46 protein-coding genes and 1 pseudogene are annotated in these 47474 nt (G+C 72.3%); 23 read left to right on the top strand and 24 right to left on the bottom strand.

What is annotated here, in order from left to right; all coding sequences use genetic code 11:
- Window positions 1-208: 208 nt before the first annotated feature.
- The gene (locus ACFYYR_RS21040) at window positions 209-850 is read right to left on the bottom strand and encodes a DNA-3-methyladenine glycosylase (protein ID WP_388855476.1); all 642 of its coding nucleotides are present in this window, start codon (window positions 848-850) and stop codon (window positions 209-211) included.
- Between the two features lie 150 nt (window positions 851-1000).
- Between ACFYYR_RS21040 and ACFYYR_RS21045 the strand changes: the two genes are divergently transcribed.
- The 3 genes from ACFYYR_RS21045 to ACFYYR_RS21055 all read left to right on the top strand — a co-directional run bounded on the left by ACFYYR_RS21045 (window position 1001) and on the right by ACFYYR_RS21055 (window position 3117).
- Window positions 1001-1783, top strand: coding sequence for a sporulation protein (locus ACFYYR_RS21045; protein ID WP_388855479.1), 783 nt, complete (start codon window positions 1001-1003; stop codon window positions 1781-1783).
- A gap of 79 nt (window positions 1784-1862) precedes the next feature.
- On the top strand, window positions 1863-2402 hold the full coding sequence (locus ACFYYR_RS21050; protein WP_388855482.1) for a YbhB/YbcL family Raf kinase inhibitor-like protein: 540 nt from the start codon (window positions 1863-1865) through the stop codon (window positions 2400-2402).
- A gap of 211 nt (window positions 2403-2613) precedes the next feature.
- Entirely contained in the window at window positions 2614-3117 is a 504-nt protein-coding gene (locus tag ACFYYR_RS21055) for an HNH endonuclease (RefSeq protein WP_388855485.1), read from the top strand.
- 39 nt (window positions 3118-3156) lie between these two features.
- Here ACFYYR_RS21055 and ACFYYR_RS21060 read toward each other — a convergent pair whose 3' ends face one another.
- The 4 genes from ACFYYR_RS21060 to ACFYYR_RS21075 form a co-directional block, all read right to left on the bottom strand.
- Window positions 3157-3924: a sulfite exporter TauE/SafE family protein gene (locus tag ACFYYR_RS21060; protein WP_388855488.1), complete on the bottom strand. Its 768-nt coding sequence runs from the start codon at window positions 3922-3924 to the stop codon at window positions 3157-3159.
- A gap of 60 nt (window positions 3925-3984) precedes the next feature.
- Window positions 3985-4938: an SPFH domain-containing protein gene (locus ACFYYR_RS21065; RefSeq protein ID WP_388855491.1), complete on the bottom strand. Its 954-nt coding sequence runs from the start codon at window positions 4936-4938 to the stop codon at window positions 3985-3987.
- Between the two features lie 92 nt (window positions 4939-5030).
- Window positions 5031-5441: an NfeD family protein gene (locus ACFYYR_RS21070; protein WP_388856281.1), complete on the bottom strand. Its 411-nt coding sequence runs from the start codon at window positions 5439-5441 to the stop codon at window positions 5031-5033.
- A 178-nt stretch (window positions 5442-5619) separates the two neighbouring features.
- Entirely contained in the window at window positions 5620-6411 is a 792-nt protein-coding gene (locus ACFYYR_RS21075) for an ABC transporter ATP-binding protein (protein WP_388855494.1), read from the bottom strand.
- 111 nt (window positions 6412-6522) lie between these two features.
- Here ACFYYR_RS21075 and ACFYYR_RS21080 point away from each other — a divergent pair, with 111 nt between their 5' ends.
- Complete coding sequence (locus tag ACFYYR_RS21080; protein ID WP_388855497.1) at window positions 6523-7335, top strand: hypothetical protein; 813 nt, start codon at window positions 6523-6525, stop codon at window positions 7333-7335.
- Between the two features lie 313 nt (window positions 7336-7648).
- On the opposite strand, the gene ACFYYR_RS21085 is transcribed toward ACFYYR_RS21080, so the two are convergent.
- From ACFYYR_RS21085 to ACFYYR_RS21095, 3 genes are all read right to left on the bottom strand, one after another.
- On the bottom strand, window positions 7649-7894 hold the full coding sequence (locus ACFYYR_RS21085; protein WP_388855500.1) for a chaplin: 246 nt from the start codon (window positions 7892-7894) through the stop codon (window positions 7649-7651).
- A gap of 145 nt (window positions 7895-8039) precedes the next feature.
- Window positions 8040-8690, bottom strand: a complete 651-nt coding sequence (locus ACFYYR_RS21090) for a response regulator (RefSeq protein ID WP_388855503.1) — start codon at window positions 8688-8690, stop codon at window positions 8040-8042.
- Window positions 8683-9834 carry a GAF domain-containing sensor histidine kinase gene (locus tag ACFYYR_RS21095; protein ID WP_388855507.1) on the bottom strand — a complete coding sequence of 384 codons (1152 nt, stop codon included), beginning with the start codon at window positions 9832-9834 and terminating at the stop codon, window positions 8683-8685. Before ACFYYR_RS21095 ends, ACFYYR_RS21090 begins: the two co-directional genes overlap by 8 nt.
- 388 nt (window positions 9835-10222) lie before the next feature.
- Here ACFYYR_RS21095 and ACFYYR_RS21100 point away from each other — a divergent pair, with 388 nt between their 5' ends.
- The 3 genes from ACFYYR_RS21100 (at window position 10223) to ACFYYR_RS21110 (ending at window position 13524) form a co-directional block, all read left to right on the top strand.
- Window positions 10223-10921 carry an SDR family NAD(P)-dependent oxidoreductase gene (locus ACFYYR_RS21100; RefSeq protein WP_388855510.1) on the top strand — a complete coding sequence of 233 codons (699 nt, stop codon included), beginning with the start codon at window positions 10223-10225 and terminating at the stop codon, window positions 10919-10921.
- A complete protein-coding gene (locus ACFYYR_RS21105) occupies window positions 10918-12204 on the top strand; it encodes an S-adenosylmethionine:tRNA ribosyltransferase-isomerase (protein WP_388855513.1) in 1287 nt (428 codons plus the stop codon). Before ACFYYR_RS21100 ends, ACFYYR_RS21105 begins: the two co-directional genes overlap by 4 nt.
- Window positions 12205-12759: 555 nt before the next feature.
- Window positions 12760-13524 (top strand): transglycosylase SLT domain-containing protein, encoded by a 765-nt coding sequence (locus ACFYYR_RS21110; RefSeq protein ID WP_388855516.1) that lies wholly within the window; start codon window positions 12760-12762, stop codon window positions 13522-13524.
- A 148-nt stretch (window positions 13525-13672) separates the two neighbouring features.
- Here the strand turns inward: ACFYYR_RS21110 and ACFYYR_RS21115 are convergent, their stop codons facing one another.
- On the bottom strand, window positions 13673-16279 hold the full coding sequence (locus tag ACFYYR_RS21115) for an FHA domain-containing protein (protein WP_388855519.1): 2607 nt from the start codon (window positions 16277-16279) through the stop codon (window positions 13673-13675).
- Between the two features lie 763 nt (window positions 16280-17042).
- Here ACFYYR_RS21115 and serB point away from each other — a divergent pair.
- Window positions 17043-18284, top strand: a complete 1242-nt coding sequence (serB, locus tag ACFYYR_RS21120) for a phosphoserine phosphatase SerB (RefSeq protein ID WP_388855522.1) — start codon at window positions 17043-17045, stop codon at window positions 18282-18284.
- A 186-nt stretch (window positions 18285-18470) separates the two neighbouring features.
- On the opposite strand, the gene ACFYYR_RS21125 is transcribed toward serB, so the two are convergent.
- The 4 genes from ACFYYR_RS21125 to ACFYYR_RS21140 form a co-directional block, all read right to left on the bottom strand.
- Window positions 18471-19022, bottom strand: coding sequence for a SixA phosphatase family protein (locus tag ACFYYR_RS21125; protein WP_388855525.1), 552 nt, complete (start codon window positions 19020-19022; stop codon window positions 18471-18473).
- A 188-nt stretch (window positions 19023-19210) separates the two neighbouring features.
- On the bottom strand, window positions 19211-19369 hold the full coding sequence (locus ACFYYR_RS21130; protein WP_388855528.1) for a hypothetical protein: 159 nt from the start codon (window positions 19367-19369) through the stop codon (window positions 19211-19213).
- A 514-nt stretch (window positions 19370-19883) separates the two neighbouring features.
- Window positions 19884-20000: an SGM_5486 family transporter-associated protein gene (locus ACFYYR_RS21135; protein WP_388855531.1), complete on the bottom strand. Its 117-nt coding sequence runs from the start codon at window positions 19998-20000 to the stop codon at window positions 19884-19886.
- A gap of 233 nt (window positions 20001-20233) precedes the next feature.
- Window positions 20234-21562: a CynX/NimT family MFS transporter gene (locus ACFYYR_RS21140; protein WP_388855534.1), complete on the bottom strand. Its 1329-nt coding sequence runs from the start codon at window positions 21560-21562 to the stop codon at window positions 20234-20236.
- Between the two features lie 151 nt (window positions 21563-21713).
- On the opposite strand from ACFYYR_RS21140, the gene ACFYYR_RS21145 reads away from it, so the two are divergent.
- A complete protein-coding gene (locus ACFYYR_RS21145) occupies window positions 21714-22403 on the top strand; it encodes a FadR/GntR family transcriptional regulator (RefSeq protein WP_388855537.1) in 690 nt (229 codons plus the stop codon).
- 164 nt (window positions 22404-22567) lie between these two features.
- Here the strand turns inward: ACFYYR_RS21145 and ACFYYR_RS21150 are convergent, their stop codons facing one another.
- The 3 genes from ACFYYR_RS21150 to fabG form a co-directional block, all read right to left on the bottom strand.
- Window positions 22568-22957: a hypothetical protein gene (locus ACFYYR_RS21150; RefSeq protein WP_388855540.1), complete on the bottom strand. Its 390-nt coding sequence runs from the start codon at window positions 22955-22957 to the stop codon at window positions 22568-22570.
- Window positions 22958-23138: 181 nt separating this feature from the next.
- Window positions 23139-23918: an enoyl-ACP reductase FabI gene (gene fabI, locus ACFYYR_RS21155; protein ID WP_388855543.1), complete on the bottom strand. Its 780-nt coding sequence runs from the start codon at window positions 23916-23918 to the stop codon at window positions 23139-23141.
- A gap of 4 nt (window positions 23919-23922) precedes the next feature.
- Window positions 23923-24627, bottom strand: a complete 705-nt coding sequence (fabG, locus tag ACFYYR_RS21160; protein ID WP_388855546.1) for a 3-oxoacyl-[acyl-carrier-protein] reductase — start codon at window positions 24625-24627, stop codon at window positions 23923-23925.
- Window positions 24628-24884: 257 nt separating this feature from the next.
- On the opposite strand from fabG, the pseudogene ACFYYR_RS21165 reads away from it, so the two are divergent.
- A pseudogene (locus ACFYYR_RS21165) lies at window positions 24885-25234 on the top strand (hypothetical protein).
- Window positions 25235-25283: 49 nt separating this feature from the next.
- Here the strand turns inward: ACFYYR_RS21165 and ACFYYR_RS21170 are convergent.
- The gene (locus tag ACFYYR_RS21170) at window positions 25284-25670 is read right to left on the bottom strand and encodes a PIN domain-containing protein (RefSeq protein ID WP_388855549.1); all 387 of its coding nucleotides are present in this window, start codon (window positions 25668-25670) and stop codon (window positions 25284-25286) included.
- A gap of 5 nt (window positions 25671-25675) precedes the next feature.
- Window positions 25676-25963: a type II toxin-antitoxin system Phd/YefM family antitoxin gene (locus ACFYYR_RS21175; RefSeq protein WP_388855552.1), complete on the bottom strand. Its 288-nt coding sequence runs from the start codon at window positions 25961-25963 to the stop codon at window positions 25676-25678.
- A gap of 245 nt (window positions 25964-26208) precedes the next feature.
- Between ACFYYR_RS21175 and ACFYYR_RS21180 the strand changes: the two genes are divergently transcribed.
- The 3 genes from ACFYYR_RS21180 to tyrS all read left to right on the top strand — a co-directional run bounded on the left by ACFYYR_RS21180 (window position 26209) and on the right by tyrS (window position 30758).
- On the top strand, window positions 26209-27732 hold the full coding sequence (locus tag ACFYYR_RS21180) for a TldD/PmbA family protein (protein ID WP_388855555.1): 1524 nt from the start codon (window positions 26209-26211) through the stop codon (window positions 27730-27732).
- Window positions 27729-29120, top strand: a complete 1392-nt coding sequence (locus ACFYYR_RS21185) for a metallopeptidase TldD-related protein (protein ID WP_388855558.1) — start codon at window positions 27729-27731, stop codon at window positions 29118-29120. Before ACFYYR_RS21180 ends, ACFYYR_RS21185 begins: the two co-directional genes overlap by 4 nt.
- Window positions 29121-29348: 228 nt before the next feature.
- Window positions 29349-30758 (top strand): tyrosine--tRNA ligase, encoded by a 1410-nt coding sequence (gene tyrS, locus ACFYYR_RS21190; protein WP_388855561.1) that lies wholly within the window; start codon window positions 29349-29351, stop codon window positions 30756-30758.
- 69 nt (window positions 30759-30827) lie between these two features.
- On the opposite strand, the gene ACFYYR_RS21195 is transcribed toward tyrS, so the two are convergent.
- A complete protein-coding gene (locus ACFYYR_RS21195; RefSeq protein ID WP_388855565.1) occupies window positions 30828-31103 on the bottom strand; it encodes a GlsB/YeaQ/YmgE family stress response membrane protein in 276 nt (91 codons plus the stop codon).
- A gap of 301 nt (window positions 31104-31404) precedes the next feature.
- On the opposite strand from ACFYYR_RS21195, the gene ACFYYR_RS21200 reads away from it, so the two are divergent.
- Window positions 31405-31782: a DUF3099 domain-containing protein gene (locus ACFYYR_RS21200; protein WP_388855568.1), complete on the top strand. Its 378-nt coding sequence runs from the start codon at window positions 31405-31407 to the stop codon at window positions 31780-31782.
- Window positions 31783-32006: 224 nt separating this feature from the next.
- Window positions 32007-32228 carry a hypothetical protein gene (locus ACFYYR_RS21205; protein WP_388855571.1) on the top strand — a complete coding sequence of 74 codons (222 nt, stop codon included), beginning with the start codon at window positions 32007-32009 and terminating at the stop codon, window positions 32226-32228.
- 233 nt (window positions 32229-32461) lie between these two features.
- Here ACFYYR_RS21205 and moaA read toward each other — a convergent pair whose 3' ends face one another.
- From moaA to ACFYYR_RS21220, 3 genes are all read right to left on the bottom strand, one after another.
- Window positions 32462-33451 (bottom strand): GTP 3',8-cyclase MoaA, encoded by a 990-nt coding sequence (moaA, locus tag ACFYYR_RS21210; RefSeq protein ID WP_388855574.1) that lies wholly within the window; start codon window positions 33449-33451, stop codon window positions 32462-32464.
- A gap of 207 nt (window positions 33452-33658) precedes the next feature.
- Window positions 33659-35281, bottom strand: coding sequence for a cation acetate symporter (locus ACFYYR_RS21215; RefSeq protein WP_388855577.1), 1623 nt, complete (start codon window positions 35279-35281; stop codon window positions 33659-33661).
- Complete coding sequence (locus tag ACFYYR_RS21220) at window positions 35278-35607, bottom strand: DUF485 domain-containing protein (RefSeq protein WP_388856284.1); 330 nt, start codon at window positions 35605-35607, stop codon at window positions 35278-35280. Before ACFYYR_RS21220 ends, ACFYYR_RS21215 begins: the two co-directional genes overlap by 4 nt.
- 192 nt (window positions 35608-35799) lie before the next feature.
- On the opposite strand from ACFYYR_RS21220, the gene ACFYYR_RS21225 reads away from it, so the two are divergent.
- The 3 genes from ACFYYR_RS21225 to ACFYYR_RS21235 all read left to right on the top strand — a co-directional run bounded on the left by ACFYYR_RS21225 (window position 35800) and on the right by ACFYYR_RS21235 (window position 39764).
- On the top strand, window positions 35800-35997 hold the full coding sequence (locus ACFYYR_RS21225) for a hypothetical protein (RefSeq protein ID WP_388855579.1): 198 nt from the start codon (window positions 35800-35802) through the stop codon (window positions 35995-35997).
- Window positions 35998-36528: 531 nt separating this feature from the next.
- Window positions 36529-38070: a S8 family serine peptidase gene (locus ACFYYR_RS21230; protein ID WP_388855582.1), complete on the top strand. Its 1542-nt coding sequence runs from the start codon at window positions 36529-36531 to the stop codon at window positions 38068-38070.
- Window positions 38071-38213: 143 nt separating this feature from the next.
- Window positions 38214-39764 (top strand): S8 family serine peptidase, encoded by a 1551-nt coding sequence (locus tag ACFYYR_RS21235; protein WP_388855585.1) that lies wholly within the window; start codon window positions 38214-38216, stop codon window positions 39762-39764.
- A 207-nt stretch (window positions 39765-39971) separates the two neighbouring features.
- Here the strand turns inward: ACFYYR_RS21235 and ACFYYR_RS21240 are convergent, their stop codons facing one another.
- Together ACFYYR_RS21240 and ACFYYR_RS21245 are read right to left on the bottom strand one after the other, a co-directional pair.
- Window positions 39972-41015, bottom strand: coding sequence for a zinc-dependent alcohol dehydrogenase family protein (locus tag ACFYYR_RS21240; protein WP_388855587.1), 1044 nt, complete (start codon window positions 41013-41015; stop codon window positions 39972-39974).
- A 43-nt stretch (window positions 41016-41058) separates the two neighbouring features.
- Entirely contained in the window at window positions 41059-41964 is a 906-nt protein-coding gene (locus ACFYYR_RS21245; protein ID WP_388855591.1) for a sterol desaturase family protein, read from the bottom strand.
- A gap of 430 nt (window positions 41965-42394) precedes the next feature.
- Between ACFYYR_RS21245 and ACFYYR_RS21250 the strand changes: the two genes are divergently transcribed.
- The 5 genes from ACFYYR_RS21250 (at window position 42395) to ACFYYR_RS21270 (ending at window position 47143) form a co-directional block, all read left to right on the top strand.
- Window positions 42395-43393: a DEDDh family exonuclease gene (locus ACFYYR_RS21250; protein WP_388855594.1), complete on the top strand. Its 999-nt coding sequence runs from the start codon at window positions 42395-42397 to the stop codon at window positions 43391-43393.
- Between the two features lie 63 nt (window positions 43394-43456).
- Entirely contained in the window at window positions 43457-43690 is a 234-nt protein-coding gene (locus tag ACFYYR_RS21255; RefSeq protein ID WP_351515071.1) for a hypothetical protein, read from the top strand.
- Window positions 43691-43742: 52 nt separating this feature from the next.
- A complete protein-coding gene (locus ACFYYR_RS21260) occupies window positions 43743-44525 on the top strand; it encodes an SURF1 family protein (protein ID WP_388855600.1) in 783 nt (260 codons plus the stop codon).
- 79 nt (window positions 44526-44604) lie between these two features.
- On the top strand, window positions 44605-46383 hold the full coding sequence (locus ACFYYR_RS21265; RefSeq protein ID WP_388855603.1) for a glycoside hydrolase family 15 protein: 1779 nt from the start codon (window positions 44605-44607) through the stop codon (window positions 46381-46383).
- A gap of 4 nt (window positions 46384-46387) precedes the next feature.
- Window positions 46388-47143 carry an SDR family oxidoreductase gene (locus ACFYYR_RS21270; protein ID WP_388855606.1) on the top strand — a complete coding sequence of 252 codons (756 nt, stop codon included), beginning with the start codon at window positions 46388-46390 and terminating at the stop codon, window positions 47141-47143.
- Window positions 47144-47474: the final 331 nt, after the last annotated feature.

Raw genomic sequence — 47474 nt, forward strand, 5'->3', positions numbered from 1 at the left:
GGCGTGTCCACTACTTTAGCGGATTTCCCTGGCGGCTCATAATCGAGCCATTCGGATCTGATTCCGGCATGCCGAAATCGTCCCCGCTGGGAGATGTCCGTAGTGATGGTTGTGCCGCTTGCGGGTGGTCCGGGGTGGCCGTACGGCCTTCCCGAAGCGCTGCCCGTTCAAGCGGCTCGGGCTACGTTAGGCGGTCGTCCATCCGGAGTCAAGCCCCGCCCGGGCGTCGACGGCGTGGCGTGTGGGCCCGGTAGGGGCTCACCGTCGGGTCGCCCTCGATCCAGAACCGCCAGGGGTGGGTGGCGCCTTCGCCGCCGACGCCCGTCCGGGGGCCGTTGCGCACCCGGTCCGCGGGCGCGGGGGCGCCGGTCAGTACCCCGAGAGGAGCGTCCGGTCCGGCGCAGATGTCGAAGCCGTTGAGGCTGCGGTCCACATCCAGGGCCGTCGCCAGACGGGCGGGCCCCTTTGCCAGTTCGTTCTCCTTGCGGGCGGCGGGGCGGCGCTTCTGGGCCAGTTCGGCGCCCGTGGTGATCTCACCTGCCCGGAGGAGCACCCCGCTCGCGGTGCCCACCGGACCGCAGACGAGGTTGAGACTGAACCACATCCCATAGATGAAGTAGACGTACGCATGGCCGGGCGGGCCGAACATCGAGGCGTTTCGCTCGGTGCGACCGCGGTAGGCGTGGGAGCCGGGGTCCGTCGAGCCGTTGTACGCCTCGACTTCCGTCAGCCGCAGTTCGATCGGGCCGTCGGGGGTCGTGCGGACGAGCGTCCGGCCGAGCAGGTCGGGGGCGACCTCCAGGACGGGCCGGTCGAAGAAGTCGTGGGTGAGCGGCGTACGGTGCGGCATGGACTCCGAGCGTAGTTGAACGCGTACGGCCCGGCCGCTGGTCATGCGACCTTCCGCTTGGAAGGCTGAGGTGCGCGGAACCAGCGACGGCCGTTCCGCGTATGTACGGAGAGATCACGCGAGAATCAGGCTCTGCCTGGGAGGAAGAACATGGGCTTCAAGAAGCTGCTGGCGAGTCTGGGTGCCGGCGGGGCGTCGGTGGAGACGGTGCTCACCGAGGAGAACGTCGTGCCGGGCGGGGTCGTCCAGGGTGAGGTCCGGATCCAGGGCGGTTCGGTGGCCCAGCAGATCGAGGGCCTGACGGTCGGTCTCCAGGCCCGGGTCGAGGTGGAGAGCGGCGACAACGAGTTCAAGCAGGACATCGAGTTCCACCGGCAGCAGCTGGGCGGGGCGTTCGAGGTGCAGCCGGGGGCCGTGCACGCGGTGCCGTTCGGGCTGGAGATCCCGTGGGAGACCCCGGTGACGATGTTCCTCGGCCGTCATCTGACGGGGATGAACGTCGGCGTCACCACCGAGCTGCAGATCGCGCGCGCCGTGGACTCGGGCGACCTCGACCCCGTCAACGTGCACCCGCTTCCGGCGCAGCAGGCGATCCTGGACGCGTTCGGTGCCCTCGGATTCCGCTTCAAGAGCGCGGACCTGGAGCGCGGTCACATCCGCGGGACGCGGCAGCGGCTGCCGTTCTACCAGGAGATCGAGTTCTTCGCGCCGCAGCAGTACCGGGGGCTGAACCAGGTCGAGCTGACCTTCGTCGCGGACGACCGCGAGATGGACGTCATCCTGGAGATGGACAAGAAGCCGGGCCTGTTCACCGAGGGCAGCGACTCGTACCGGGCGTTCACCGTCGGTCTGCACTCCTTCCAGGAGACCGACTGGGCCGCTTACCTCAACCAGTGGCTCGCCGAGGTCGGCGGCCGTCGCAACTGGTTCTAGCCGCACCCGGCGCCCGTAGTCCCCGCCGCAGTTGGCTCTAGGCTCGGAGGGCAAGATCCACCGAGCAGGAGGTTTTGACGTGACCGAGCTCAAGAGGCCGCCACTTCCGCATGACTTCCACCCGTCGGTGCCCTCGTTCACCGTGGTGAGCGAGGACGTCGCGCCGGGGGCCACGCTGAGCGACGCCCAGCTGCACGCGGGCGGGAACACCTCGCCGCACCTGAGGTGGGAGGGCTTCCCCGCGGAGACCAAGAGCTTCGCGGTGACGTGCTTCGACCCGGACGCCCCGACGGGCAGCGGGTTCTGGCACTGGGTGCTGTTCGACATCCCGGCGACGGTCACCGAACTCCCCACGGGGGCGGCGGGTGGCACGTTCGAGGGGCTGCCCCCGGGTGTCGTGCACGCGCGGAACGACTTCGGCACCAAGGAGTTCGGCGGTGCGGCGCCGCCGCCCGGGGACCCGGCTCACCGCTACGTCTTCACGGTGTACGCCGTGGACACGGAGAAGCTGGGGCCGGACGCGGACGCCGCTCCGGCCGCCGTGGGCTTCAACCTCCGGTTCCACACCCTGGGGCGGGCCCAGCTGATTGCTGAGTACGGCGCCCCGGCGGGGAGCTGACCACCGGATCCGCTTCCGCCTCGGCACGCCGGTACTGCCCCGGCCACCTCTCCGGTGGCCGGGGCAGTCGTCTTTTCACCGCGCCGTCGCTCGCCGTACAGGAAATTGCGTTGTCCCGACCGGGGCATCCGGCCAGAGTTGATCCAGCCCGCCGAGCGGGGGGCGGCGCCGCGGAGCGGCACATGGACGACTGCCGGGAGGGTGGGCCGGGATGCGCGAGACCCTGGTGCTGAATGCAAGCTTCGAGCCGCTGTCGACGGTGACGCTGCGACGGGCCGTGGTGCTGGTGATGCAGGACAAGGCCGTGGTGGAGCAGGCCCATCCCGGGCTGCGGATCCGGGCCGCGGCGGTGGATCTGCCGGTGCCGCAGGTGATCAGGCTCTGCCGGTACGTCCGGGTGCCGTTCCGAAGACGGGCTCCGTGGTCGCGGCGCGGGGTCCTGGTGCGGGACCGGCACCGGTGCGCGTACTGCGGGCGCCGGGCGACGACCGTGGACCACGTGGTGCCGCGTTCGCACGGGGGCGGCGACACCTGGCTGAACACGGTGGCGGCCTGCGCCGAGGACAACCACCGCAAGGCCGACCGGACGCCGGAGCAGGCGGGGATGCAGCTGCTCGGCAAGCCGTTCGAGCCGACGCCCTCGGACGCGCTCCTGCTGGCGCTGGGCGTCTCCGGCCGGGAGGTCCTGCCCGAGTGGCTGCCCCTGCCCGCCTGAGCGGGGCCGGCCTGGCCGCCGGGGTCGTCCGGTTGCTGTTCAGCCGAGCAGCAACTGGACGATCGCGGCGATGCCGACGGCGACGATGACCCCGCGCAGCACGGTCGGGGGGAGCCGTCGGCCGACCTTGGCGCCGATCTGACCGCCGACGGCCGAGCCGGCGGCGATGAGCAGCACGGCGTACCAGTCGAAGTCGGCGACGAAGAGGAAGAAGACGGCGGCGACGCCGTTGACGATCACGGCGAGGATGTTCTTGACGGCGTTGATGCGCTGCAGGTCCTCGTGGAGCAGCAGGCCCATCAGGGAGAGGTAGAGGACCCCCTGGGCGGCTCCGAAGTAGCCCCCGTACATGCTCGCCAGGAGCAGGCCGATGAGGAGGACGGGGCCGCCGTCGGGGTGGGCGTCCGTGCCGTTCTGTTCCCGGTGCCGCTGGACGGCGCGGGAGAGCCGGGGCTGGAGGACGACCAGGACGAGGGCGATGGCGATCAGTGCCGGCACGATCGCGTCGAACGCCGCCGAGGGCAGGGTGATCAGCAGGGCCGCGCCGGTGAGTCCGCCGATGAGGGCGGTGCCGCCGAGGCGCAGGACGCGTTGGCGCTGGCCGCTCAGTTCGCGCCGGTAGCCGATGGCGCCGCTGATGGCGCCGGGGACCAGGCCGAGGGTGTTGGAGACGTTCGCGGTGATCGGCGGCAGTCCGGTGGCCAGCAGCACCGGGAAGGTGATGAGCGTGCCGGAGCCGACCACGGTGTTGATCGTGCCGGCGCCGATGCCCGCCACGAAGACGGCGACTGCCTCCCAGATACCCACGCTGCTCCCTCACTCGTGATCGGTGCCCGCTGCACCGATCATGCCCGAGGGCCGGAGGCGTCAGTCGATCGGGGGCTGCTCGCGGCGCGGAGCAGGGGTCTTGGTGATCGGGGTGCTGCCCCCGCCACCGCCGCCGCCCATGGGGCCGAAGTTGCCGATGGCCCCGCTGAGCCCCTTGAGGGCGTCGCCGATCTCGCTGGGCACGATCCAGAGCTTGTTGGCGTCACCCTCGGCGATCTTCGGCAGCATCTGGAGGTACTGGTAGGAGAGCAGCTTCTGATCCGGGTCACCGGCGTGGATGGACTCGAAGACGGTCCGGATCGCCTGGGCCTCGCCCTCGGCGCGGAGGGCCGCGGCCCGGGCCTCACCCTCGGCGCGGAGGATGGCCGACTGCTTCTCACCCTCGGCGGTGAGGATCTGGGACTGCCGGATGCCCTCGGCGGTGAGGATCGCGGCGCGCTTGTCACGGTCGGCGCGCATCTGCTTCTCCATCGAGTCCTGGATGGAGGTGGGCGGCTCGATCGCCTTGAGCTCGACGCGGTTGACACGGATCCCCCACTTGCCGGTGGCCTCGTCGAGGACTCCGCGGAGCGCGGCGTTGATCTCCTCGCGGGAGGTCAGGGTCCGCTCGAGGTCCATGCCGCCGATGATGTTGCGCAGGGTGGTGACGGTCAGCTGCTCGATCGCCTGAATGTAGCTGGCGACCTCGTAGGTCGCGGCCCGGGCGTCGGTCACCTGGTAGTAGATGACGGTGTCGATGTTGACGACCAGGTTGTCCTGGGTGATCACCGGCTGCGGGGGGAACGGCACGACCTGCTCGCGGAGGTCGATCCGGTTGCGGATGGAGTCGATGAAGGGGACGACGATGTTCAGGCCGGCGTTGAGGGTGCGGGTGTAGCGGCCGAAGCGCTCCACGATCGCGGCACTGGCCTGCGGAATGACCTGCACCGTCTTCATGAGTGCGATGAAGACGAGCACCACCAGGATGATCAGGACGATGATGATCGGTTCCATGGATGCTCTCCGTACCCCTTCGGTTGCCTGATGATCAGTCTGTCAGAGATCGGTGGTCCGCGTCGGCCGTTCCGGTCCGCCCTGGCGGAGCGTCATATGACCACGGCTGTCGCGCCGTCGATCTCGACGACGTCCACCTGCCGGCCCACTTCGTACACCTGGTCGCCGTCGAGCGTGCGGGCCGACCAGACCTCGCCCGCCAGCTTGATGCGGCCGCCGCTGCCGTCGACCCGTTCGAGCACGACGGCCTGCCGCCCGCGCAACGCGTCCACACCGCTGGCGAGTTGAGGACGCTGCTGCCGATGGCGGGCCGCGATCGGGCGCACCACGGCGATGAGCGCGACGGAGACAAGTACGAAGACCAGCACCTGGGGCACGGTCCCGCCGCCCAGCGCGGCGACGACGGCGCCCGCGACGGCTCCGACCGCGAACATCCCGAACTCGGGCATCGCGGTCACCACAAGAGGAATTCCCAGTCCGACGGCGGCGATGAGCCACCACACCCATGCATCCACGGGTTCATGGTAGGCGTGGTGACCTCGTCGCGGACAGTGGTCACTCAGGACCCGTTGACCGAAGGCATGGCCGAAAGACGGCGGTTGGGGGCGCGCGACGAGGCCGGGCCCTCGGACGGGCGGTCCGCCGGGGCGGCCGGTGGGCCACCACGGCGGGGGCCGCGGGTCAGGACAGCGGCAGCCCCTGGGCGGTCCAGCGGTGGCCGTTGCGCTCGACGACGAGCGGCAGTCCGAAGCAGAGCGAGAGGTTGCGGGAGGTCAGCTCGGTCTCGACGGGGCCGGCCGCGAGCACCTTGCCCTGGCGGATCATCAGGACGTGGGTGAAGCCCGGCGGGATCTCCTCGACATGGTGGGTCACCATGATCATGGAGGGTGCGAGCGGGTCGCGGGCGAGCCGGCCCAGGCGGCGGACGAGGTCCTCGCGACCACCGAGGTCGAGACCGGCCGCCGGCTCGTCGAGGAGCAGGAGCTCGGGGTCGATCATCATGGCGCGTGCGATCAGGGTGCGCTTGCGCTCGCCCTCGGAGAGGGTGCCGAACTTCCGGTCGAGGTAGTCGTTCATGCCGAGGACGTCGAGGAAGGCGCGGGCGCGCTGCTCGTCGACGGCCTCGTAGTTCTCGTGCCAGTGCGCGGTCATGCCGTACGCGGCGGTGAGCACGGTCTGCAGCACCGTCTGGCTGCGGGGGAGCTTGTCGGCCATGGCGATGCCGGCCATGCCGATGCGCGGGCGGAGCTCGAAGACGTCGACGCCGCCGAGCTTCTCCCCCAGGATCTGCGCGGAGCCGGCCGTCGGGAAGAGGTAGCTCGAAGCCACGTTGAGAAGGGTGGTCTTGCCCGCACCGTTGGGGCCGAGGATCACCCAGCGCTCCCCTTCGGCGACCGACCAGGAGACCTGGTCCACCAGAGCCCGGCCCTCGCGGACCACGGATACGTCCACCAGCTCCAGTACATCGCTCATGAGCGCGTTTTCTCCCATGCAGTCTCGGATGTCGCGTGTGCGCCCGGTCGGCGCAGCCCCCAGGGAAAACCTACGCCACCGCCCGACGGGGCAAGTCCCTAGGCTGGTCCCATGCTCACGGAACCTCGCTCAGGACGGCTGGCCGCATGGGGAAATGCCCTTTTGGCCGGACTTATCTCCCCCGATGACGCGGTGCACCGCGTGGTCGCGGAGGACGCTCTGCACCGGATCGACGGGCTGCCGGGCGAGGACGGTCCGGTCGGGCTCAGCCTGGGGCTGGGGCGGCTGCGGGCGCTCGGGACGACCGGACTGCGGGTGGCGCTCCCGGTCGCGGGCCATCCGCTGGGGCTGAGCGGGCCGCCGGACTTCAATGCGCGGGCGCTGGCCGCGCAGGAGGCGGTGATCGCCACCGGCGGGCATCCGCTGGGGCTGGTGCCGGAGGTGTACGAGGCGGGGCCGGGGGGTGCGACGGCCGCCGCGGACGTGCACCGCGAGGTGGTGTGGCACTGCCTGCCCGTACGGGACGCGCCGCCGGCGGACGTGCCCTCGCTGGGCGAGGCCGAGCGGGAGCTCGCGGAGGCGCTGCGGGATGCGACGGAGCTGCTGTCCCGGCTGGACGTGGCCGGATCGGGGCCCGTGGCCCAGGCCGCGCTGGAGGCCTACCGGGCGCGCTCGGAGCGCGGGCGGGAGGTGCTGGCGCCGGGCTATCCGCCGCGGGCGGTCCGGGTGCTGGAGCTGGCGCAGCGGGTGGGGGCGCTGATCGCCATCGCCCAGGGGGCACAGGGTGCGCAGGAGCACGGGAGCGCGGTGAGCGCCTCGCAGATCGCGGCGCGGGCGGAGGCGCTGCGGCCGGTGGAGCGGACGGCCCGGCGGGCCCAGGTCGCCGCGTACAACGCGTATGTGGAGGAGCGGGAGCGGCGCTGAGCGGTGACGTGCCTCCCTCGGGGTCTCCGGAGGTCCCGGGAGAGGAGGCTCGTCTTCCGGCAGCTCTGGAGGGGGTTCCTGCGGCTTCGGACGGGGTGGATGCCGGGCCGTGGTCCGCGGACCGCGGGTCTCCTGATCGCGCGTCTTCGGAAGGCAGGGACCACGAATCCCCGAGCAGCGGTGGAGACATGCGTCACGTCATGGCTGCTGCCGGCAGGGTTCGCTCACGGTCCCGGACGGACCGCGGAGGCAGACGGCGGAAGGCCCCGCGGAGCGGATCCGCGGGGCCTTCGGGCGCGAGTGCGCGTACTGATCAGCGGTTGACGGCCTCGTTGTCGAACGCCGTGTTCATCGCGCCGATCACGCTGACCGTGTTGCCGGAGACATTGACCGGGACGTGCACCGGCGCCTGAACCAGGTTGCCCGAGAGCACACCGGGCGAGCGCAGGGCCTCGCCGTTCGCGTGCGCACCGTCGGCGGCGGAGGCCACACCGGCGCCGGCGGCGACGATGCCGCCCGCGACCATGGCGACGGCAGCTGCCTTCTTCAGGTTCTTCACTTTCTTGACCCTCCTCGCGGTTGCCGCGGCCAGTCGCCGCGGCACGCCATGGAGAACGGCCCGCTGCCCGCCGGGTTGCGCCGTCCGGACTGCTTACACCCGACAGTATGAATCTCAGTCCGTCATGGAACCCGGCGCCGTGCGGTCAGCCGGTCACTCCGTGGCGTACGGCCCACAGCGCGGCCTGGGTGCGGTCCGCCAGGTCCAGCTTCATCAGGATGTTCGACACATGCGTCTTGACGGTCTTCTCGGACAGCACCAGCGCCCGGGCGATCTCCCGGTTCGAACGGCCGTCGGCGATCAACGCCAGCACTTCGCGCTCCCGTTCGGTCAGCGCGTTGCCGCGGCCCTGTGCGCCGCCCGCCACCTCCTGGGAGAGCAGGGCGCCCGCCACCTCGGGCTGTAGCAGCACGTGACCGGCGTGGACCGAGCGGATGGCCCCGGCCAAAGCCTCGGGGTCCACGTCCTTGTAGACGTAGCCGGCGGCACCGGCCCGGAGCGCGGGGACGACGGTGCGCTGCTCGGTGAAGCTGGTGACGATCAGCACCCGGGCGGGGTTCTCCCGGGCGCGGAGCTGCCGCAGGGCCTCGATGCCGTCGGTGCCGGGCATCTTGACGTCCATCAGCACCACGTCGGGGCGGAGCTCCTCGGCGCACTCGACGCCCTCCGCGCCGTCGGCCGCCTCCCCCACGACCTCGATGTCGTCCTGCACCTCCAGGAAGGTGCGCAGACCACGGCGGACGACCTGGTGGTCGTCGACGAGCAGCACACGAATGCTGCGGCGGGGTTCAGCCACCGGGCACCTCCATCTCGATCACGGTGCCCCGTCCGGGCTCCGACTCCACCGTCAGTCCGCCGCCGACGCCGCTCGCCCGGTCCCGCATCGACACCAGGCCGAGGTGGCGCCCGGCGCGGCGCACCGCCGAGGGGTCGAAGCCGCGGCCGTCGTCGGCGACCCGGAGGACCGCGCCCTGGCCGTGCCGGGCGAGGGAGACCGCGACCTCGTCGGCGGCGGAGTGCCGCAGCGCGTTGTGCAGCGCCTCCTGGGCCACCCGGAGCACCGCCTCCTCCTGGGCGGCGGGGAGGGCACGTACGCTCTGGGCCTCGAAGGTGACCCGGGCGGCGTGGGCGCGGTCGAGCACCTGCACCTGGGTGCGCAGAGTGGCCACCAGGCCGTCCTCGTCCAGGGCGGCGGGGCGCAGCTCGACCACGGCGGCGCGCAGCTCGTCGGCCGCTTCCGCCGCGAGGTCCGCGACCTGCTGGAGCTCCCCCTTGGCACGGGCCGGGTCGCGGTCCACCAGGGCCGCCGCGGCCTGCGCGGTGAGGCGGAGCGAGAAGAGCTTCTGGGCGACGGCGTCGTGGAGCTCGTGCGCCAGCCGGGCGCGCTCGCCGGCGATGGTGAGTTCGCGGCTGCGCTCGTACAGGCGGGCGTTGGTGAGGGCGATGGCGGCGTGCTGGGCGAGGATGCCGAGCAGGGCCTCGTCGTCCTCGGTGAAGCCGCAGCCCCCCTCCGGTTTGGGGCACCGCTTGTTCGCCAGGAACAGCGCCCCGAGCACCTCGTCGCCGTCGGCGACCGGCAGGCCGAGGAAGTCGGACATCTCGGGGTGCGCGCTGGGCCAGCCCTCGAACCGGGGGTCGGTGCGGACGTCGGCCAGCCGCTGCGGGGTGGCCTCCTTCAGCATGGCGGCGAGGATGCCGTGCTGGCGGGGCAGCGGGCCGATCGCCTTCCACTCCTCGTCGGAGACGCCGTCCACGACGAACTGGGCGAAGCCGCCGTGATCGTCGGGGACGCCCAGGGCGGCGTACTCGGCGTCGAGCAGCTCCCGGGCGGAGGCCACGATCGTGTGCAGCACATCACGTACTTCGAGGTGGCGGCTCATGGCGAGCAGCGCGGCGCTCACCGCGGAGAGTCCCGATCCGGGCGCGGAACCGATGGTCATGGGCTCACGGTACCGGCGGGGCGGCCCGGTGGGATCGGACCGCGGAGGCAGGGGCCTCGGTCCCCCGGCCGAGGCGGTGGAGAGCCGGAAGTCCTAGGTCCTGTCCGGTACGTCCCGGCCGGGCGGGACGGTGTCCGGCGCGCAGGCTCGTCGTGTTGCCGGGCTCGGCACGGCCCCGCTCCCGTGCTCCCCTCTCCGCCCGGCGCTCGCCCGCGCCGGACACGCCGCCCCGTCCGCCAGGGGGACGGCGCCCCGGTTCTCACAGACCTAGGCCGAAGGCCCTTGAGTTGTCCCGCCCCGTGGCCGAGGTGCCGGGCGCGGCGGCGTTCCTACGGTGAGTGCACGGTCCGCCCACGAGGGCGGCGGCACGGCGAAGGGGATGGGCCACATGCCGGTTGCGATCATCACAGGTGCGTCGAAGGGGCTGGGCCGCGCGCTGGCGGCGGCGCTGGCCGGGCGCGGCTGGGATCTGGTGCTGGACGCGCGGTCCGCGGGGCCGCTGCGGTCGGCCGCGGAGGACATCCGGGCCGGCGGGGGCCGGGTGACGGCTCTGCCGGGGGATGTGACGGACGCCGCGCACCGGGCGGATCTGGTGGCTGCGGCGCGGGCGCTGGGCGGCCTGGATCTGCTGGTCAACAACGCGAGTGCGCTGGGGGCCGAGCCGCTGGTCCGGCTGGACGCGCTGCCGGTGGCGGGCCTGCGGGCGGCGCTGGAGACGAATGCCGTGGCGCCGCTGGCCCTGGTGCGGGAGGCGCTCGTGCTGCTGCGGGAGTCCGCCGGAAGCGTGCTGTCCGTCAGCTCGGACGCGGCGGTGGAGCCGTATCCCACCTGGGGTGGCTACGGGGCCTCGAAGGCGGCGCTCGACCAGCTGTCGGCGGTACTGGCGGAGGAAGAGCCGGGACTGCGGGTGTGGTGGGTGGACCCCGGGGACCTGCGGACGGACCTCTACGCGGCGGCCGTGCCGGACGACGACCCGTCCGGCCGTCCGCTGCCGGAGAGCGCCGTTCCGGCCCTTCTCGGGCTGATCGACGGGGCGGCGCCGAGCGGCCGGTACTCCGTACCCGCGCTGCAGGCTGCGGCCCGATGACCGTGTTCGAGGCGCTGCGGGTGCCCGAGGAGCTGCTGGCCCGGGTTCCCGCCGAGCAGCGCGGCCCGGGGCTCGGCCGGGACTCGGTGCGGCTGCTGGCCGGACGGGGCGCGGAGCTGTCGCACCGGTGGTTCCGGGACCTGCCGGAGCTGCTGGACGCCGGGGACGTGCTGGTGGTGAACACCTCGCGGACGCTGCCCGCGGCGGTGGACGGTCGGCTCGGGGACGGCCGGGGTGAGCCGGTGGTGGTGCACTTCTCGACCCACGGCGGCCCGGACCGCCCGGGATCCGGGCCCGACGGGGAGTGCTGGTCGGTGGAGCTGCGGAGTCCGGACGGCAGGGGGAGCACGCTGCCGCGGACCGTGGGGCCGCGGGGCGCTCTCGTCCGGCTGCCGGGCGGGGCGCTGCTCCGGGTCGAGGAGCCGTTGAACGGGCCGGGCTCCCGGCTGTGGTGGGCCACGCTGCTGGACACGGGAGGCGGGGACGGGCCGTCGGCGCCGGGGGACGCGGGGGTGCGGCTTTCCGGTACGGGCCCGGGGTCCGGCGGGCGCGAGGGCTCCGGCGTGCAGGCGGGAGCGGGCGCGGGGCCGGGAACCGGCAAGCCGACGGGCGCCGGTACAGGGGCGGGCGCCGGTACGGGCGCCGGCGCCGGTGCTTCAGGGCCGGTCACGGGGGTGCCGGCGCTGCTGCACCGGTACGGGCGGCCCATCCGGTACCGCTACACCGAGCGGGACCAGCCGCTCTCCGCCCACCAGACGGTCTTCGCCGCGCCCTCGTCCGACGGGGACGGTTCGGCGGAGATGCCGAGCGCCGCCCGGCCCTTCACCGCCGCGATGGTGGCGGAGCTGGTCAGCCGGGGGGTGCAGTTCGCTCCGGTCACGCTGCACACGGGGGTGGCCTCGACGGAGGCCCACGAACCGCCGTACCCGGAGCGCTTCGCCGTGCCGGAGTCCACGGCCTGGCTGGTCAACGCGGCGCGGGCGGGCGGTGGCCGGATCGTGGCAGTGGGCACGACGGCGGTACGGGCCCTGGAGTCGGCGGCCTCACCGTCGGGCGTGGTGCGCCCCGCCGCCGGCTGGACGGATCTGGTCGTCACGCCGCGGCGCGGGGTCCGGGCCGTCGACGGCCTGCTGAGCGGGCTGCACGAACCGGCTGCCTCGCATCTGCTGATGCTGGAGGCCGTCGCGGGCCGGGAGGTGCTGCGCCGCAGCTATGAAGCGGCGCTGGCCCACCGCTATCTGTGGCACGAATTCGGCGATGTGCATCTGATGCTCCCCGGCTGATAAACAGGCCCGGGGCAACTTTCCCGGTCCACCGGAACGGCCCGCGGAAGACCATCCGGCCTTCTGTCGGGCCTTCCGTGCGCCTACGGGCGGCGCCCGGTCCCGTTGAACGGGCCCGGGACGGCCTCGAATCGGGCCCGGAATCGGGCCGCCATGGCCGCGGGCCGCCCCGGATCACGGCGGAGCGGAAAAAGCGGCGACGCTGGGTGCCACCGCGGATTCATCCGGTGAAATCCACCCGGGCCGAATGTGAGCCCGGGCATAGGACGCACATCACTTACGACCTCACTTAGTGGATGCATAAAGGCCGGGTGAGCGGTGCCGAAACCCGCTGGAATGCGTTCTCGGAACCCCCGTTCCAACGACTCCCGGTAGTACGTCACATCATTGCCACGGCATTTTGGGCCCGCTAAGAATTGCTCCCGTCGCAAGGCGCCGCAGATCGAAGGCGGCGCTTTCTGCCGGACGGCGAGCGAATCCCTGCCGCTCAGGGATCACCCGCTGCCGACACCGACCCGGCCTCTGCGACACCAGCTATTGGAAGAGGTCCCACGCATGCCCGTCCCCACGTTTTCTGGTTATCGCCGTCTGACCAAGACCCACCGTCTCTCCGCCGCGGGTGTCGCCGCAGCGGGCGCCGCGGCCCTGGCCTTCGCGGTCGTACCCGGTTCCGCCGAGGCCGAGCAGGCGCCCAAGGCCCAGGCGCTCTCCGCGAAGCCCGTCGCGGAGCAGCACGCCGGCAGCGTCGGCAAGATTCAGAAGGACAGCCTGACCCAGCAGTCCGCCGAGGCCGCCAAGAAGGCCCAGGCCGCCAAGGCCAAGGCCAAGGCCGAGGCCGAGCGGCAGAAGAAGGCCGCCGCGGAGATGGCGAAGAAGAAGGCTCAGCTCGCCGCCGAGGCCAAGGAGAAGGCTGCCAAGGCCAAGGCCGCCAAGGAGCGTGCCGCGAAGGAGGCCGCGAACCGGTCCAAGGCGCGCGCGGCCGTCGCCCCCAAGCAGTACCCGAACAACCTCGACGGGTGGATCCGCGAGGCCATGGACATCATGAAGAAGCACGACATCCCTGGCTCGTACGAGGGCATCCACCGCAACATCATCCGTGAGTCCGGCGGTGACCCGAACGCGATCAACAACTGGGACATCAACGCCCAGAACGGCGTTCCGTCCATCGGTCTGCTGCAGGTGATCAAGCCGACCTTCGACCAGTACCACGTCGAGGGCACCAAGAACTCGCAGTACGACCCGGTCGCCAACATCGTTGCCGCGTGCAACTACGCCGCCGACCGGTACGGCTCGATGGACAACGTGGACTCCGCGTACTGATCCGTCCGGCCCGTACGGCCGAGGCCACGCACCACCGCGATTCCAGAACGCGGAGCGTCGCATGCACGAGGGCGGCGGCAACCCCTGAGGGTTGCCGCCGCCCTTCGGCACGTCCGGAGCCCGGCAGCGCCGGCCCGGATGTGTGCCGTTACTTGCGCATGACCTCCGGCTCGTGGCGGCGCAGCAGCCTGGCCACGAGGAAGCAGCAGCCGATGCCGAGCGCGATCAGCAGGGTCATGTCGATGCCCCACTGCGCCGCGGAGTGGTCCCAGAGCGGGTCGAGGTCGGTCGGGTTCTGCGGGTCCCACGGCGGCATGAGGCGCGAGAGGTCCAGCGTCGCGCCGGCCGCACCGACCGCCCAGCGGGACGGCATGAGCCAGGCGAACTGCTCCAGACCCGGCTTGCCGAAGATCTGGAACAGCACTCCGGTGAAGACCAGCTGGACGATGGCGAACATGACCAGCAGCGGCATGGTCTTCTCGGCGGTCTTCACCAGCGCGGAGATGACCAGGCCGAACATCATCGAGGTGAAGCCGATCGCGATCACCGACAGGCACAGTTCGACCGCCGGTGGGCCGAACACCACTCCCTCTTCCGGGAGTTTGCGGACCGAGAATCCGATCGCGCAGATGATGACCGCCTGGAACGCGGTGGTCACGCCGAGCACGATCACCTTGGACATCAGATACGCGGACCGGGACAGCCCCACGGCGCGTTCCCGCTCGTAGATCACCCGTTCCTTGATGAGTTCCCGGACGGAGTTGGCCGCTCCGGAGAAGCACATCCCGACGACCAGGATCATCATGATCATGCCCGCGCCGCTGTTGAAGCGGTCGGGGGGCGTCGGGAAGGTGAGCCCGTGCTTCGCCGGGATCACCACGCTCACCCCGCCCAGGATGGCGGGCAGCAGCACCATCAGCCCGATGAAGCCCTTGTCGGAGGCGATCACCGACACATAGCGTCGGATCAGCGTCCACAGCTGGGATCCCCAGCTCTGCGGCTTGGGCGGACGGGTCTGCTGCGGCTGCACCTGGGAGGTCTGGGGGGCGACGGCGTCGAGGTCCGCGGCGTACATCTGGTAGTGCTGCGAACCGCGCCAGCGGCCCGTCCAGTCGTAGTCACGGAAGTTCTCGAAGGCCGAGAAGACATCCGCCCAGGTCGGGTAGCCGAAGAAGTTGAGGGCCTCCTCCGGCGGGCCGAAGTAGGCCACGGAACCGCCGGGCGCCATGACCAGCAGCTTGTCGCAGATCGCCAGCTCGGCCACGGAGTGGGTGACCACCAGGACCGTACGGCCGTCGTCGGCCAGGCCGCGGAGCAGCTGCATGACGTCGCGGTCCATGCCCGGGTCGAGGCCGGAGGTCGGCTCGTCCAGGAATATCAGCGACGGCTTGGTCAGCAGCTCCAGCGCCACGGAAACCCGCTTGCGCTGGCCTCCGGAGAGCGAGGTGACCTTCTTGTCCTTGTGGATGTCGAGCTTGAGTTCCCGCAGCACCTCGTCGATACGGGCCTCGCGCTCGGCCTCCGCGGTGTCACCGGGGAAACGGAGTTTGGCCGCGTACTTGAGCGCGGTGCGGACCGTCAACTCCTTGTGCAGGATGTCGTCCTGCGGGACCAGACCGATACGCTGCCGCAATTCGGCGAACTGCGTGTAGAGATTTCGGTTGTCGTAGAGGACATCACCCTGATCGGCCGGACGGTATCCGGTCAGTGCCCGCAGCAGCGTGGATTTTCCGGAGCCGGACGGGCCGATCACCGCGATGAGCGATTTCTCCGGAACGCCGAAGGACACGTCCTTGAGAATCTGCTTGCCGCCGTCGACCGTCACCGTGAGGTGGCGGGCGGAGAAGGAGACGTCACCCGTGTCGACGAATTCTTCGAGGCGGTCACCGACGAGCCGGAATGTCGAGTGACCGACACCGACGATGTCCTGCGGGCCGATGATCTGGCTCTGGACCGGCTGGCCGTTGACATAGGTGCCGTTGTGGCTGCCCAGGTCGACGATTTCGAACCGGCCGTCCGGAGTGGCCCGGAACTCCGCGTGGTGCCGGGAGACCTGGAGGTCGGAGACGACGAGTTCGTTCTCCAGCGCACGGCCGATCCGCATCACGTGGCCGGCGGCGATCCGGTGGAACGACGTCGGGCTGCGGTCACCGTTCGCCGGGCCGCCCCCGGCGGAGCCGGCGCCCTGCTGCGGGACCTGCCCCTGCCCGGACTGCGCCGCCCCGGCGTGCCCCTGCCCGGACTGCGCCTGCTGCCAGTCGGACTGCGCGGGCACCTGCCCCTGCGGGCTCTGCGCATACGGGGCCTGGGCGTACCCGGCCTGGGCCGGGGCCTGCTGGGCCTGGGCCGGGGCCTGCTGCTGGGGCCGCTGTCCCTGAGCCTGCAGGCCCTGCGCCACCCAGTCGGGCGTGGCCTGCTGCGGCGCGGCCGACGCGGACTGCCCGCCCTGCCCCGCCGACGCCGCGGCACCGCTGAGGTTCAGTCGCGGACCGTCGGTCGCGTTGCCGAGGTGCACCACCGAACCGGGTCCGAGCTCCAGCTGCTGGATACGCCGGCCCTGTGCGTAGGTGCCGTTCGTGCTTCCGTGATCCTCGATCACCCAACTCTGCCCGCTCCAGCGGATGGTGGCGTGCCGCCAGGAGACCCTGGCGTCGTCGATCACCATGTCGCCCTGCGGATCACGTCCGAGGTTGTACGCCCTGGACGCATCGAGCGTCCAGGTCCGTCCGTTCAATTCCAGTACGAGTTCCGGCACTCCATGCCCCACTAGTTGTCCCCCGAGTGACTCCCTGCCCGGGAGTCTAGGGATGGTGAACATCGTCAGGAACTATTTCAGGCTCAACACCCGAACTGAAAGTCGGGCCTTGGGAACCGGGCCCCTCGTCTGCCACGACCCGCTGAAAGGCGCCCAGAGAGCCGTATTCGCTGCGCGATATCCATGGATCGTCGCCAAACGGGCAACTCGACGGGCCGGTGGCGCCCCCGAGCGGGCTCATCGGGGCCTTCGCCGGGCTTTCACGCCGGATCCGGTGCCGCACCACGGCCGTCGGCCGGTCCGGGGGCGCAAGGGCGCGGCGCCGGGCCGGGGCGGGCGCCCGTCCCACTCCCCCGCGAGCCCGGTCCGCGGTGCGGGCGGCGGCCACGATGCGGGGCGGACGGCGGCCATGGTGCGGGGGCACCGGGCACGAGACGGAAGCCGGCCGTCAGCGTCGACATCGCGCCACGCGGCGCTGCCCCGCCGCTCCCCCCGCACCGGGCGCGCGGCCGCCCGTCCCCGCCTGCCTCCGCTCTTCCCCGCCCGGGGCGCACAGCCCGAGCACCCCGCGCACAGCTCCCGCCGTCAACCCGGCGGATCCGTACGGTGACCCACCGTGCGCACCGGCCTCCCCGCGGTCTCCCCTGTGGTGCGTGCGGTCCACGCAGGTGGTGCGTACGGGCCACGCGCCGGGCCGGATCACGTCCCGTACTGCGGGACTGCCGCGCGGCCTCCTCCGCGGCCCCGATACGGTGGGTACACCATGAGCGCATCGCAGAACGCACCCGCCACCGGGGTTCCGGGAGACGACGCCCCCACCCTGCTCGTCAAGATCTTCGGCAAGGACCGTCCCGGCATCACCGCGGGGCTGTTCGACACCCTCGCCGCCTACTCCGTCGACGTCATCGACATCGAGCAGGTCGTCACCCGGGGCCGGATAGTGCTCTGCGCCCTGGTCACGGCCCCGTCGGGCGGGGGCGACAGCGTCACCGAGGGTGAGCTCCGGGCGACCGTGCACAGCTGGGCCGAGTCGCTCAAGCTGCAGGCCGAGATCATCTCCGGCCGGGGCGACAACCGGCCCCGGGGGACGGGCCGTTCGCATGTCACCGTGCTCGGCAACCCGCTGACCGCCGAGTCGACGGCCGCCATCGCGGCGCGCATCACCGGCACCGGCGGCAACATCGACCGGATCTTCCGGCTCGCGAAGTACCCGGTCACCGCGGTGGAATTCGCCGTGTCCGGCGCGGACACGGAGCCGCTGCGGACTGCGCTGGCGACCGAGGCGGCCGCGCTGGGCGTCGATGTCGCGGTGGTCGCCGCCGGCCTCCAGCGGCGGGCCCAGCGGCTGGTCGTGATGGACGTCGACTCGACCCTCATCCAGGACGAGGTGATCGAGCTCTTCGCGGCCCACGCGGGGTGCGAGGACAAGGTCGCCGAGGTGACGACGGCCGCGATGCGCGGCGAACTCGACTTCGAACAGTCACTGCACGCCCGCGTGGCGTTGCTGGCGGGGCTCGACGCGTCGGTCGTCGACAAGGTGCGCGCGGAGGTCCGGCTGACACCGGGCGCCCGGACGCTGATCCGCACCCTGAAGCGCCTGGGATACCAAGTGGGAGTCGTGTCCGGCGGATTCACCCAGGTCACCGATGACCTCCAGGAGCGGCTGGGGCTCGACTTCGCCTCCGCCAACACCCTGGAAGTGGTGGACGGGAAGCTGACCGGCAAGGTGATCGGTGACGTGGTCGACCGGGCCGGGAAGGCTCGGCTGCTGCGGCGGTTCGCCGCCGAGGCCGGGGTTCCGCTCGATCAGACGGTCGCGATCGGCGACGGCGCCAATGACCTGGACATGCTCAACGCTGCGGGGCTCGGTGTGGCGTTCAACGCCAAGCCGGTCGTCCGCGAGGCGGCTCACACCGCCGTGAACGTCCCGTTCCTCGACACGGTGCTCTACCTGCTGGGCGTCACCCGCGAAGAGGTCGAGGCGGCGGACACGCACGCCGACTGAACGGTCCGGGGACGGCGGAGGCTTCCCCGGTACGGCCCGCGGCCCGGGCCGTCGGACTCGTGGACCCACCCCGGTGACGTCCGGGGCTTGCTCCCGGCGGCCGGGCCCCGGTCCGGTCCCCCGCACAGAGCGTCGGCCTCCACCGCCCGTCAGGGGTGAAGGCCGACGACTCAGCGGTACCGAAGGTCACTCGTGGGGCGTCCAGTAGTCCAGGAGCCTGCCGACACCGTGCTCCACCGACTTCCACGAACCGTTGAACCCGACGACGGCTATCGCGGCCGTCGGGAAGCCCTTCCGCTGCATACGGGCCAGGGCGTCCGCGTCGGCCGCTCCCGCGAGGGCGTCGGCCAGGGCGTGCATCCCGGGGTTGTGACCGATGACCATCAGGTCCTTCACGTCGTCGGGCGTCTCGTTGAGCAGGGCGATGAGCTCGCCGAGGGAGGCCTCGTACAACCGGTCCTCGTAAACGGTCTTGGGCCGCTGCGGCAGCTCGTGCACGACGAGCTTCCAGGTCTCACGGGTCCGGGCCGCGGTCGAGCAGAGGGTCAGATCGGGGTTGATGCCCATCCCGGCGATCCGGCGGCCGGCGACGGGGGCGTCCTTGCGCCCGCGGTCGGCGAGCGGGCGTTCGATGTCGGGGACCTCCGGCCAGTCGGCCTTGGCGTGGCGGAGGAGGACGATCCTGCGGGTTTCCGAGGGTCCGGGGGTGGTTTCCGGGGAAGTTGCAGCGGCGCTCATGCGTCCCAGCTTCGCATGAAACCAGCGGTGAGGCGCGGGGTGTTGAGAGCCTCACCCGTGACGGGTGATCTGCCCGCCCACCAGGGACGGTCACCCGGCGCCGGCAGGCCCGGCCGCCGGACACCGCCGGGAACCGGTCGCACGGCGGCCACCGAGGACGGGCTCAGCGGATCAGCACCGGGAGTCGGTCACGGAGCGCTGTCCGGCAGAAGCAACCGGACATGCTCCAGGATCCGGGCCGGCGCCGGTGACGGGCCGGACGCCGCGTGGGCCTCGGACGGGCCGAGGGCGAGCGCCAGCAGGGCCAGGAACGCTAGAGCGGGCAGCGCCATCGCCCACCAGGGCAACTGCCCCGCCTCCGAGCTCCGCCTCCGGGCCCCGGCCTGGGAGGGGCCGCGGACGGGGGCACCGACGACTGAGGCCCCCGGGGGCGCGTTCCGCTTCCGGTTCCGGTTCCGAGCTCCCGGCCCGGAACCGATCCGCGGACCGTTCCGCGCACCGGTCCGCGTACGGGACGACAGCGTGGGCGCCGCCATGGGACCCGCCTCCGTAGATCGCGTCGGACGGCGCGGCCGCCTGCCACGGCCGCGCCCACCGCTCGGCGCGGTGTACCTCGAACCTACGGACACGGGGCGACCGGGCCCATCCGGTGATCCACCCATGCGCCCCTGATCCCCGTCCCCTAGGGGAAGCACCGCCCACCCGGGGGCGCCGCTGCCGGCGTCTTCCGCGGGCGGGGCCCGCCGGCTCCTCGCGATCACCGGAACCCCCGCGGGCTCCTCGCGATCACGGAGATGCGGCGGTAACGGCCGGTGCCGCGCGGAGCGCGCCCCGCTTACGACCCCGCCGCGGCCGTAACGCTCAGGGGGAAGCGACGCTCGCTATCACGCCGATGACCACGGTGATGACGAGCATCAGCCCGAGGACGGCGAGCAGCTTCTTCTGGCTGTTCTGGGGGTGAGGATCCAGCACTGGCATGCGGCCAAGTCTCGCACTCCCGGCCCGGGCCACCGCCCGCGGGTCCGGCCGCAGGTCCGGCCGCAGGTCCGGCCGCAGGTCCGGCCGCGACCGCACCCGGGGCAGCCGCGGAGCCACCGCGCGCGACCGCGGGTGGCCGGGGCGGCCGGGGCCGCCAGTGGGGAACGGGACGGTCCCGGGTCACGGGACCGCCCGGCGGCCACGGGTGGCGCCCCCCATCCGTCGAGTTCGGCTCACACGCCGATTTCGTCCTCCACGAAGCGGTTCCGCCCGGCCAGCAGCCCCAGCCCGATCTGCGGCACCATCAGGCAGGCCATCAGCGCGAGGGGCTGCCCCCAGCCGCCGCTGTGCTGGTAGAGCACGCCGATCAGCAGCGGCCCCGGGATCGAGATGAGGTAGCCGACGCTCTGGGCGAAGGCGGAGAGCCGCACCACCGCCGCCCCGGTCCGGGTGCGCATCCCGATCAGGGTCAGGACCAGCGGGAACGCACAGTTGGACACCCCCAGGAGCAGCGCCCAGCCCCAGGCTCCGGCCGCCGGGGCGAGGTACAGGCCCGCGTAGCCGGTGAGTCCGCAGAGCCCCAGGCCCATGGCGAGCAGACCCTGGTTCCGCATCCGGGCGGCCAGCCGCGGCAGGACGAAGGAGAGCGGCACACCGAGCCCCATGGCCACGGCGAGCAGGACGCCGGAGGTGGCCGCCGGGACTCCCGCGTCGCGGAAGATCTGCGGCATCCAGCCCATGGTGATGTAGGCGGCCGTCGCCTGGAGGCCGAAGAAGCAGGCGAGGGCCCAGGCGGTGCGGCTGCGGACGATGCTGCGGCCCGCGGCGCGGGGGCCGTCGCCGGCCCCGCCCTGCCCGGGAGCCGGTGCGGAGTCCCGCCCGTGAGCCCGTGCGGCTGCCGCGCCGCGGTCGCGGTCGCGGACCAGCGGCAGCCAGGGCAGGACCGCGATCAGGGCCGGGACGGCCCACACCACGAGCCCCATGCGCCAGCTGTCCCCCAGCACGCCGGCCACGGGCACGGTGACGGCCGCGGCGAGGGCGGTACCGAGGGCCAGCCCCATGGAGTAGAGGCCGGTCATCGTGCCGACGCGGTCGGGGAACCAGCGCTTGACGATCGCCGGCATCAGCACGTTGCTCACGGCTATGCCCGCGAGGGCGAGCGCGCTGGCGGCGAGGAAGCCGCCGGTGGTTCCCGCGAACGGGCGGATCAGCAGGCCCGCCGCGATGGCCGCCATGCCCGCGCCGACGACGGCGCCGGCGCCCCAGCGGCGCGCCAGCCGGGGTGCCGCGACCCCGAAGACCGCGAAGCACAGCGGCGGCACCGAGGTGAGGAGCCCGGCGACCGTACCGCTCATCCCGAGGCCGTCCCGGACCTCCTCCAAGAGGGCTCCGAGGCTGGTGATGGCGGGGCGGAGGTTGAGGGCGGCGAGCACCATCCCGACGACGACCAGCCGTGTCAGCCAGCCGGGCACGGCCGGCTGCGCGCCGTCGGTCGGCTCGGCGCGGGAGGGCTCGGTGGCGGTGGATCGGTCAGGGCTGAGGGTGGAGGTGTCGTCGGCCATATGCGCCATCATAGAATCATGGGATGATTGCCTGTCCAATCGATTCGGCTCATGGCCGCTCCCCTCGCCGGGACCGCTCCCATCACGCCGCCCCTTCCGACAGACTCGACCCGGCACACCGATCCGACCGACCCGACCGTTCTGGAGAGCCATGCCGCTGACCAGCCCCCGGCGTTCCGCGCTCGTCGACCAGGTGATCACCGAGCTGCGGAAGCAGATCGCCTCCGGCGAGTGGCCCGTCGGCTCCCGCATCCCCACGGAACCCGAGCTGGTCGAGCAGCTGGGGGTGGCCCGGAACACCGTCCGCGAGGCGGTACGCGCCCTCGCCCACAACGGGCTGCTGGACATCCGGCAGGGCTCGGGCACCTATGTGGTCGCGACGAGCGAGCTGGCCGGGGTGATGCAGCGGCGCTTCGCGGACGCCGCCCCGCGGCACATCGCCGAGCTGCGGAGCACGCTGGAGTCGTCGGCCGCCCGGCTGGCCGCGGAGCGCCGCACCGAACGCGACCTCGCGCAGCTCGACATCCTTCTGGAGCGGCGCGACACCGCCTGGGAGTCGGGCGACATCGAGGCCTTCGTGGAGGCCGACGCGACCCTGCACCTGGCGGTGGTCGCGGCCTCCCACAACGACGTGATGACCACGCTCTACGCGGATCTGCGGGACGTCCTCCGGGACTGGCTGCGGAGCGATGTGCCCCATGCGATGCGCCCCGAGGACTACATGGAGCACGCGCGGCTGGTCGAGGCCATCCGTGCCGGTGACGCCGACGCGGCGGGCGCGGAGGCGGCGGGGTACGCCCTGGCGTGCCACCGCGAGCGGATGGCCGCCGACGGCCGCTGACCTCACGGGGCCCGGCCGGGGGACGCCCGGGCCCGGCCGCCCCGGGAAATGTCCGGGTGCCTGTCGCGGACGCCCCGGTCAGCGGGCCGCCCACGTCCCGGCCCCCGTGCCCCGGACCCCGCCTCACCACGGTCAGTCCCCGAGGGCCCGCCTGCCGCCCGCCGTCACCGCGGTGCCGGGGTGTGCGTGATCCAGACGGCGCGTATGTCCATCCAGCAGCGGTCCTCCAGCTCGACGGTCCTGGCCGGGCCGACGTCCACCGGCTTGCCGTCCACATCCGGGTCCCACCACCGGTCGCACTCGATGTGCAGCTGGATCAGGTCGCTCTCCGGGTACGGGTTGTGGCAGGCCACCACGGCCCGCGACCCCTCGACCCGGGTCCGGCACTCCGCGCGGTACGGCGGCCAGGGCTCACGGTCCGGGCCCGGGCGCGCCGGACGGGGCGTACGGGAGGCGCCGGCGTCCGGAGCCGCGATGGCGGCGGCGGACGACGGGGAGATCACAGCTGCGGAGAGGACCAGCACCGCTGCGGCGGCACGACGGAGAACACGCACTTCGGGGGACCTCCTCGGCCGTACTGCGGGAACGCCGCGGCTGCACCACAAGGGGTCGTACCTCACCAGGGTCCCCGGCGCCGGGGAGCGGCGCCCGGGGTACTGGGCCGAACGGGCGACGCCCCGGCCCGCGCGGTTGCGCGGGCCGGGGCGTCGGTGCCGGTCGGGCGGGTTCCGGAGGTCAGGCGCCCATCATGTGCACGCCACCGTCGACGTGCACGATCTCGCCGGTGGTCTTGGGGAACCAGTCGGAGAGCAGGGCGACGACGCCGCGGCCCGCGGGCTCCGGGTCGGAGAGGTCCCAGCCGATGGGGGCGCGGGTGTTCCACACGTCGGCGAGCTCCTCGAAGCCCGGGATGGACTTGGCGGCCATCGACTTGATCGGGCCCGCGGACACCAGGTTGCACCGGATGTTCTTCGAGCCCAGGTCACGGGCGAGGTAGCGGGAGGTGGCCTCCAGCGCCGCCTTGGAGACGCCCATCCAGTCGTACTTCGGCCAGGCCATCTGCGCGTCGAAGTCCATGCCGACGACCGAGCCGCCGCGCTTCTCCAGCAGCGGGAGCAGCGCCATGGTCAGCGACTTCAGGGAGAACGCCGAGACCTCGACCGCCGTGGCGACCGACTCCCACTCGGTGTTCAGGAAGTTGCCGCCGAGCGCGTCCTGCGGCGCGAAGCCGATGGAGTGCACGACACCGTCGAGGCCGATGCCCTCGCCGAGGTGCTCGGCGACCTTGTCGGCGAGGCCCGCGAGGTGCTCCTTGTTCTGCACGTCCAGCTCGATGACCGGGGCGGGCTTGGGCAGCCGCTTGGCGATGCGCTCCACCAGGCTGAGCCGGCCGAAGCCGGTGAGCACGACCTCGGCGCCCTCCTCCTGAGCGAGCTTGGCGACGTGGAAGGCGATCGAGGAGTCGGTGAGGACTCCGGTGACGAGGATGCGCTTGCCGGCGAGGATTCCACTCATGTGATCAGTGACCCATGCCCAATCCGCCGTCAACCGGGATGACGGCTCCAGTGATGTACGAGGCGTCGTCCGAGGCGAGGAAGCGCACCGTGGCGGCGATCTCCTCGGGCTGCGCGTAGCGGCCCAGCGGCACCTGGCCGACGATGCCCTCACGCTGCTCGTCGGTGAGGGCCTTCGTCATGTCGGTGTCGACGAAGCCGGGGGTGACGACGTTGAAGGTGATGTTGCGGGAGCCCAGCTCACGGGCGAGCGAGCGGGCGAATCCGATCAGGCCGGCCTTCGAGGCGGCGTAGTTGGCCTGACCCGCCGAGCCGAGGAGGCCGACCACCGAGGAGATGAGGACGACGCGGCCCTTCTTGGCGCGCAGCATGCCGCGGTTGGCGCGCTTCACGACCCGGAAGGTGCCGGTCAGGTTGGTGTCCAGGACGGCGCTGAAGTCCTCCTCGGACATCCGCATCAGGAGCTGGTCGCGGGTGACGCCCGCGTTGGCCACCAGCACCTCGACCGGGCCGTGCTTCTCCTCGATCTCCTTGTAGGCCTGCTCGACCTGCTCGGGGTCCGTGATGTCGCAGCGCACGGCCAGGAAGCCGGCGGGCGGCTCCCCGGACCGGTAGGTGATGGCGACCTTGTCGCCGGCGTCGGCGAAGGCGCGGGCGATGGCGAGGCCGATGCCCCGGTTTCCTCCGGTGACGAGAACCGAGCGGCTCAACGGATCACCCTTTCGATAGCGGTCAGGTACCCAAAAACTATCGGTCTGGGAGGCGCCACGGAGAATCGACCCCCGACAGGGGGATCACCCGGTCACTGTTGGATCCCTACAGAACCCCCACGCTCGGGACGCCATCGCCGCACGGCGCGGAGCGGCGTCAAAACTCATCCGTCGCATCACTCGGACAGTTGGCCTCCGCACCCTTGCCACTGAGGAGGCCGGCCCCACGGCCGGGAATGCCGCTCATGGGAGAACGGATGACCGCCCCAGCCTCGGAGCAGCCCCGCATCCCCCGGCCTCCGGCGACCGTGACCGCGCTGCGCCAGGCTGTTGCCCAGATCGCCCCGGCCGCGCTGCCGCCGTTCACCCGGGAGCTCGACCAGGCTGCGGACCAGGCCAGGCAGGGCTCCGACCTGACACTTCTCCAGCAGTTCACCGCACGCTGGGCCGTCCATGTGGAGATCCAACGTCGTCCGGTCGTTGCCGCCCGGTTCCGTGAACTGGAGGACCTGGCGGCGGCGGGCGACGCGACCGCGGCCGGGCGGCGGCCGAGCTCGGCCGCATCCCGGACGAAGCCCGGGCCGCCCTCTCCCAGGGCGAGCGGTGAGCGGTTCCCTGGACCCGGCGTGACGACCTACGGCGACCCGTCCGCGGCATCAGTCCGTCATGCCGGGCGCCAGAACCACCAGTCCGGCCTCGCGAGCCGCATCGAGCATCCGCTTGTCGTAGGAGATCAGGGAATCGAGCGCCTCTCCTACGGTCAGCGCACTCGCCACATGGATGGCGTCCAGGGAACGCAGCGAGCCCGGCACCCTGGCAGCCAGGTTCCGGACCTCCTCGGTGAGGAGGATCTCGGTCACCATGCCGTCCAGGTCCGTCAGGGCGTTCGGGAACGACCCCACCATGTCCAGGTGGCGGACCGTTTCCACGAACCCCACGCTGCTCGTGGCCATCGGGACACCGGGGCGAGCAGCCAGCGCGCTGCGCAGCGCCGAGGAATGGTGCCGGCCGGTCAGCAGGGTCAGCAGGGCTGAGGAGTCCATGTAGATCAACGGTCGTCCTCCTCACGTTCCGCGAGAAGCGAGAGGACCGGATCGGGCGCATCCGGGGGGAGGTCGTACCGGGGCAGGCGATCGAGATCGGAGGTCGTGGCGCCCTTCAGGCGGATCTTCCCCTGAGCCACCAGGTCGGAGTAGCGGGCCACGGGTCCGGAGCCCGGAAGCAGTATGGCGATGACATTGCCATGGCGCGTGACCTGGACTGCTTCCCCCTTCTCCACACGGGCGAAGACGGCGCTGGGGTTGTAGGAGAACTCTCGGACCGAGATGGTGCTCATCGGGTCTTCCTCCCGTGGAGCGGATGTGTACCTACACTCAGGAAATTGTACCCACGCCGTGCTGCTCGCGCCGTCCATGCCGCGCGCCGGTGCCGACCGCCACCCGAGGTTCACGATGTGAATCTCGGGCTCGCGCCGCACCTGACGGATGGCCCCGCACCGTCCGCCCCGTCCGCGCCCGGAAAATGCAGCCGCCGCAAGCGGCTTCTGCGGCATGATCGGGGCAACGACCCCGGGAGGATGACGTGCCCCATTCCATCGACGAGTCCTTCTTGGCGCTGCCGCTCCGCACGCTCGCGGACGCGGCGCTCGCCCGTGCCCGCGCGCTGGGCGCCGAGCACGCGGACTTCCGGTTCGAGCGGGTGCGCAGCGCCGCGTGGCGGCTGCGGGACGCCCGGCTCGCGGGCTCGTCCGACACCACCGACCTGGGATACGCGGTGCGCGTGGTGCACGGCGGCAGCTGGGGCTTCGCCTCCGGGGTGGACCTGACGCCGGACGCCGCCGCCGCGGTGGCCGACCGGGCTGTGGCCATGGCGAAGCTCTCGGCGGAGGTGATCACCGCCGCCGGATCGGACGAGCGGGTGGAGCTGGCGGACGAGCCGGTGCACGCGGACCGGACCTGGGTCTCCTCCTACGAGACCGACCCGTTCGACGTCTCCGACACCGAGAAGCGGGAGCTGCTCGCCGAGTGGAGCTCCCGGCTGCTGGCGGCCGACGGCGTGGCGCACGCGGACGCCTCGCTGCTGACGGTGCGGGAGAACAAGTTCTATGCGGACACCGCGGGCACCACGACCACCCAGCAGCGGGTCCGGCTGCATCCGCAGCTCACCGCGGTCGCCGTGGACCCGGAGAGCGGTGAGTTCGACTCGATGCGGACGATCGCCCCGCCGGTCGGGCGCGGCTGGGAGTACCTGACCGGCACCGGCTGGGACTGGGACGCGGAGCTGGACCGACTGCCGTCGCTGCTGGCGGAGAAGATGCGGGCGCCGAGCGTGGAGGCCGGCGCGTACGACCTGGTCGTCGACCCGTCGAACCTCTGGCTGACCATCCACGAGTCCATCGGCCACGCCACCGAGCTGGACCGGGCGCTGGGGTACGAGGCGGCGTACGCGGGGACCTCGTTCGCCACCTTCGACCGGCTCGGCGAGCTCCGGTACGGCTCCGAGCTGATGAACGTGACCGGGGACCGGACCGCCGAGCACGGCCTGTCGACCGTCGGCTACGACGACGAGGGCGTGGCCGGGCAGTCCTGGGACCTGGTCAGGGACGGGGTGCTGGTCGGCTACCAGCTCGACCGCCGGATCGCGAAGCTGACCGGCTTCGAGCGCTCCAACGGCTGTGCGTACGCGGACTCCCCCGGCCATGTGCCGGTGCAGCGGATGGCGAACGTCTCGCTCCGTCCGGCGCCGGACGGGCCGTCCACCGAGGAGATGATCAGCGGGGTGGAGCGCGGCATCTACGTCGTGGGCGACAGGTCCTGGTCGATCGACATGCAGCGCTACAACTTCCAGTTCACCGGGCAGCGGTTCTTCCGGATCGAGAACGGCCGGCTGGCCGGGCAACTGCGGGATGTCGCCTACCAGGCGACGACGACCGACTTCTGGGGATCGATGACCGCGGTCGGCGGTCCGCAGACCTATGTGCTCGGCGGGGCGTTCAACTGCGGCAAGGCGCAGCCGGGCCAGGTGGCGGCGGTGTCGCACGGCTGCCCCTCCGCACTGTTCCGCGGCGTCAACATTCTCAACACCACGCAGGAGGCAGGCCGATGACCCGCACGACCCAGCCGCATGAGGTCGTGGAGCGCGCCCTCGAACTCTCCCGTGCCGACGGCTGTGTGGTGATCGCCGACGAGGGGTCCAGCGCGAACCTGCGCTGGGCGGGCAACTCGCTGACCACCAACGGCGTGACGCGCGGCCGGACGCTGACCGTCGTCGCCCTGGTGGACGGGGCGGAGGGCACCGCGTCCGGCGTGGTGTCCCGGGCGGCGGTCACCGCGGACGATCTGGAGCCCCTGGTGCGGGCGGCCGAAGCGGCGGCCCGCGATGCGGGGCCCGCCGAGGACGCCCGCCCGCTGGTCGAAGGGGTGCCCGCCGCCCCGGACTTCACCGAGGCGCCGGCCGAGACCTCGTCCGCCGTCTTCTCCGCGTTCGCGCCCGCGCTCGGGGAGGCGTTCGCCCGGGCCCGGGACGGCGGACGGGAGCTGTACGGTTTCGCCAACCACCAGGTCGTCTCCAGCTATCTGGGCACCTCGGCGGGGCTGCGGCTGCGGCACGACCAGCCCACCGGCACCCTCGAACTGAATGCCAAGTCCCCGGACCGCACCCGTTCGGCGTGGGCGGGCCGGGCCACCCGGGACTTCACCGATGTCGATCCGGCCGCGATGGACGCGGAGCTGGCCCGGCGGCTGGCCTGGGCCCAGCGGCGGGTGGAGCTGGACGCCGGGCGGTACGAGACGCTGCTGCCGCCGACGGCCGTCGCGGATCTGCTCGTCTATCAGCAGTGGTCCGCCACGGCGCGGGATGCGGTCGAGGGCCGTACGGTCTTCAGCAAGCCGGCGGGCGGTACCCGGCTGGGCGAGAAGCTGTCCCCGCTGCCGCTGACGCTGCGCAGCGACCCGCACGCGGCCGGGCTGGAGTGCGCGCCGTTCCTGCTGGCGCACGCCTCGGGTGACGACGCGTCGGTCTTCGACAACGGCCTGCCGCTGGAGCCCACCGAGTGGATCAGTGAGGGCCGGCTGAGCCGGCTGGTCACCACCCGGCACACCTCCAAGGTGACCGGCATGCCGGTGGCCCCGCCGACCGACAATCTCATCCTGGACGGCGGCGGCGAGCAGTCGCTGGAGGAGATGGTCGCCGGGACACGGCGGGGGCTGCTGCTGACCTGTCTCTGGTACATCCGGGAGGTCGATCCCGCGACGCTGCTGCTCACCGGGCTCACCCGGGACGGTGTCTACCTGGTGGAGAACGGCGAGGTCGTCGGGGAGGTCAACAACTTCCGCTTCAACGAGTCGCCGGTCGACCTGCTGTCCCGGGTCACGGAGGCGGGGTGCACCGAGCCGACGCTGCCGCGGGAGTGGGGCGACTGGTTCACCCGGGCCGCGATGCCCGCCCTGCGGGTTCCGGACTTCCATATGAGCTCGGTCAGCCGGGGCGTCTGACGGAAGCGGACCGTTCACCTGCCGGACCGGGCCGGCCCCCGGCCCGGTCCCTGGCCGGGCACCGCGGCTCGGCCGGGCACCGCGCCCGCGCCGGCCCCGGGGGCGGCCCGGCAGCGCCTCCCCTTCCCGCCGGCTCGGCCGGGGCGCGGTGCCCGGCCGAGCCGCGGTGCCCGACCAAATAGAATTCACCCCGTCCACCTGTCCGTCCCGATCCCCTCCAGGAACGTCATGACACGCCTCGGCGACTCCGTCGCTCGCACCAGTGCACTGCTGGCGCAGGACCTCTCCTCCGACAAGACCGTGGAGCAGCTGCTCACGGAGACGAAGGCGAGGCGCTATCTCGACCTGTCGGACCTGTCGGCGAAGGACCAGGCGGAGCTGATCGCCCGGCGCACGGTGGATGTGATCCCGTCGGTCAGCAGGCTGGCGGAGCGGATCGAGGAGCGCCGGGCCGAGGGCCGGGGGCTGAGCCTCAAGCTCGGCATCGACCCCACCGCGGCCGATGTGCACCTCGGCCACACCGTCCCCATGATCATCCTCAGCCGCTTCCAGCGCATGGGTCACGATGTCACCCTGCTGATCGGTGACTTCACGGCCAAGATCGGCGACCCGTCGGGCCGGACGGCCGAGCGGCCGCCGCTGACGGACGAGGACATCGCCGCGAACCTGGCCGGTTACCGGGAGCAGGTGCGGCCCTTCTTCGACTTCGAGAAGGTCGGCTTCCGGCAGAACAGCGAGTGGCTGGCGCCGTACACCTTCCCGGAGCTGCTGGGCCTGCTCTCCCAGGTGCCGGTCTCGCAGCTGCTCCAGCGCGACGACTTCCGCAACCGGCTCGCGGACGGGTCCGGGCTGACGATGTCGGAGCTGCTGTACCCGATCGCCCAGGGCCTGGACTCGGTGGCGCTGGAGTGCGACGTGGAGCTGGGCGGCGCGGACCAGCTGCTGAACCTGCAGATGGGCCGCAAGCTGATGGAGCTGCGGGGACAGCAGCAGCAGCTGGTCGTCACCATGCCGCTGATCGAGGGCACGGACGGCTCGGGCGCCAAGATGTCCAAGTCCAAGGGCAACTACGTCGGTCTGACGGCGACCGCGGAGGACGTCTTCGGCAAGATCATGTCGGTGCCGGACCGGCTGATGGAGCCGTACCTGAAGGCGTGGACCGAGTGGACGGACGAGGAGATCTCGCTCGCGCTGTCCCGGATCGAGGAGAAGTCGCTGCACCCCATGGACCTGAAGAAGGTCCTGGCGGGTGAGGTCGTGGCGGCCCTTTACGGCGTGGACGCCGCGATGGCGGCTCGCGCGGGCTTCATCGCCCAGTTCTCGAAGAAGAGCTTCACCGAGGTCGAGTCGCTGCCGTCGGTCGACGCCGCGGAGCACGGCGGGGAGACCGTGGCGACGGTGCTGACCAAGGTGCTGGAGTTCACCCAGAGCGCCTCGGCGGCCCGCCGGCTGGCCAAGCAGAACGGGCTGCGGCTGGTCGTCGAGACCGGGACCGGCCAGCAGACGGCCGTCCTGGACGAGGCGGCCGCCACCGGCCCGCTCGGGGAGGTCGTCCCGCGGGTGCTGGCGGAGAAGGGTCTCAGCGGCACCGTCTACCTGAAGGCCGGACGGAAGATCGCCGAGATCCGGGGGCTGTAGCCACCGCGGGCACGACGGCGTACGGCGACGGCGGCGGGACGCAGGGCGCGTCCCGCCGCCGTCGGCCGGTCAGACGGTGTGTCTCCGGCCGCGCATCTGTACCCACAGCGGGGTGCCCAGGGCCACGATCAGCACGGCTCCGGCGATCTGCAGCAGATGGCGGCCCCAGTCGATGCCGCTCGTCTCGGCGATGCCGAGAGCACGGGCCACGGCGTTGCCGATGAGGCTGCCGATGATGCCGAACACGATGGTCAGCCAGACGGGGATGTTCTGCCGGCCGGGCAGGATCGCCCTGGCCAGCACCCCCAGTACGAGTCCGACGACGATGGCCCACAACCAGCCCATGGCTGCCTCCTCGCGCCGCGCGGTAGGACGCGGACAGGAGGTGCCGACGGGTCGGGCCGGCACCCCTCACGGCCAGTTTCGGCCCGGCCGCGGTGCGGCGCACCCCGGGGGCGCGGCGCTCCGGCCGGGCCGCCGCGGCGGCCGGTGCCCCGTCCTCCGTCCGGGGCGCCCCCGTCCCGGCGGACCGGCACCGGGGCGCGCCCGGAAGGCCTGACCCGGGTGCGTGGACGGCGGTGGCACGGCGTACCGTTGAAGATGTCCGGACCTTTCAGGCTCGGCACGGGATGTCAGGTGGTGGAACGTGAGGCGGAAGCAGCACGGCGACGGGGTCTTCCGGATCACGGGAGCCCGTCAGGGGCTGGCCGAGGACGTACGGGGCCGGCAGCGCCGGTACGTCATCTCGATGCTGGTGCGCACCGTGTCGTTCCTGCTGGCGGTCGTGCTGTGGAACGTGGAACGGCCGGTGGCGATCGTCGCTCTGGTGCTGGGCTTCGCGCTCCCGTACATTGCCGTGGTGATCGCCAACGCGGGCCGGGAGAACGCTCCTTCGCTCCCCTCGACGTTCATTCCGCCGCCCGAGCGGCCCGCGCTGAACCGCGGTACGGAGGAGGACGGGGCGCACGAGGCCCCCGGGGCGTCCGGTGCGGAGCGCGACCAGCAGCCGCAGCAGCCCCGCTGAGCTGCGAGGATCGCCAAAGCTCAAGAAAAGCTCAGATCAATCCTGCGGATCGGGTGCACCCGCCAGGGTCCCCCGTGACATACTTCGTACGCGCTCCGCATCCCCCGTCGGAGCGACGGACCGACGCCGGGCGGCTCCCCCCGTGGCTGCCCGGCGTCGCCATGTTCCGGGCCGTCCGGCCCCCGCGCGCCGCCCCTGCCCCGGGATGATGCAGGCTTGGCCGTGTGACTGACACTTCTCCGATCTGCTCGGCCAAGGGCTGCCGTGTCCCCGCGGTGTGGGTACTGGCCTGGAACAACCCCAAGCTGCACACACCGGACCGCCGGAAGACCTGGCTGGCGTGCGAGGAGCACCGCGAGCATCTGTCGTCGTTCCTCGGGGTGCGGGGCTTCCTGAAGGAGGTCGTGGCCCTGGAGGAGTGGGAGCGGCGCTCCGAGGCCGAGTGACCGGAGGCCGGGCGACGGGACGCCGAGTCGCCGAACGTCGCGTGGCAGGGCGGTAGGTGACGGAGCGCCGGGTGCGGGCCGCCGAGTGATCCCCGCGTCGGGCGCCGGAGGGCCGATACGTCGCCGGTCCGGACGTCGCCGGAGGGCGGAGCCCGGAGGGCCGGCGCGGGACCCGGGTGCCGGAGAGCGCGGAGGGCTGCGACAGAGCCCGGGATCGCGGGTGAGGCGGTCGTTCAGCCGCCGATGGCCGACATCGGGCGCTCCGGCTGGAGGAACCACGGGTCGTCCAGCCCCGATCCGGCCTTCTTGCCCCACATCGCCGTCCGCCACAGCCCGGCGATCTCCTCGTCCGTGGCGCCGGAGCGCAGCGCGCCGCGCAGATCCGACTCCTCCCGGGCGAACAGGCAGGTCCGGACCTGGCCGTCGGCGGTGAGCCGGGTGCGGTCGCAGGCCCGGCAGAAGGGGCGGGTGACGGAGGCGATGACGCCGACCCGGGCCGGCCCGCCGTCGACCAGCCAGCGTTCGGCGGGGGCGGAGCCGCGCCGCTCCTCGCCCTCGGGGGTGAGCTCGAAGCGGGTCCGCAGGCTCTCCAGGATCTGCGCGGCGGTGATCATGCCGTCGCGCTTCCAGCCGTGCTGGGCGTCGAGCGGCATCTGCTCGATGAAGCGCAGTTCGTAGCCGTTCTCGACGGCCCAGGACAGCAGGTCGGGTGCCTCGTCGTCGTTGAGGCCGGGCATCAGGACGGAGTTGACCTTGACGGGGGTGAGGTCCGCCTCGCGGGCGGCCTCCAGGCCGCTGAGCACGTCGTCATGGCGCTTGCGCCGGGTCAGCGCCTGGAAGACGTCGGGGCGCAGGGTGTCGAGTGAGACGTTGACCCGGTCGAGCCCGGCGTCCTTCAGGGCCCGGGCGGTGCGCTTCAGGCCGATGCCGTTGGTGGTGAGGGACATCCGGGGGCGCGGTTCAAGGGCGGCGCAGCGCTCGACGATGCCGACGAGCCCCGGCCGCAGCAGCGGCTCGCCGCCGGTGAAGCGGACCTCGTCCACGCCGAGGGTGGTGACGGCGATGCGGATCAGCCGGACGATCTCGTCGTCGGTGAGCAGGTCGGGCTTGCCGAGCCACTGCAGGCCCTCTTCGGGCATGCAGTAGGTGCACCGCAGGTTGCACCGGTCGGTGAGCGAGACACGCAGATCGGTGGCGACCCGGCCGTAAGTGTCGACGAGCATGGTTGCGGCCCCTCCCACGGATGCTGCGGACCAGCCTGACGAGGACGTCCCCCGTCTTTGCAGCCTACGCGATCGGTCCGATCATCAACAGTTCGTTGAATCCGGGGCGGTCACGTTCCGTGGGAGGGGCCGGCCGGAGCCCTTCGGCGCCTCACGGTTCTCCTGCCCTGTGCCCGCCCGGGTCGCGCGTTCACAGGGCAAGGCCCCTCAGTGCGCGCCGGTTCCGGTGAGCGAGCGGACCTCCAGCTCCGCGTACTTGGCCTCGTCCGGCTGCTCCCCGGACAGGACCGAGCCCAGCCAGCCGAACAGGAAGCCCAGCGGGATGGAGATCAGGCCGGGGTTCTCCAGCGGGAACCAGTGGAAGTCGACGCCCGGGAACATCGAGGTCTCCTTGCCGGAGACCACCGGCGAGAAGAGCACCAGCAGCACGGACACGGACAGGCCGCCGTAGATCGACCACAGGGCGCCCCGGGTGGTGAAGCGCTTCCAGAACAGGCTGTAGAGGATGGTCGGCAGGTTGGCGGAGGCCGCGACGGCGAAGGCCAGCGCCACCAGGCCGGCGACGTTGAGCTTGCCCGCGAAGATGCCCAGCCCGATGGCGACGGCGCCGATCGCGACCGCCGAGATCCGGGCCGAGCCGACCTCCTCCTTCTCGGTCGCCTGCCCCTTGCGGATGACATTGGCGTAGATGTCGTGGGCGAAGGACGAGGACGAGGCGAGGGTGAGTCCGGCGACGACCGCGAGGATGGTGGCGAACGCGACCGCCGAGATCACCGCGAGCAGGACGGCGCCGCCGGTCGAGCCGCTGCCGCCGCCGACCTGCTCGGCGACCAGCACGGCGGCGGTGTTGCCCGCCGGGTTCGACTTGGTGATCGTCTCCTGGTCGAGGAGGGCCGCGGCACCGAAGCCGAGCACGATCGTCATCAGGTAGAAGCCACCGATGATCCCGATCGCCCAGATCACCGACTTCCGGGCGGCCTGGGCGCTGGGCACGGTGTAGAAGCGGATCAGGATGTGCGGGAGCCCGGCGGTGCCGAGGACCAGGGCGACGCCCAGCGAGATGAAGTCGATCTTCGACGTGGCGGTGGCGCCGTACTTCAGGCCCGGTTCGAGGAAGGCGGAGCCCTTGCCGCTGTTCTCCGCGGCGGCGCCGAGCAGCTGCGAGATGTTCCAGTCGAACTTGCTCAGCACCAGCAGGGTGATCAGCAGGGTTCCGGCGATCAGCAGGACCGCCTTGACGATCTGCACCCAGGTGGTGCCCTTCATCCCGCCCACCGTCACGTAGAGGATCATGATGATCCCGACCAGGACGACGACCAGGTTCTTGCCGGCCTCCCCGGTGATGCCGAGCAGCAGCGCGACGAGCGCGCCGGCGCCGACCATCTGCGCCAGCAGATAGAAGATGGACACCACGATGGTGGAGACCCCGGCCGCGGTCCGCACCGGCCGCTGCCGCATCCGGAACGCGAGCACATCGCCCATCGTGTAGCGCCCGGAGTTCCGCAGCGGTTCGGCGACCAGCAGCAACGCCACCAGCCAGGCCACGAGGAACCCGATGGAGTAGAGGAATCCGTCGTAACCGGAGAGCGCGATGGCGCCCGCAATGCCCAGGAAGGACGCGGCCGACATGTAGTCGCCGGAGATGGCGAGGCCGTTCTGGAAGCCGGTGAAGGAGCGGCCGCCGGCGTAGAAGTCGGTGGCGTCCTTGGTCTGCCGGCCGGCCCAGACGGTGATGCCCAGGGTGGCGGCGACGAAGACCGAGAACAGCGTGATGATCAGGGTGCGGTGTTCACCGGCCCCGTCGGCCGCGAGGTGCAGCGCCGGGCTCATGCGTCGCCCTCCAGACGGGACTTGATGGCCTCGGCCCGGGGGTCGAGCCGGGTGGCCGCGTGCCGCGCGTACCACCAGGCGATGAGGAAGGTGGTGACGAACTGGGCGACGCCGAGGACGAGGGCGACGTTGATGTTGCCGAGCACCTTGGTGCCCATGAGGCCACCCGCGTAGTTGGACAGCAGGACGTACAGCAGGTACCAGGTGACGAAGGCCACCGTGAGCGGGAAGGCGAAGGAGCGGTACGTGTGACGCAGTTCCGTGAACTCCGGGCCCGCCTGTACCGCACGGTACGGCTCTTTGCCCGATGTCCCCTCCTCCGGCATGGTCGGTTCGGTGTACACGGGATCTCCTGTGGTGCGGTCTCGGTCGATAGGCAGGTGGGGGGTGACGTCGATCACGGGCCGGATCGGCATGCTAGGCGCGGTCGACGCGATCCAACAGGGGTGCAGTAGTTGAAATTCGCAGGAGCGACGATCGGGCCGACACCCCGCGGGTTCCGCTTCGTTGATCCCGGCGTGAGCGATCCGTCGAACCAGCCGCCACCCGGTCCGGCCCGCCGGCCGTACGGCATGGTGCGGCTGCCCGGACCGGTGACGGCCGCCCGGACCGCCCCGCGCGCCGCCCCCGTGGAGCGGCGGCGCTGGTACGGGCCGCGGGTGACCCTGCCGCCCCTGAGCATCCGGGCGCTGCGTATCGATCCGTCAGGTCGCTGACGGAGCAGGGGCGGTCCGGCGGGCCGCGCGCGGCCGGCCCCCGCCCCGCAGCCGGACCCCGCCGGCCCGCATACGGACACCGGCCCCGGCACGCACGCGGAGGCCGGTCCCGGCCCGCGTTCGGACGCCGGCACGGGTGCGGCCGGCGGCCCCGACGCCCGTACAGCCGGCCCCGGCACGGACGCCGCCGCGCCGGTCCGCCGCGTGGTCGTTCCCGGTCGCGTCGGCGCCGCCGGGCAGGTGGATTGCGCAGCCGCGGCCCCCCGCACACATCTGACGGTCTCGCACCATTCTGTAGCCATCCTGGGGAAATGCTCGATTTGTCTCATCTTGTGGGGGCACGTGACGCGACTGGGGCGCGGTTCCGGCCGGACCGAAGTATTCAGCCGTCCGGACCAACTGCTACGGAATTCTCGCTTTTTGCCGGAATCCATTGATCAGATCACCGGATCGGCGCTAGCTTCCGTCGTCATGTACCCGTCCATGCGCACATCCGCGCGCGGAGGGTCTTCTCGATGATGTGGAGAACCCATGGCTCATCCCCGCTCCAGACGCAGGCGCGTCGCCGTGGCGGTGCCGGTCGGGCTCGCGCTGACCGCCGCCTTCGGCTTCCTGCCCGGTTCCGCCACGGCAGCCCCGCAGGACGCGCCCGCGTCCGCCTCCGCCGCGCAGGACGGCCCCCGCCTGTCGTACGTGGTGAACACCGCGACCGACGCCGGCACCGTCGGCGCGGTGAAGAAGGCGATCGCGAAGGCCGGTGGCACGGTCGTCACCACGCACGCCGGGATCGGCGTGATCGTGGTCCACTCGGCGAACCCGGACTTCGCCAAGACCATGCGGACCGTCAAGGGCGTCCAGTCGGCGGGCGCCACGCGCACCGCGCCGCTGAAGTCGGCCGCCACCACCGACGTGGGCAAGCCCGAGAAGGTCGCCGAGCCGCGCTCCGCCGCCGCGCTCGGCGCCGCCAAGGCCTCGGGCAAGGAGCCGCTCGAGCCCCTGCAGTGGGACATCCCCGCCATCAAGGCGGACAAGGCCGCCAAGGTGAACCCGGGCAGCAAGAAGGTGACCGTCGCGGTCATCGACACGGGCGTCGACGACACCCACCCGGACCTGGCCCCCAACTTCTCCGCGAAGCAGTCGGCGAACTGCGTCGGCGGCGTGCCGGACACCCGCAAGGGCGCCTGGCGGCCGTACAACCCGGACGAGGACTACCACGGCACGCACGTGGCAGGCGAGATCGCCGCCGCGCGCAACAACGTCGGCGTCGCGGGTGTCGCCCCGGGTGTGAAGCTCTCCGCCATCAAGGTCAGCGAGCCGGAGACCAGCCTCTTCTACGCCGAGTCCGTCGTCTGCGCCTTCGTCTTCGCGGCCGACCACGGCGTCGAGGTCACCAACAACAGCTACTACGTCGACCCGTGGCAGTTCAACTGCAAGGACGACCTCGACCAGGCCGCCATTCTGGACGCGGTCGGCCGCGCCGCGAAGTACGCCCAGCGCAAGGGCGCGATCAACGTCGCCTCGGCGGGCAACTCGGCCATGGATCTCGCGGCCAAGGAGCTGACGGACACCACCAGCCCGAACGACACCACCCCGGCCGAGCGGAAGATCAACCCGGCGACCTGCCTGGACGTTCCGACGCAGCTGCCCGGTGTGGTGACGGTCTCCGCGACCGGCCCGAAGGCCCTGAAGTCGTACTACTCCAACTACGGCCTCAACCAGATCGACGTGGCGGGCCCGGGCGGCGACAAGTACCAGGTGCCGGAGTCCCCCGCGAAGGACGGCCGCATCCTCTCCACGATGCCCGACGGCGACTACGCCTATCTGCAGGGCACCTCGATGGCCGGCCCGCACGTCGCCGGTGTCGCCGCGCTGCTCAAGAGCAAGCGCCCGGACGCGACGCCGCAGGAGATCCAGTGGCTGCTCAAGGCCCAGGCGGACAACCCGGGCTGCCCGACGGCGCCGTACGACCCGGACGGTGACGGCAAGGTCAACGCCGAGTGCGTCGGCACCAAGCACATCAACAGCTTCTACGGCTTCGGCATCGTCGACGCCCTGGACGCGGTCAAGAAGTGACCCACCGGGCCGTGCCGCTCCGGGCGGCACGGCCCGCGGTCCCGGCCGCGGCCCCCTCGCCACGGCCGGGGCCGCTCCGCACGCTCGTCCTCGCTCCTCCCTTCCTGTGCACGCCCCGTTCCGTGACCGAAGCAGGAGATCCCATGACGTCGCGCTCCGCCCTCCGCTCCCGCCGCGCCCTCGCCGTTCCGGCCGGGATGGCGCTGGCCACCGCCCTCGCGTTCCTGCCCGCCGCGGCCACCGCGGCGCCGCTGCACCCGGGCGGCACCACCGCCGCACCCGCGCCCCGTGCCGAGGACGGCACCGCGCTCAGCTACGTCGTCAACGTCCAGCGCCCGGACCAGGTCACCATCGCCCGGGTGAAGAAGGAGATCGTCCGCGCGGGCGGCACGGTCGTGCAGGTCTACGACCGGATCGGGGTCGTCGTCGCCCACGCGGCGGACCCCGGCTTCGCGCAGCGGATCCGGGCCGTCCAGGGGGTCCAGTCGGCCGGGGCGACCCGGACCGCGCCGCTGCCCGCCCAGTCCACCACCGCCGTCGGCGAGCCGAAGCGGCTCACCGCCGCGCAGGCCCGTGCCGCCGCACGGCAGGCGGCCCCCGGGCAGGACCCGATGCAGCCACTGCAGTGGGACCTGCCCGCGATCAAGGCGGACAAGGCGCACGAGAAGACGCTGGGCAGCCGCGATGTGACCGTCGCGGTCATCGACACCGGCGTGGACGACACCCACCCGGACATCGCGCCCAACTTCGACCGGGCGGCCTCGGTCAACTGTGTCAGCGGCAAGCCCGACACGACCGACGGCGCCTGGCGCCCGGGGGCCCAGGAGAGCCCGCACGGCACCCATGTGGCGGGCGAGATAGCCGCGGCGAAGAACGGCGTGGGGGTGACCGGGGTCGCGCCGGGCGTCAAGGTCTCCGGCATCAAGGTGTCCACCCAGGCCGGCTTCTTCTACACCGAGGCGGTGGTCTGCGGCTTCATGTGGGCCGCTGAGCACGGCGTGGACGTGACCAACAACAGCTATTACACCGACCCCTGGTACTTCAACTGCACCACGGACCCGGACCAGAAGGCGCTGGTGGAGGCCATCACCCGGGCGACGCGGTACGCCGAGCGCAAGGGGGCGGTGAACGTCGCCGCGGCGGGCAACGAGAACTTCGACCTCGCCGCGGACTCCCTCACCGACACCTCCAGCCCGAACGACAGCACCCCGGGCACCCGCACCGTCGACCCGTCGGTCTGCCTGGACATACCCACCCAGCTCCCCGGTGTGGTGACGGTGGCCTCCACCGGCGCCAAGGGCCTGAAGTCGTCGTTCTCCAACTACGGCCTGGGAGTGGTGGACATCGCGGCCCCCGGCGGCGACAACACCCGCTACCAGACCCCGGCGCCGCCCGCCGTCAGCGGCCTGATCCTCGGCCCGCTGCCGGGCGGCGGCTACGGCTACATGGCGGGCACCTCGATGGCCTCCCCGCACGTGGCGGGCGTCGCCGCGCTGATCAGGAGCACCCACCCGAAGGCCTCCGCGGAGACGGTCAAGTCGCTGCTGCGGGAGCAGGCCGACGACACCGCGTGCCCGTCGCCGTACGACATCGACGGCGACGGCACGGCCGACGCGGTGTGCGAGGGCGGGGCGCGCCACAACGGCTTCTACGGGGCCGGCATCGCGGACGCCCTGGACGCCGTGCAGAAGTGAGCCGGTGAGCCCGTGAGCCGCTGAGCCGACGGAAAACGGGCGGTGCCCCACGCGCTTCGGGGTGCCGCCCGCTCTCCGTACCGGGCGCCACGGACGGTGCCGGGCGTTCCGGGCAGTGGCAGGTGTTCCGGACGGTGGCAGGTGTTCCGGACGGTGCCGGGGCGTCGCGGACGGTCCGGCAAGCGGCCGTCCGCCGCCGCCGGACGGTCAGTTGCGGACCAGCACCTTGAGCGAGGTGCGCTCGTCCATCGCCTTGTAGCCCACCGGCACGCCGTCCAGGTCCACCGTCAGGTCGAAGACCGGGGACGGGTCGATCGTGCCGTCCAGGATGTCGGGCAGCAGCTCGGGGATGTAGCCGCGGACCGGGGCGATGCCGCCGCGCAGGGCGATGTTCCGGCCGAACATGACGCCCAGGTCCACGCCGGTCCCGCTGCCGTGCGGCACCCCGACGTAGCCGATCGCGCCGCCGGGCCGGGTGATGCCGACCGCCGTGCGCATCGACTGCTCGGTCCCGACGGCCTCGATGACGGAGTGCGCGCCCTGGCCGCGCGTCAGTTCCCGCACGGCCTCCACCGCCGCCTCGCCGCGCTCGGCGACGACGTCCGTCGCCCCGAAGGTGCGGGCCAGGTCGGTACGGGTCCGGTGACGGCCCAGCGCGATGATCCGCTCGGCGCCCAGCCGCCGGGCGGCCAGGACACCGCAGAGCCCGACGGCGCCGTCGCCGACCACCGCGACCGTGGCACCCGGGCGCACGCCCGCGCCGACGGCCGCGTGATGGCCGGTGCCCAGCACGTCGGAGAGGGTGAGCAGCGCGGAGAGCAGCCGCTCGTCGGAGGCCGCCTCGGCGGGGAGCTTCACCAGGGTTCCGTTGGCGTGGGGCACGCGTACCGCCTCGCCCTGGCCGCCGTCGGAGCCCGGGTTGCCCCAGAAGCCGCCGTGCTCGCAGGAGGTGGTCAGGCCCTCGGTGCAGTAGTCGCACACCCCGTCGGACCACGTGAAGGGGGCCACGACGAGGTCGCCGGGCCTGACCCCGGTCACCTCGGAGCCGGTCTCCTCGACGACGCCCAGGAACTCGTGGCCGATGCGCTGCCCCGGCTCGCGGGCCGCCTCGCCCCGGTACGCCCACAGGTCGCTGCCGCAGATGCAGGACAGCAGCACCCGCACCACCGCGTCGCCCGGCCGCTGGATCACCGGGTCGGGCACCTCCTCCACCCGGATGTCGTGCGGGGCGTGAATGGCGGTGGCGCGCATGGTGGTGCTCCTTGCGGACTGTACAAACGTTCGGTGCAGCCCCCTACCGTACGCCCGCGCCCTCGGCCGGTACGTCGGCCGGCGGCGCCCCCGGTCCGCCCGTCGGCCGGGGCTCCCGCGCGGCGGGCTGCCACCCCGGCCCGCGCAGGAGCCGCCCCGCCCGCTCGCTCCAGCTGCGGGCCGCGCGCAGGTCACGGGCGATGGCGACGTACTCGTGAGTGGCGACCCGCAGCACGTTGTAGGTGGCGATGTTCTTGGTGAGGCCGTAGACGGGGCGTTCGGTCTCCGGGGTGAAGGAGCCGAACAGCCGGTCCCACACGATGAGGATGCCGCCGAAGTTGCGGTCCAGATAGCCGCCCTGGGAGGCGTGGTGCACCCGGTGGTGGGAGGGCGTGTTGAGGACGGACTCGACGGGCCGCGGCAGCCGGCCGATCCGCTCGGTGTGGATCCAGAACTGGTACACGAGGCTGACGGACGAGCAGAACGCCACCGCCGCCGGGTGCACCCCGCAGGCGACCATCGGCAGATAGAAGGGCCAGACCGTGAGCGAGGTCCAGGGCTGCCGGAGCGCCGTGCTGAGGTTGTACTTCCGGCTGGAGTGGTGCACCACGTGGCAGGCCCACAGCACGCGGACCACATGGTGGCCGCGGTGGGCCCAGTAGTAGCAGAAGTCCTGGGCGAGGAGCAGCAGCGGAATCGTCCACCAGACCACGGGGACGCGCAGCGGGGTGAGTTGGTGGACGGCGATCTGGGCGGCGACGGCCGGGACCTTCCAGAGCAGGTCGAAGGCGAGGCTGCCCAGCCCCATCGTCAGGCTCGTCGCGGTGTCCCGGGCCTCGTAGCCCGCGGAGTCCTCGTCGGGGTGCAGCCGGTGGCCGGCCATCTCGACGACGGTGAGCAGGACGAAGGCGGGTATCGACCAGAGCACGACATCGGGGAGGTGCGGCATGGCCGCACCCTAGGGCGGTACGGGGCGCCGGAACAGAGGCCCGGTCACGGTCCTTCCGGCCGCTGCCCGGGCCGGACCGGAGCCCGCACGGGAACGGCGGGGATCCGGCCACGGCACCTCTGCCGTCCGGACCCGCCGGGCGCGGGAGGCGCCACCTCCTCCGCGGCTCCGCCGGAACCGTTCCGCATCACCGCCCGCGCCGCGGCTTGACGATGCGTCGCCCCGGAGCGCACACGGCCACTCGACCAAGTCACCGCAGGACGAAACGGACTTCTCGCTCCGCTCGCCGCCGTCGGCCGGAGGTGTCGGGCACCGGCGCGGCGGTTCCGCTTCCCGCCCTGGGGTCAACCGGCCCCGGACTCCGCCGATATGGCGCCTTCCGCCCGGGGCGTTCCGGAGCTGTCAGCGGCGGCCCGTATCCTCAGGGACCATGCTCGAAGACCGCACGGCAGCCGCACCGTCCATCGCGCCGCAGCCCGGACCGCCGGCGCCCGCGTGGCCGCCCGCGTACCCACAGGGGTATGCCGTGGTCGACGTGGAGACCACGGGGCTCGCCCGGGACGACCGCATCGTGTCGGCGGCCGTCTACCGGCTGGACGCGCGGGGCGATGTCGAGGACCACTGGTACACGACGGTCAATCCGGAGCGCGATCCCGGGCCGGTCTGGATCCACGGCCTGACGAGCGAGGCGCTCGCGGACGCGCCGCTGTTCCCGGAGATCGCCGACACCCTGTCCGAACGGCTGGCCGACCGGGTGCTGGTCGCGCACAACGCGGTCTTCGACTGGTCGATGATCGCCCGGGAGTACGCGCGGGCCGGCCGGACGGCCCCCGTCCGGCAGCGGCTGTGCACCATCTCCCTCTCCAAGGAGCTCGGTCTCCCGCTGCCCAACCACAAGCTGGAGTCGCTGGCCGCCCACTACGGCGTCGTCCAGCAGCACGCCCACCACGCACTGGACGACGCGCGGGTGCTGGCCGAGGCGTTCCGGCCGAGCCTCCATCTGGCCGCGGGTTCCGGGGTGCGGCTGCCGCTGCTGGCCTGCCAGCCCCTCACCGAGTGGTCGGACACCCCGCGCACCATCGGCTACCAGTACCGTCCGACGAGCTGGCGCCCCAGCCGCAAGCGCCCCGCCTGCCCCTACCCCAACCCGGGCCGGTACGAGCCGGGCGCTCCGCTCGTGCAGGGCATGCGGGTGGCGTTCTCCGGCGACACCTCGGTCGACCGGGAGCTGCTGGAGGACCGCGCCTTCGACGCCGGGCTGCACATCGCGACCAGCGTGTCCCGCCTCACCAGCCTGCTGGTGACCAACGACCCCGAGGCGTCCACGTCCAAAACGGTCAAGGCCCGCTCCTTCGGCACCCCGGTGGTGGACGAGGCGGCCTTCATGCAACTGCTCCAGGACGTGGCGCCCGCGCCGTCATCCGGGTGAAGCACGGCGACGCGCCCGCCGGTCGCGCCCGCTCCGCGGCCCCGCCGCCGCACCCTGTGGCCCATGGCACGTTGTGAGGTATGCGGAAACGACTACGGCATGACGTTCGAGGTGCACGCGCAGGGCGCGGTGCACGTCTTCGACTGTTTCTCCTGCGCCATCCACAAGATGGCCCCGGTCTGCGAGCACTGCCGGTGCGCGATCATCGGCCAGGGCGTGGAGGCCGACGGCCACTTCTACTGCGGCGCCCACTGCGCCCGTGCGGAGGGGCAGGTGGGACTCGTCGATCACGTCTGAAGGACCACCCCCGCCCGTCCTGCACCCCACGACCGAGTTGTACGGTCGTGGGGTGTACCGCTTCCTGTTGTCCCGGCAATGGGTGATTCTCACCCTGGTGGCTCTCGGCCTGATCCCTGCCATGATCGAGCTGGGCTTCTGGCAGTTCCACCGCCACGAGCACCGGGTCCGGCAGAACGCCCAGATCGCCCGGAGCCTGGAGGCGTCCCCGGTACCGGTCGGCCGGCTCACCTCGCCCGGCCATGCGGTGCCCCGCGGCGACACCTGGCACCCGGTCACCGCGACCGGACGGTACGACACCCGCCACGAGGTCGTGGTCCGCCAGCGCACCGCCGCCGACGAGCAGAGCATCGGCTACTACGTCGTCACTCCGCTGATCATGAAGGACGGCCGGGCGGTGCTGGTCAACCGCGGCTGGATCCCGACGAACGGCCCGCTCACCACCTTCCCGAAGGTTCCCCACGCGCCCTCCGGCGAGGTCACCGTCACGGGCCGGCTGATGCCCGACGAGACCACCGCCGAGAGCGGCATCAAGGACAAGCCGGGCCTCCCGCCGCGCCAGGTCATGCTGATCGACAGCCGGCGCCAGTCCCTGTCCCGGCCGGTGCTGGGCGGCTACATCGAACTCACGAAGACCGCCCCGAAGGCCACCCGTCAGCCGGAGCAGGTCCCGGAGCCGGATCACGACAGCATCGGCCCGCACATGGCGTACGCCATCCAGTGGTGGCTGTTCGCCGCGGGCGTCCCGGTCGGCTGGGTGGTGCTGGTCCGCCGGGAGCGCCGGGACCGGCTGGCGGCGGAGCAGCCGCAGGAAGCGGTGCCGGTCCCGGCCTGAACCCGTCCGGTGGCAGCGCGGAATGCCCGGGGCGCGCTCCGGGCAGGGGAGAACACGGAACCGTGGGAAAGGCGGCACCGTGCCCGGACAGATCGAGGACTACGCCCTCATCGGCGACCTGCAGACCGCCGCGCTCGTCGGCAGGGACGGCTCGATGGACTGGCTGTGCCTGCCGCGCTTCGACTCCGCGGCGTGCTTCGCCGCACTGCTGGGCGACGAGGACAACGGCCAGTGGCGGGTCGCCCCGGCCTCGGGCGGCACCTGCACCAGCCGCGCGTACCGCGGCGACACCCTGGTCCTGGACACCTTCTGGGAGACCGGCACCGGCACGGTCAAGGTCACCGACTTCATGCCGCAGCGCGACAAGGCCCCCGACGTCGTACGGATCATCGAGGGCGTCTCCGGGTCGGTGGAGATGCGCAGCGAGATCCGGCTGCGCTTCGACTACGGCAACATCGTCCCCTGGATGCGCCGCACCAACGGGCACCGCATCGCGATCGCGGGCCCGGACTCCGTCTGGCTGCGCAGCGAGCCGCCCGTCCCCACCTACGGCAAGGACTTCGCCACCTTCGCCGAGTTCACGGTCTCCGCGGGCGAGCGCGTCGCGGTGGTCCTCACCTGGCACCCCTCGCACGAGCCGCAGCCGCGCCGGATCGACCCGTTCGCCGCGCTGGAGTCCAGCGTCGAGGACTGGGAGAAGTGGTCGGCCCGGTGCAGCTACGACGGCCCCTGGCGGGACGCGGTGATGCGCTCGCTGATCACCCTCAAGGCCCTCACCTACGCCCCGAGCGGCGGCATCGTGGCCGCCGCGAGCACCTCCCTGCCGGAGGAGATCGGCGGGGTGCGCAACTGGGACTACCGCTTCTGCTGGCTGCGCGACGCCACGCTCACCCTGAACGCCCTGGTCTCCAGCGGCTATCTGGACGAGGCGGCGGCCTGGCGCGACTGGCTGCTGCGGGCCGTCGCCGGTGATCCCGCGGACCTGCAGATCATGTACGGGCTCACGGGCGAGCGGCGCCTGACGGAGTTCGAGGTCCCCTGGCTCCCGGGCTACGAGGCCTCGTTCCCGGTGCGGATCGGCAACGCCGCCGTGGAACAGCTCCAGCTCGACATCTACGGCGAGGTGCTGGACTCCCTCTTCCTCTCCCGCGCGCGGGGCCTCCCCCAGGAGGAGCACTCCTGGAACCTCCAGCGGGCGCTGATGGACTTCCTGGAGACCCAGTGGCGCGAGCCGGACGAGGGCCTGTGGGAGGTGCGCGGGCCGCGGCGGCACTTCGTCCACTCCAAGGTCATGGCCTGGGTCGCCGCCGACCGGGCCGTCCGCACCCTCGAACAGTCCCCGGAGCTCGGGGGCGACGTGGACCGCTGGCGCGCCATGCGGGACACCGTCCACCGCGAGGTGTGCCGGCACGGCTACGACGCCGACCGGAACACCTTCACCCAGTCCTACGGCTCCACCGAACTGGACGCCGCGACTCTGCTCATCCCCCAGGTGGGGTTCCTCCCGCCGTCCGATCCCCGGGTGGTGGGCACGGTCGACGCGGTGCGCCGCGAGCTGGACCACGGCGGCTTCGTCCGCCGCTACACCCCGGACCACGTGGACGGTCTCCCGGGCGACGAGGGCGCCTTCCTGGCCTGCTCGTTCTGGCTGGCGGACGCGCTGTGCGCCACCGGCCGCACCAAGGAGGCCCGGGACCTCTTCGAGGAGCTGCTCTCGCTCCGCAACGACGTGGGGCTGCTGGCCGAGGAGTGGGATCCGGCGGCACGGCGCCAGCTCGGCAACTTCCCGCAGGCGTTCAGCCACGTCGGCCTGGTGAACACGGCGCTCGCCCTCTCCCGGAGCGATAGGACACCATGAGGCCATGGATCTTGCACTGAAGGACCGGGTGTACGTGGTCACCGGCGCCAGCCGGGGCCTCGGGCTGGCCGCCGCGCGGGAGCTCGTCTCCGACGGCGCCAAGGTGGTGCTGAGCAGCCGGGACGAGGAGTCCGTCACCGCTGCCGCCGCCGAGCTGGGGCCGAATGCCGCGGCCATCACCGCCGACAACGCCGACCCCGGGACGCCCGAACGGCTCATCGCCACGGCCCGGGCCCGTTTCGGCCGCTTCGACGGCATCCTGATCAGCGTCGGCGGCCCGCCGCCCGGTCTGGGCACGGACAACACCGACGAGCAGTGGCAGGCGGCCTTCGAATCGGTCTTCCTCGGCGCGGTCCGCCTGGCCCGCTCGGCCGCGGCCGAGCTGCCCGAGGGCGGCGTGATCGGCTTCGTCCTGTCCGGTTCGGTGCACGAGCCGATCCCCGGCCTGACGATCTCCAACGGCCTCCGCCCGGGCCTCGCGGGCTTCGCCAAGTCCCTCTCCGTCGAACTCGGCCCCCGCGGCATCCGCGTGGTCGGCCTGCTCCCGGGCCGCATCGACACGGACCGGGTCCGCGAACTCGACGCCCTCTCCGGCGACGCCGACGCCGCCCGCACCCGCACCTCGGCGGGCATCCCCCTCCGCCGCTACGGCCACCCCGAGGAATTCGGCAGGACCGCGGCCTTCCTCCTGTCCCCCGCGGCGTCCTACGTGACCGGCATCATGCTCCCGGTCGACGGCGGCTCCCGCCACGGCTTCTGACCACCCCGGCCTCCGAGCTGCCACCGACGAGCCTGAACGCGACCCCCGACACCGCACCACGACGGCTGGTCCGGACGACAGAACTCGGCGCCCAGCCGGCTGAGAGAGGCCACAGGGCGAGGCGAGCCCAGACGCGCGGTGCCACCGGCCCGGTCCGGACATGACGGCAGCGGGGGCCGCAGGGCCGGGTGGACGCAAGGGGGTGGGGCCGCAGGGCCGGGTGAACGTCAGGGGGTGGGGGCGCAGGGGTGGGGGGTTCCGGAAGCTTCCGTGTATTTGTGGCCCGCCAGGGCCGTAAATATACGTTCCGGAACCCCCCCCCCCCCGGGCC

The sequence above is a fragment of the Streptomyces sp. NPDC001922 genome, from assembly GCF_042891165.1.
Taxonomy (GTDB): Bacteria; Actinomycetota; Actinomycetes; order Streptomycetales; family Streptomycetaceae; genus Streptomyces.

Excerpts from the sequence above, each read along its gene's own strand:
- ACFYYR_RS21040 (WP_388855476.1), bottom strand. The coding sequence starts at position 850 with ATGCCGCACCGTACGCCGCTCACCCACGACTTCTTCGACCGGCCCGTC.
- ACFYYR_RS21045 (WP_388855479.1), top strand. The coding sequence starts at position 1,001 with ATGGGCTTCAAGAAGCTGCTGGCGAGTCTGGGTGCCGGCGGGGCGTCG.
- ACFYYR_RS21055 (WP_388855485.1), top strand. The coding sequence starts at position 2,614 with ATGCGCGAGACCCTGGTGCTGAATGCAAGCTTCGAGCCGCTGTCGACG.
- ACFYYR_RS21065 (WP_388855491.1), bottom strand. The coding sequence starts at position 4,938 with ATGGAACCGATCATCATCGTCCTGATCATCCTGGTGGTGCTCGTCTTC.
- ACFYYR_RS21075 (WP_388855494.1), bottom strand. The coding sequence starts at position 6,411 with ATGAGCGATGTACTGGAGCTGGTGGACGTATCCGTGGTCCGCGAGGGC.
- ACFYYR_RS21080 (WP_388855497.1), top strand. The coding sequence starts at position 6,523 with ATGCTCACGGAACCTCGCTCAGGACGGCTGGCCGCATGGGGAAATGCC.
- ACFYYR_RS21095 (WP_388855507.1), bottom strand. The coding sequence starts at position 9,834 with ATGACCATCGGTTCCGCGCCCGGATCGGGACTCTCCGCGGTGAGCGCC.
- ACFYYR_RS21100 (WP_388855510.1), top strand. The coding sequence starts at position 10,223 with ATGCCGGTTGCGATCATCACAGGTGCGTCGAAGGGGCTGGGCCGCGCG.
- ACFYYR_RS21105 (WP_388855513.1), top strand. The coding sequence starts at position 10,918 with ATGACCGTGTTCGAGGCGCTGCGGGTGCCCGAGGAGCTGCTGGCCCGG.
- ACFYYR_RS21110 (WP_388855516.1), top strand. The coding sequence starts at position 12,760 with ATGCCCGTCCCCACGTTTTCTGGTTATCGCCGTCTGACCAAGACCCAC.
- serB (WP_388855522.1), top strand. The coding sequence starts at position 17,043 with ATGAGCGCATCGCAGAACGCACCCGCCACCGGGGTTCCGGGAGACGAC.
- ACFYYR_RS21125 (WP_388855525.1), bottom strand. The coding sequence starts at position 19,022 with ATGAGCGCCGCTGCAACTTCCCCGGAAACCACCCCCGGACCCTCGGAA.
- ACFYYR_RS21135 (WP_388855531.1), bottom strand. The coding sequence starts at position 20,000 with ATGCCAGTGCTGGATCCTCACCCCCAGAACAGCCAGAAGAAGCTGCTC.
- ACFYYR_RS21140 (WP_388855534.1), bottom strand. The coding sequence starts at position 21,562 with ATGGCCGACGACACCTCCACCCTCAGCCCTGACCGATCCACCGCCACC.
- ACFYYR_RS21145 (WP_388855537.1), top strand. The coding sequence starts at position 21,714 with ATGCCGCTGACCAGCCCCCGGCGTTCCGCGCTCGTCGACCAGGTGATC.
- fabI (WP_388855543.1), bottom strand. The coding sequence starts at position 23,918 with ATGAGTGGAATCCTCGCCGGCAAGCGCATCCTCGTCACCGGAGTCCTC.
- ACFYYR_RS21170 (WP_388855549.1), bottom strand. The coding sequence starts at position 25,670 with ATGGACTCCTCAGCCCTGCTGACCCTGCTGACCGGCCGGCACCATTCC.
- ACFYYR_RS21175 (WP_388855552.1), bottom strand. The coding sequence starts at position 25,963 with ATGAGCACCATCTCGGTCCGAGAGTTCTCCTACAACCCCAGCGCCGTC.
- ACFYYR_RS21185 (WP_388855558.1), top strand. The coding sequence starts at position 27,729 with ATGACCCGCACGACCCAGCCGCATGAGGTCGTGGAGCGCGCCCTCGAA.
- tyrS (WP_388855561.1), top strand. The coding sequence starts at position 29,349 with ATGACACGCCTCGGCGACTCCGTCGCTCGCACCAGTGCACTGCTGGCG.
- ACFYYR_RS21195 (WP_388855565.1), bottom strand. The coding sequence starts at position 31,103 with ATGGGCTGGTTGTGGGCCATCGTCGTCGGACTCGTACTGGGGGTGCTG.
- moaA (WP_388855574.1), bottom strand. The coding sequence starts at position 33,451 with ATGCTCGTCGACACTTACGGCCGGGTCGCCACCGATCTGCGTGTCTCG.
- ACFYYR_RS21215 (WP_388855577.1), bottom strand. The coding sequence starts at position 35,281 with ATGAGCCCGGCGCTGCACCTCGCGGCCGACGGGGCCGGTGAACACCGC.
- ACFYYR_RS21220 (WP_388856284.1), bottom strand. The coding sequence starts at position 35,607 with ATGCCGGAGGAGGGGACATCGGGCAAAGAGCCGTACCGTGCGGTACAG.
- ACFYYR_RS21230 (WP_388855582.1), top strand. The coding sequence starts at position 36,529 with ATGGCTCATCCCCGCTCCAGACGCAGGCGCGTCGCCGTGGCGGTGCCG.
- ACFYYR_RS21235 (WP_388855585.1), top strand. The coding sequence starts at position 38,214 with ATGACGTCGCGCTCCGCCCTCCGCTCCCGCCGCGCCCTCGCCGTTCCG.
- ACFYYR_RS21240 (WP_388855587.1), bottom strand. The coding sequence starts at position 41,015 with ATGCGCGCCACCGCCATTCACGCCCCGCACGACATCCGGGTGGAGGAG.
- ACFYYR_RS21245 (WP_388855591.1), bottom strand. The coding sequence starts at position 41,964 with ATGCCGCACCTCCCCGATGTCGTGCTCTGGTCGATACCCGCCTTCGTC.
- ACFYYR_RS21250 (WP_388855594.1), top strand. The coding sequence starts at position 42,395 with ATGCTCGAAGACCGCACGGCAGCCGCACCGTCCATCGCGCCGCAGCCC.
- ACFYYR_RS21255 (WP_351515071.1), top strand. The coding sequence starts at position 43,457 with ATGGCACGTTGTGAGGTATGCGGAAACGACTACGGCATGACGTTCGAG.
- ACFYYR_RS21270 (WP_388855606.1), top strand. The coding sequence starts at position 46,388 with ATGGATCTTGCACTGAAGGACCGGGTGTACGTGGTCACCGGCGCCAGC.